General features: G+C 37.0%; 55 protein-coding genes and 1 tRNA gene (2 of these 56 running past the window's edge). 22 read left to right on the top strand and 34 right to left on the bottom strand.

The genetic code is table 11. The annotated features are described in order from the left end of the window. On the bottom strand, positions 1-438 hold the 5' portion of the coding sequence (locus AO058_RS15615) for a hypothetical protein (protein WP_075327385.1). The gene continues 168 nt to the left of window position 1, outside the view; 438 of the gene's 606 nt are visible here — the first part of the coding sequence; the start codon lies at positions 436-438; its stop codon lies off the left edge, out of view. A gap of 215 nt (positions 439-653) precedes the next feature. Continuing rightward, positions 654-1787, bottom strand: coding sequence for a DmpA family aminopeptidase (locus AO058_RS15610; RefSeq protein WP_075327384.1), 1134 nt, complete (start codon positions 1785-1787; stop codon positions 654-656). A gap of 523 nt (positions 1788-2310) precedes the next feature. Here AO058_RS15610 and rimO point away from each other — a divergent pair. After that, positions 2311-3660: a 30S ribosomal protein S12 methylthiotransferase RimO gene (gene rimO, locus AO058_RS15605; RefSeq protein WP_075327383.1), complete on the top strand. Its 1350-nt coding sequence runs from the start codon at positions 2311-2313 to the stop codon at positions 3658-3660. A gap of 75 nt (positions 3661-3735) precedes the next feature. Here rimO and AO058_RS15600 read toward each other — a convergent pair whose 3' ends face one another. The 3 genes from AO058_RS15600 to AO058_RS15590 form a co-directional block, all read right to left on the bottom strand. Beyond that, positions 3736-5037: an erythromycin esterase family protein gene (locus AO058_RS15600; protein ID WP_198036115.1), complete on the bottom strand. Its 1302-nt coding sequence runs from the start codon at positions 5035-5037 to the stop codon at positions 3736-3738. A gap of 120 nt (positions 5038-5157) precedes the next feature. Then, positions 5158-5862 (bottom strand): TVP38/TMEM64 family protein, encoded by a 705-nt coding sequence (locus AO058_RS15595; protein WP_075327382.1) that lies wholly within the window; start codon positions 5860-5862, stop codon positions 5158-5160. Positions 5863-5969: 107 nt separating this feature from the next. Next, positions 5970-6644 carry a TIGR02117 family protein gene (locus tag AO058_RS15590; protein WP_075327381.1) on the bottom strand — a complete coding sequence of 225 codons (675 nt, stop codon included), beginning with the start codon at positions 6642-6644 and terminating at the stop codon, positions 5970-5972. A 285-nt stretch (positions 6645-6929) separates the two neighbouring features. On the opposite strand from AO058_RS15590, the gene AO058_RS15585 reads away from it, so the two are divergent. Together AO058_RS15585 and AO058_RS15580 are read left to right on the top strand one after the other, a co-directional pair. Continuing rightward, positions 6930-7343: a DUF3784 domain-containing protein gene (locus AO058_RS15585; RefSeq protein ID WP_143083677.1), complete on the top strand. Its 414-nt coding sequence runs from the start codon at positions 6930-6932 to the stop codon at positions 7341-7343. Continuing rightward, positions 7343-7756 (top strand): hypothetical protein, encoded by a 414-nt coding sequence (locus tag AO058_RS15580; protein ID WP_075327379.1) that lies wholly within the window; start codon positions 7343-7345, stop codon positions 7754-7756. The genes AO058_RS15585 and AO058_RS15580 overlap by 1 nt, the downstream gene beginning before the upstream one ends. Here the strand turns inward: AO058_RS15580 and AO058_RS15575 are convergent. The 4 genes from AO058_RS15575 to AO058_RS15560 form a co-directional block, all read right to left on the bottom strand. Beyond that, positions 7753-8187, bottom strand: coding sequence for a hypothetical protein (locus tag AO058_RS15575; protein ID WP_075327378.1), 435 nt, complete (start codon positions 8185-8187; stop codon positions 7753-7755). The two genes, AO058_RS15580 and AO058_RS15575, sit on opposite strands and share 4 nt — an antisense overlap. 120 nt (positions 8188-8307) lie before the next feature. Further along, positions 8308-9270, bottom strand: coding sequence for a calcium/sodium antiporter (locus AO058_RS15570; protein ID WP_075327377.1), 963 nt, complete (start codon positions 9268-9270; stop codon positions 8308-8310). Next, positions 9270-12089: a M16 family metallopeptidase gene (locus tag AO058_RS15565; protein ID WP_075327376.1), complete on the bottom strand. Its 2820-nt coding sequence runs from the start codon at positions 12087-12089 to the stop codon at positions 9270-9272. The genes AO058_RS15570 and AO058_RS15565 overlap by 1 nt, the downstream gene beginning before the upstream one ends. Before the next feature lie 306 nt (positions 12090-12395). Next, a complete protein-coding gene (locus tag AO058_RS15560) occupies positions 12396-14876 on the bottom strand; it encodes a M14 family metallopeptidase (protein WP_075327375.1) in 2481 nt (826 codons plus the stop codon). 258 nt (positions 14877-15134) lie between these two features. Here AO058_RS15560 and bshC point away from each other — a divergent pair, with 258 nt between their 5' ends. Both bshC and AO058_RS15550 read left to right on the top strand, forming a co-directional pair. Then, a complete protein-coding gene (gene bshC, locus AO058_RS15555; protein ID WP_075327374.1) occupies positions 15135-16748 on the top strand; it encodes a bacillithiol biosynthesis cysteine-adding enzyme BshC in 1614 nt (537 codons plus the stop codon). A 1-nt stretch (position 16749) separates the two neighbouring features. After that, entirely contained in the window at positions 16750-18114 is a 1365-nt protein-coding gene (locus tag AO058_RS15550; RefSeq protein ID WP_075328001.1) for a pyridoxal phosphate-dependent decarboxylase family protein, read from the top strand. A gap of 140 nt (positions 18115-18254) precedes the next feature. Here AO058_RS15550 and AO058_RS15545 read toward each other — a convergent pair whose 3' ends face one another. Continuing rightward, positions 18255-18980, bottom strand: a complete 726-nt coding sequence (locus AO058_RS15545; protein WP_075327373.1) for an SIMPL domain-containing protein — start codon at positions 18978-18980, stop codon at positions 18255-18257. 86 nt (positions 18981-19066) lie between these two features. On the opposite strand from AO058_RS15545, the gene guaA reads away from it, so the two are divergent. The 4 genes from guaA to AO058_RS15525 are packed head-to-tail and all read left to right on the top strand — an operon-like array spanning position 19067 to position 23555. After that, positions 19067-20599, top strand: coding sequence for a glutamine-hydrolyzing GMP synthase (gene guaA / locus AO058_RS15540; protein WP_075327372.1), 1533 nt, complete (start codon positions 19067-19069; stop codon positions 20597-20599). A 46-nt stretch (positions 20600-20645) separates the two neighbouring features. Beyond that, the gene (locus tag AO058_RS15535; RefSeq protein WP_075327371.1) at positions 20646-22658 is read left to right on the top strand and encodes an amino acid ABC transporter substrate-binding protein; all 2013 of its coding nucleotides are present in this window, start codon (positions 20646-20648) and stop codon (positions 22656-22658) included. Beyond that, positions 22618-23019 carry an OsmC family protein gene (locus AO058_RS15530; RefSeq protein WP_075327370.1) on the top strand — a complete coding sequence of 134 codons (402 nt, stop codon included), beginning with the start codon at positions 22618-22620 and terminating at the stop codon, positions 23017-23019. The genes AO058_RS15535 and AO058_RS15530 overlap by 41 nt, the downstream gene beginning before the upstream one ends. Positions 23020-23042: 23 nt before the next feature. Further along, positions 23043-23555 carry a DUF922 domain-containing protein gene (locus AO058_RS15525; protein WP_232228847.1) on the top strand — a complete coding sequence of 171 codons (513 nt, stop codon included), beginning with the start codon at positions 23043-23045 and terminating at the stop codon, positions 23553-23555. On the opposite strand, the gene AO058_RS15520 is transcribed toward AO058_RS15525, so the two are convergent. The 3 genes from AO058_RS15520 to AO058_RS15510 all read right to left on the bottom strand — a co-directional run bounded on the left by AO058_RS15520 (position 23552) and on the right by AO058_RS15510 (position 26268). Next, positions 23552-24496: an NAD(P)H-dependent flavin oxidoreductase gene (locus AO058_RS15520; protein ID WP_075327368.1), complete on the bottom strand. Its 945-nt coding sequence runs from the start codon at positions 24494-24496 to the stop codon at positions 23552-23554. The genes AO058_RS15525 and AO058_RS15520 overlap by 4 nt on opposite strands. A 20-nt stretch (positions 24497-24516) precedes the next feature. After that, positions 24517-25707 (bottom strand): tRNA 2-thiouridine(34) synthase MnmA, encoded by a 1191-nt coding sequence (gene mnmA / locus AO058_RS15515; RefSeq protein ID WP_075327367.1) that lies wholly within the window; start codon positions 25705-25707, stop codon positions 24517-24519. Positions 25708-25866: 159 nt separating this feature from the next. Beyond that, positions 25867-26268, bottom strand: coding sequence for a lipocalin family protein (locus AO058_RS15510; protein WP_075327366.1), 402 nt, complete (start codon positions 26266-26268; stop codon positions 25867-25869). Positions 26269-26497: 229 nt separating this feature from the next. On the opposite strand from AO058_RS15510, the gene AO058_RS18855 reads away from it, so the two are divergent. After that, the gene (locus AO058_RS18855) at positions 26498-28348 is read left to right on the top strand and encodes a fasciclin domain-containing protein (RefSeq protein ID WP_075327365.1); all 1851 of its coding nucleotides are present in this window, start codon (positions 26498-26500) and stop codon (positions 28346-28348) included. Between the two features lie 189 nt (positions 28349-28537). On the opposite strand, the gene AO058_RS15500 is transcribed toward AO058_RS18855, so the two are convergent. From AO058_RS15500 to AO058_RS15490, 3 genes are all read right to left on the bottom strand, one after another. Next, positions 28538-29542, bottom strand: coding sequence for a M28 family metallopeptidase (locus tag AO058_RS15500; protein WP_075327364.1), 1005 nt, complete (start codon positions 29540-29542; stop codon positions 28538-28540). Between the two features lie 205 nt (positions 29543-29747). Beyond that, the gene (locus tag AO058_RS15495; RefSeq protein WP_075327363.1) at positions 29748-30449 is read right to left on the bottom strand and encodes an SGNH/GDSL hydrolase family protein; all 702 of its coding nucleotides are present in this window, start codon (positions 30447-30449) and stop codon (positions 29748-29750) included. A 58-nt stretch (positions 30450-30507) separates the two neighbouring features. Then, on the bottom strand, positions 30508-31056 hold the full coding sequence (locus AO058_RS15490) for a hypothetical protein (protein ID WP_075327362.1): 549 nt from the start codon (positions 31054-31056) through the stop codon (positions 30508-30510). A 253-nt stretch (positions 31057-31309) separates the two neighbouring features. Here AO058_RS15490 and AO058_RS15485 point away from each other — a divergent pair. Next, positions 31310-31394: transfer RNA gene (locus tag AO058_RS15485), tRNA-Ser, on the top strand. Positions 31395-31651: 257 nt separating this feature from the next. Next, positions 31652-32890, top strand: a complete 1239-nt coding sequence (locus tag AO058_RS15480) for a site-specific integrase (protein ID WP_057481325.1) — start codon at positions 31652-31654, stop codon at positions 32888-32890. Between the two features lie 232 nt (positions 32891-33122). Here AO058_RS15480 and AO058_RS15475 read toward each other — a convergent pair whose 3' ends face one another. The 6 genes from AO058_RS15475 to AO058_RS15450 all read right to left on the bottom strand — a co-directional run bounded on the left by AO058_RS15475 (position 33123) and on the right by AO058_RS15450 (position 37777). Further along, complete coding sequence (locus AO058_RS15475; RefSeq protein WP_057481324.1) at positions 33123-33872, bottom strand: hypothetical protein; 750 nt, start codon at positions 33870-33872, stop codon at positions 33123-33125. A 5-nt stretch (positions 33873-33877) separates the two neighbouring features. Then, positions 33878-34168, bottom strand: coding sequence for a helix-turn-helix domain-containing protein (locus AO058_RS15470; RefSeq protein ID WP_051935865.1), 291 nt, complete (start codon positions 34166-34168; stop codon positions 33878-33880). A 702-nt stretch (positions 34169-34870) separates the two neighbouring features. Then, the gene (locus AO058_RS15465) at positions 34871-35245 is read right to left on the bottom strand and encodes a BfmA/BtgA family mobilization protein (protein WP_075327361.1); all 375 of its coding nucleotides are present in this window, start codon (positions 35243-35245) and stop codon (positions 34871-34873) included. 383 nt (positions 35246-35628) lie between these two features. Next, on the bottom strand, positions 35629-36078 hold the full coding sequence (locus AO058_RS15460) for a JAB domain-containing protein (protein ID WP_057481322.1): 450 nt from the start codon (positions 36076-36078) through the stop codon (positions 35629-35631). A gap of 71 nt (positions 36079-36149) precedes the next feature. Further along, a complete protein-coding gene (locus AO058_RS15455) occupies positions 36150-36497 on the bottom strand; it encodes a single-stranded DNA-binding protein (protein ID WP_057481321.1) in 348 nt (115 codons plus the stop codon). An 893-nt stretch (positions 36498-37390) separates the two neighbouring features. Continuing rightward, the gene (locus AO058_RS15450) at positions 37391-37777 is read right to left on the bottom strand and encodes a hypothetical protein (protein WP_037320331.1); all 387 of its coding nucleotides are present in this window, start codon (positions 37775-37777) and stop codon (positions 37391-37393) included. 96 nt (positions 37778-37873) lie between these two features. On the opposite strand from AO058_RS15450, the gene xerA reads away from it, so the two are divergent. Then, positions 37874-38998, top strand: coding sequence for a site-specific tyrosine recombinase/integron integrase (gene xerA / locus AO058_RS15445; RefSeq protein ID WP_057481320.1), 1125 nt, complete (start codon positions 37874-37876; stop codon positions 38996-38998). Positions 38999-39677: 679 nt separating this feature from the next. Continuing rightward, positions 39678-39827 (top strand): hypothetical protein, encoded by a 150-nt coding sequence (locus tag AO058_RS18430; protein WP_156858150.1) that lies wholly within the window; start codon positions 39678-39680, stop codon positions 39825-39827. 287 nt (positions 39828-40114) lie between these two features. Here the strand turns inward: AO058_RS18430 and AO058_RS15440 are convergent, their stop codons facing one another. Together AO058_RS15440 and AO058_RS15435 are read right to left on the bottom strand one after the other, a co-directional pair. Beyond that, positions 40115-41239 (bottom strand): IS91 family transposase, encoded by a 1125-nt coding sequence (locus AO058_RS15440; protein WP_075327360.1) that lies wholly within the window; start codon positions 41237-41239, stop codon positions 40115-40117. A gap of 2 nt (positions 41240-41241) precedes the next feature. Continuing rightward, complete coding sequence (locus AO058_RS15435; protein WP_335740068.1) at positions 41242-41946, bottom strand: tyrosine-type recombinase/integrase; 705 nt, start codon at positions 41944-41946, stop codon at positions 41242-41244. A gap of 444 nt (positions 41947-42390) precedes the next feature. Here AO058_RS15435 and AO058_RS15430 point away from each other — a divergent pair, with 444 nt between their 5' ends. Beyond that, on the top strand, positions 42391-42981 hold the full coding sequence (locus AO058_RS15430; RefSeq protein ID WP_075327358.1) for a hypothetical protein: 591 nt from the start codon (positions 42391-42393) through the stop codon (positions 42979-42981). Between the two features lie 191 nt (positions 42982-43172). After that, positions 43173-43358, top strand: a complete 186-nt coding sequence (locus AO058_RS15425; protein ID WP_075327357.1) for a hypothetical protein — start codon at positions 43173-43175, stop codon at positions 43356-43358. Between the two features lie 196 nt (positions 43359-43554). Here AO058_RS15425 and AO058_RS18965 read toward each other — a convergent pair whose 3' ends face one another. From AO058_RS18965 to AO058_RS18750, 4 genes are all read right to left on the bottom strand, one after another. Continuing rightward, positions 43555-43743, bottom strand: a complete 189-nt coding sequence (locus AO058_RS18965; protein ID WP_442974491.1) for an IS110 family transposase — start codon at positions 43741-43743, stop codon at positions 43555-43557. A 70-nt stretch (positions 43744-43813) separates the two neighbouring features. Next, positions 43814-44485 (bottom strand): IS110 family transposase, encoded by a 672-nt coding sequence (locus tag AO058_RS15415; protein ID WP_075327356.1) that lies wholly within the window; start codon positions 44483-44485, stop codon positions 43814-43816. 196 nt (positions 44486-44681) lie between these two features. Then, entirely contained in the window at positions 44682-45545 is an 864-nt protein-coding gene (locus AO058_RS15410) for a helix-turn-helix domain-containing protein (protein WP_075327355.1), read from the bottom strand. A 76-nt stretch (positions 45546-45621) separates the two neighbouring features. After that, positions 45622-46341 (bottom strand): putative quinol monooxygenase, encoded by a 720-nt coding sequence (locus AO058_RS18750; RefSeq protein WP_057938597.1) that lies wholly within the window; start codon positions 46339-46341, stop codon positions 45622-45624. 266 nt (positions 46342-46607) lie between these two features. Between AO058_RS18750 and AO058_RS15395 the strand changes: the two genes are divergently transcribed. The 3 genes from AO058_RS15395 to AO058_RS15385 all read left to right on the top strand — a co-directional run bounded on the left by AO058_RS15395 (position 46608) and on the right by AO058_RS15385 (position 48295). Beyond that, a complete protein-coding gene (locus tag AO058_RS15395; RefSeq protein ID WP_075327354.1) occupies positions 46608-47066 on the top strand; it encodes a hypothetical protein in 459 nt (152 codons plus the stop codon). A gap of 153 nt (positions 47067-47219) precedes the next feature. After that, the gene (locus AO058_RS15390; RefSeq protein ID WP_075327353.1) at positions 47220-47693 is read left to right on the top strand and encodes a hypothetical protein; all 474 of its coding nucleotides are present in this window, start codon (positions 47220-47222) and stop codon (positions 47691-47693) included. 161 nt (positions 47694-47854) lie between these two features. Further along, positions 47855-48295 carry a hypothetical protein gene (locus AO058_RS15385; RefSeq protein ID WP_075327352.1) on the top strand — a complete coding sequence of 147 codons (441 nt, stop codon included), beginning with the start codon at positions 47855-47857 and terminating at the stop codon, positions 48293-48295. Positions 48296-48613: 318 nt separating this feature from the next. Here AO058_RS15385 and AO058_RS18960 read toward each other — a convergent pair whose 3' ends face one another. Both AO058_RS18960 and AO058_RS18280 read right to left on the bottom strand, forming a co-directional pair. Continuing rightward, a complete protein-coding gene (locus AO058_RS18960) occupies positions 48614-48928 on the bottom strand; it encodes an IS110 family transposase (protein WP_286760731.1) in 315 nt (104 codons plus the stop codon). 70 nt (positions 48929-48998) lie between these two features. Further along, entirely contained in the window at positions 48999-49670 is a 672-nt protein-coding gene (locus AO058_RS18280) for an IS110 family transposase (protein ID WP_075327356.1), read from the bottom strand. Positions 49671-49892: 222 nt separating this feature from the next. On the opposite strand from AO058_RS18280, the gene AO058_RS18425 reads away from it, so the two are divergent. Then, the gene (locus tag AO058_RS18425) at positions 49893-50138 is read left to right on the top strand and encodes a hypothetical protein (RefSeq protein ID WP_075327351.1); all 246 of its coding nucleotides are present in this window, start codon (positions 49893-49895) and stop codon (positions 50136-50138) included. 1722 nt (positions 50139-51860) lie between these two features. On the opposite strand, the gene AO058_RS15365 is transcribed toward AO058_RS18425, so the two are convergent. The 3 genes from AO058_RS15365 to AO058_RS15355 are packed head-to-tail and all read right to left on the bottom strand — an operon-like array spanning position 51861 to position 53096. Then, positions 51861-52190: a hypothetical protein gene (locus AO058_RS15365; RefSeq protein ID WP_075327350.1), complete on the bottom strand. Its 330-nt coding sequence runs from the start codon at positions 52188-52190 to the stop codon at positions 51861-51863. 31 nt (positions 52191-52221) lie between these two features. Beyond that, a complete protein-coding gene (locus AO058_RS15360) occupies positions 52222-52572 on the bottom strand; it encodes a DUF4870 domain-containing protein (protein ID WP_075327349.1) in 351 nt (116 codons plus the stop codon). A gap of 23 nt (positions 52573-52595) precedes the next feature. Continuing rightward, positions 52596-53096 (bottom strand): outer membrane protein, encoded by a 501-nt coding sequence (locus AO058_RS15355; RefSeq protein ID WP_075327348.1) that lies wholly within the window; start codon positions 53094-53096, stop codon positions 52596-52598. A gap of 312 nt (positions 53097-53408) precedes the next feature. Here AO058_RS15355 and AO058_RS15350 point away from each other — a divergent pair, with 312 nt between their 5' ends. Next, the gene (locus AO058_RS15350) at positions 53409-54173 is read left to right on the top strand and encodes a LytR/AlgR family response regulator transcription factor (protein WP_075327347.1); all 765 of its coding nucleotides are present in this window, start codon (positions 53409-53411) and stop codon (positions 54171-54173) included. Between the two features lie 14 nt (positions 54174-54187). Continuing rightward, a complete protein-coding gene (locus AO058_RS15345; RefSeq protein WP_075327346.1) occupies positions 54188-56287 on the top strand; it encodes a tetratricopeptide repeat protein in 2100 nt (699 codons plus the stop codon). A gap of 170 nt (positions 56288-56457) precedes the next feature. Here the strand turns inward: AO058_RS15345 and AO058_RS15340 are convergent, their stop codons facing one another. Further along, positions 56458-57671 carry the 3' portion of a peroxidase family protein gene (locus AO058_RS15340; protein WP_083634196.1) on the bottom strand. It continues 241 nt past the right edge of the window, so the window shows 1214 of its 1455 coding nt (coding positions 242-1455); its start codon lies off the right edge, out of view; it ends in the stop codon at positions 56458-56460.

The raw sequence follows: 57671 nt of genomic DNA, 5'->3' as shown, positions 1-57671 counted from the left end.
ATTTCTATTTTCTTCTTCTTTGAAAAATGTATTCATAGAATTAATTGCAGTTTCAACTTTTTTTCCTGGCGGAAAAAATTGGATTGGATTTTCAAATAGAGTTTGGTTTAAAGATTTACTCTGAAAAGTAACTATATCTGGTTGTAATTTAACTTTGACATTTTTTGCAGGTGTTTTACCAATATTCTCTACATAAATCTTTAAAACTTGTCTTTCTTTGTAAAAATCTGCAATTATATATGGTCTCTTTTCTAAATAATTCTGAGTTTCTATTCTTTGTAACATTTCCCAAGTAAATACTACATAGAAATAAGTCAGAACTATCATTCCAAAACTCAAATAATCTGTTGCTTTCCAATTAACTTTATCAATAATATTTAGAACTACAAATACTGCAATTAAGATTATTGGAACTATTATTCTAAAAATTGTCTTCATAAATGCGCTACAATTCTTCTTATCCCGTTTAAACCAAAGGTTTAACTAAAAGCCTACCGGGATATGCTTAGCTTTTCAAATATAAATTATTGTCAAGGCTTAAAACTGTAGGAAACCGTAATTTTTGGGCTATTTACCAACAGGTTTTTAACTTTTTTATTAATACAATAGCGAGTTTTGTTGATGAGTCGGTAATAATTAAAACAACCTTAGTGCTAATCTTCCAAAACCCCGGCTTCTTTTAAGTATTGTAAAACTTCCTCTTTAGGTAAAGCTTTTATAGTTCGGCCTTTAAATCCGGTAGTGGTTTCGGCCATAAATAAAGAATTTAAAATGGCTTCTTCGGTGGCTTCAATGGCAGCCATAAAAAGCGGTGACATCAAATCGTTGGGAACCAGTTCTTGCTCCAGGGTTTTAGTTTCTATTTTATACGGAACCCTCACACCTTCCGCAGTAGAAAAAGCGATCACATAATCGCCGCTGCCGTTGGAAGCAATTCCACCGGTTTTTGCGAGTCCGAGGAATGCTCGTTTAGCCAGGCGTTCCAGGTTTCGGTTGTTCAGTGGTGCATCGGTAGCTACCACCATCATAGAGGAACCGTCTACATTATTCTGTAAATTATTGCTAAAACTGTAGTTTCCCAGCTTTTGTCCCACCGGTACGCCGGCAATTTGCAAAACCCCGCCAAAATTACTCTGCACCAAAACACCTAAAGTATAACTGCCCAGGCTTTCAGGCAGTTTTCGGGAAGCTGTGCCAATCCCGCCTTTATAACCAAAAGCGATGGTACCCGTGCCGGCGCCAACATTTCCTTCAGTCACTTTCCCGATTTTTGCATTTTGAATTGCTGAAATTACATCTGCATTGGTCACATGTTGTCCGCGAATATCGTTTAAATAGCCGTCATTAGTTTCGCCTACCACAGCGTTTACCGAGCGCACGTTTTCATTGCCGGGCAGGTTTAGTGTATATTTTATCAACGCATCCATCGCGGTGGGAACGTTTAAGGTGTTGGTAAGGATCACAGGAGTTTCCAGGTTTCCCAGTTCATTAATTTGTGTGCTGCCGGCCAGTTTTCCAAAGCCATTTCCCACAAAAACCGCTGCGGGTACTTTCTGCTGAAAAATATTCCCACCATGCGGAAGAATGGCCGTCACGCCGGTACGCACCGAATCTCCTTTAACCAGCGTAGTATGCCCAACTTTTACCCCTTCAACATCGGTAATCGCGTTTAGCGTTCCTCTTTGCATTACCCCAATTTTCAACGGAATTTCTTCTACACGCTGCTGTGCGTTTAAGGTATTCAGCATTAAAAACAGGAGGGAAGTGAGGAGGATATAATTTTTCATTAACGATTCGATTGTTGAGTTGTTCAAAGAATGGAAAGTTACAAAATAGTTCTTATGGTATATTTTGAAATTACTGAACGGGTTTTTAACCATAACGGCCTAATTTTATTTCCGTAGCAAAACCAGGCTGATTGTAAACGGTGGGCAGTGAAGCATTGCCTGGCGCAGCGGTTGCAATGAGCAAGATAGGCAATCAGCGTAGTGTTTTCAAGGAGAGAAAAGTAAGTCTGGCGTTTTTTGGTTCTTTTTTGAGCAATGCAAAAAAGAACATAGAGAAATATATTCTATGCTATTCCTTTCAATATTAACCTGCTGTAGTTCAAATTATAGATTGTATCTTTGCACCCGCTTTTGGGAGACTGTAAAAAAGTTTTTAAAACGTCATCCTGAACTTGTTTCAGGATCTAGGTTGGTCACAATGCAATCATATTAGAATCCCGAAGCAAATTCGGGATAAAGTCTGAAACAAGTTCAGCTTGACGAAAAAAAGATTTAGAAGCAGCTTTGAAAATACAATATAATTATGAGGACAAAGTCGATAAAGAAGAACCGTATTAATGTAGTAACCCTTGGTTGCAGCAAGAATGTGTATGATAGTGAGGTGTTGATGGGGCAGCTTAAGGGCAACAATAAAGACGTGGTGCACGAGCAGGACGGCAATATTGTGGTGATTAATACCTGCGGATTTATAGACAATGCCAAAGAAGAATCGGTGAATACCATCCTGGAGTTTGTAGAACAAAAACAACAGGGAGAGGTAGATAAAGTTTTTGTAACCGGGTGTTTAAGCGAGCGTTACAAGCCAGATCTTCAAAAAGAAATCCCTGATGTAGACCAGTATTTTGGAACTACAGAACTTCCCGGCTTATTAAAAGCGCTGGAAGCCGATTATAAACACGAATTGCTTGGGGAGCGTCTAACCACAACACCTAAGAATTACGCTTATCTTAAAATTGCCGAAGGTTGTGACAGGCCCTGTTCTTTTTGTGCGATTCCGCTAATGCGCGGTGGCCATAAATCGACTCCAATTGAAGACCTGGTTACAGAAGCGAAGAATCTTGCGGCAAATGGCGTAAAAGAATTAATACTTATCGCACAAGATCTAACCTATTACGGGCTTGATCTTTATAAGAAAAGAAATTTAGCCGAATTGCTTGAAAACCTGGCTAAGGTTGAAGGCATTGAGTGGATTCGTTTGCACTATGCATTCCCAACCGGTTTCCCAATGGATGTGCTGGATGTGATGAAGCGTGAGCCTAAGATATGTAATTATATAGATATTCCGTTGCAGCATATCAATACTGATTTGTTGAAATCTATGCGGCGCGGAACTACGAGCGAAAAAACTACAAAACTGCTAAAAGATTTCAGGAAGTATGTACCTGAAATGGCCATTAGAACCACACTTATTGTAGGTTATCCGGGAGAAACCCAGGAGCAGTTTGAGGAAATGAGAGATTGGGTAGAGGAGATGCGTTTTGAGCGTTTAGGCTGCTTTACTTATTCTCACGAAGAAAACACACACGCCTATAATTTGGAAGACGATGTGCCACAAGAGGTAAAACAAGATCGTGCCAACCAGATTATGGAAATACAGAGCCAGATTTCCTGGGAATTAAATCAGCAAAAAATTGGTCAGATCTTTAAAGTGGTGATCGATAGAAAAGAAGGAAACTACTTTGTAGGTAGAACCGAGTTTGATTCACCGGATGTGGATAACGAAGTTTTAATCGATGCCACTTCCGTTTACTTAAAAACCGGGGAATTCTACGAAGTAAAAGTGACCGATGCCGCTGATTTCGATCTATATGCGGAACCAATTCACGCAGCTCCAAAACCACAAAGAAAGGAATTGAAAGTAAAGAGCGTTTAAAATCTCCTGGCTTTAGTTTCCGTTTGGGTGAAAAGCTTAGTCATTTTAAGGGAGAAATCTACCGCTTTGAATTTATTAAATTCCAAAAGGATAGGTTTCTGGTGTTAATTCATTTTGTGGTTGCAATTTTAAAGGGTGCAGTGCCGTGGTTTTATCAATATGGATAAATGCATCATAACGAGCCGATATTCTTGACGGAACATAATTGCCACGCTCCCTTTCCGGGTGGTAAACTACCCCAATCGCACGGTGTTTTATCTTTTCAGAAAAAGCATCATTTAATTCCTGATCTTCATCAAAAATCATAAGTTTATTTTCCGCCCCGCTTTTATGTAATCTATATTCCAAACTGTTTGGGATTGCTTCTGGAACTTTCATTTTTTGCATGGGTGCACCCCAGTTTCTACCGGCCATAACAGATCCTGAATAAGAACCAAAACCAACCAGTACCACACCTTCTTTGCTGTGCTGTTCCCTTACTAATTGGCCAACATTTACCAAACCGCTTGCGGCCATATCTGTAGCCCTTGCATCTCCAATATGAGTGTTATGCTCCCAGATAATCACTTTAGCCCCATCAGGGTGATGATCCATAAGTCGGTTTAATGTTTCAACCATATGCCGATCGCGAACATTCCAGGAATCGTCACCAAACCCGGCCATAGCTTTATAATATTTTTCAGCGTTTGCCATAACCAAAGCATTTAGCTCGGCATTTAAACCTGCTTCTTCTGCGCCGTCATAACTATGCGCTTTTTCTCTCACTTGTTTTAGCAATTGTACCACCTCATTTTTACAATCTCCTTTTGAAGTAGAGAAAACAGAAGCATAAGAATCTTTTGCTTTAAAAGGTTCAAAACAATTAAGAGCATCTTTTGCTAATTCAGCCGTTTCCGGGTCTTCTTGCTGGAGATAATTAACTATAGAATTCATAGATTCCCAGAGGCTATAGACATCAAGACCATAAAATCCAATTTTTTCTTCCTGCTTTCTCTTCAAATTAAAATCTTTTAACCAGGTTGCAAAAGCGGCAATTTCCCAATTTGCCCACATCCAGGTAGGCCAGCGATTGAATTCTTTTAATACCTCCTGAATATTTTCTCCTGAATTCTTATAAGATTTAATCCATTTATTGATCTTATAACAATCTGGCCAGTCTCCTTCAACCGCTATAAAAGAGAATCCTTTTTCTTTTATAAGACGTTTTGATATTTGTGCTCTCCAGGTATAATATTCGTGGGTTCCATGACTGGCTTCCCCCAGAAGTACATATTTTGCATCTCCTATTTTTTCCAGTAAAGGATCTAAATCGGCAGAATTTTCCAGCCGGTGATAAAATTTTTCAATTTCAGGCTTTTGAATTTTATCTGAAGACAAACTTAGCATATTAGGTTAATAGTCTTAAGATAAGCATTTATGCAGAAAACAGGATTTTGGGAGATTATAAAAAAAGTATAAAATCCTTCAGATTAAGAGGAGAAGTTATTGATAAGAATTTCAGGATTTGGAGTTGCTGTTCCTCTTCCTTTTTTTATAATCCAGTAATATATAAATAAGATAGGCAACCAATCCTATTCCACCTATCCAGTAGAGCCCGTCTTTTAATTTAGAAGGGTCTTCAGCAAAATAAGCGATGGCTATAGTTAAAGGCACCATTCCGCAGAGGGTGGCATAAATAAACTTTTTTAAATCCATTCCCAGCATACCCGCGATAAAACTGATAGAATCGTTAGATAAAAAGGGGGAAATCCTGAATAGAATTACCGATCCAAATCCATAATTTCCAATCCAGAAATCCATTTTCTTCAAATTATCCTCCCCAAATATTTTAGTAAGAAATACACCTTTTAATTTTTCGCCAATAAAATATCCAATATAGGAAGCAAGTACCACACCCGTTAATGAAATAAGGCTTCCCCACCAAACACCGTAAGCCATAACCGCCACGATTATGGGAATCCAGGAAGGAAAAATAATTAAGAACATTTGAAGAATAATAAACAGAATAATAGCTACCGGCCCCCAAACGCCAAAATCCTTGAAATATGCCCGGGTTATTTCTGTATTACCGTTGGTTAAAACCCTTACAGTGGTATCTACAAAGTCTTTGAAACCTGGGAGTGTAAAGTAAGCTGTTAGTAATAAAAGTAATATTACCCCCGAAAGAATAAAAGAAGAATATTTGGAAGCTGAATTCTTCAAACCTTATATAATTTTAAATAGAAATAAAAAGTTACAAAATTATATAAGATTGATTTTAAACTTAATAGCTTTTAAAGTAGAAATTCCCCTCCTTTTGGCTCTCTGTTTTAATTATACTGATAGAAAATTCCCTGCGGAAATGGCGTCCATAAACAGGCTTTAAGTCCGGAGGCTTTTAATGCAGAATTCGTCCAGGTATTACAGGTTTTAAAAAGGTGGAAAGAAGTTTCAGCTAAATAGAACGCATCATCCTGATAATAGTGTAAACCTGAAACAGGTTGAATTTCTCCCTTATTTTCAGCGTTTACAGTTTCTAAAATATAGTCAGTTAGCTTTTTATATTGATCTTTTGAAACTGAAATTTTAACCAGGTTTTCTGAAACTGGTACTTTTTGATAAAATTGCGTGTGTAATGCACTTTGTGATCTTAGAAAAAGCGCTTTAAAAGCAACATTGAGTTTTATATCTTCCCACTGCGGGGTATTTCGGTAAAAATTAAGATCACCCCAACCAAACCCTATAAATTCAGAATTCTGCGGATTTGATAGGGTGTGCTTAGGTCTAAATATGCTATCCCAATTGATGATTTTAGAATGTACCGGAAGCAAAATATCGGTATGCATATCCTGTTTATAGAGGTAGATATCAATATTTGCGTTTTTAGTTTCAAATTTAGAATTTACGGGAATTAACGAACCAATTAATGCCATCACCTGATAAACTATAACGGGAGATAAAAGGATCAAAAGGAATTTGAAGAAGTAGCGTAAAGCTTGTTTCATTCTTTTAAGATATTGAATTTCGTTCAGTTTATCATATTTCTAGTTTGATAAGAATAAAACGTAAATAGGTCATTTTTTATAAAATTAATCATCATTACGAACGGAGTGAAGTAATCTGTCAAATTCTATTAATGGTCTACAGATTGCTTAGTACCTCAGAATGACAAAGATTATATCATGGAAAATTCAGCTTTTGTTTTTGTTATGGATTTGAAAGTCATCATTATTTTATTCAGTTTAAATTTTTAAAATAATTATTATCTTTCCTGTAATATTCTAAAACTTATGCCACAAATTTCTAAAAAAGTCACTTTTTTCCGAAGAAACTATTTCTTCATTATGGGAGGAATTTGGGGATTAATGGGAGTTTTAATGATTATTTTTCAGGTCATGGACGTTATGGCTTATGGTTACACGCTTATCGGACTCATTTATGCCGTTGTAGGATATTTGAAAAGAGATCTGGCATTAGAATTTATAAGCTGGGATGATGAAAAAATAGAGATTAGTGAGTGGCAGCAAAGCACACGATCTTATAAATGGGAGAATATTGACGGAATTAATGTTTCAGCAACTAATCTAACTATTAAATCGGGACCGGTTGATGGTACTATGGTGGAGCTTAAAGCTTATACCGAAACCGATATTGAAAAACTAAAAACCGAATTGATTCCCGCGCAAACTTTAGCGACTGCCTGATGCAAAAAATAGTAAAACATACCAGCTTTTTTAAGAAGAATCTATACTTTATTCTCGCGGTTTTCTGGCTTCTTTTGGGCCTGGCAAACTATATTTTTGTTGAGGGAAGTGTAGCGATTTTAATATCTTCCCTGTATTTAGTTTCCGGTTTACTGTATTCCTGGCTCGCGTATAAACAAAAAGATAGAAATACAGAATATATTGCCTGGGACGATGAAAAATTGATTCTAGCGAGGTTACATCAAAAACCTAAAACTTATAAATTTGGCCCGGAATTAAATATTCACGTAAGCAATTACCACTTGATTATTAAAGCTCCAAAAGCTAAAGGAGATATGGTTGAATTAAAAGGATTTTTAGAAGAGGACTTAGATTTACTGCGGGAAAAATTTGGGAAGCAGATTATGGCCTAATCTCTAATTTTCGAAACCAGTTTAAAATCAATACTATCAGCTTTATTTAATTTATATTGAAAAATAGCTTCTCCGGCTATATGCCCATCTTCGTAAGCGGCCCAAATAAAACGCTGATTCAAAATTTCAGTATCTATAAAACGCATCGTTCCGCCTAAAACAGATTCTTTAGGAATAAGTTGAGCATTTCGTTCTAAAGAGGTTACAATAAAAGTTTCAGGGTTTTGCATCGTATCAAAGTCTTCAGTAAAAACTATAGGATTCCGACTTTTCAATAATCTTAATTCTTTTTCCAGCGAATCATTTTCAATCTTTAAATCGTTAAGATCGGCTTCAAGATTATCTATTCGCAATTTTGTTTTTTCCTTTTCCGCTTCGTTAGTGCAACTAAGTAATAATACTATTGCTGGGAGTAAAAATATCTTTTTCATAAGTCAAAATTAATAGAATTAATCTCTGGCAAATGAAAAGAAATTCATAAAAAATAAAGGATTTTCAGATTGTTATATTAGGATTTAAACCTCAGTTAATAAAATAAGTCCAGTCTTTATTTATAATTCCTGCATTACTAAATAAGTAGTATAAGCAAGGTAGGCCACTAATAGAATTAAAGCTTCCCAGCGATCCAGTCTTCTTCTCTTACCGGTAAACATAGCTAAAAGTAGAAATAATGTTCCGCCGGCCAGGATATAAAGGTCCTGGTTGAAATTTAAATTGAAATTAATTGGATTTATAATTGATGCTGCAGATAGAATAAGGAAAATATTAAAGATGTTAGAACCAATAATATTACCCACAGCAATGTCGGCATTCTTTTTGGCCGCGGCTACCACAGACGTGGCCAGCTCTGGCAGGGAAGTTCCCGCAGCCACGACAGTAAGACCAATAATTTTTTGACTAATTCCCATACTTTCGGCAATTTCTATTGCATTATTAACTACCAGTTGGCCACCTAAAACCAGACCCGCGAGGCCCCCAATAATAAAAATGGTAGTTTTTAAGGGAGACAGAAGTTTGATGTTATCTTCTTCTACCACATCGTCATTTTTGAGTTGTTTATATACATAAAATAGAAATGCCAAGAAACAAAATAGTAAAATAATCCCGTCTAAAGTACTTAGTATACTGGGGTGGTCGGGAGAAATAACCTGATCGTTTACCATCATAAAAAGAATTACTACCGCTATAAGTGAAATAGGAATTTCCTTCCACGCAGTACTGGATTGCACTGCCAGCGGAGTGATAAGTCCTGTAATCCCCAGGATAATAAACAGGTTGAAATTATTACTACCTATCACATTTCCAAAAACGATATCTGAATACCCATCGGCCGCGGCAAAGGTGTTCACCACCAACTCTGGTGCAGAAGTTCCAAAAGCTACAATGGTTAAACCAATAGCAAGGTTAGAAATATTAAATTTTTTGGCCAGGGCAGAAGCACCTTCAACCATATAGTTGGCTCCAAAAATTAGGACTATCAGTCCTAAAACAAGTAAAATTGCAGGTAATATCATTATTCGTTAATTTCGTTTAATAAAACTGGTTTTCCTAAGCCAAGCTCTTCCAGTTTTTCCATCTGTGTTGCGGCATCTCCCACGATTAAAAAGTACATTTTTTCATGATCTATATATTTTTCAGCCAATTCTCTTATATCTAAAACGGTAAGCTCATTTACCATTTTCTCCCGCTGCTTAATGTAATTATACTCACGGCCAAAAGTGCTAATTTCACTAAGCATATCCAGTTTTGAATTTAAAGTCTCAAACTTCCTGGCGTTGCTTTTAATCATAAATCCGCGGGTGACTTCCATATCTTCCCCGTCAAAATTATGCGGGTAATTTTCTATAATTTCTTTGATTAGTTTTACGGCATCAAAAGTAATATTACTACGAACACCGCTGGAAATTAGAAATAGACCTTTATTTTTTCCTGCATTAAATCCAGAGCGAATTCCGTAGGTGTAGCCTTTGCCTTCCCGTAATTCCTGGGTGAGCTGCGAGGCAAATCCGCCGCCGCCTAAACGATAATTCATTACTTCGGCGGCATAAAAATCATCATCGGTAGCGGCCAGGGCAGGAGCACCAAAGCGTAAAACCGATTGCTTGGCACCGGGAACATCGTAAAAATAAATTTGAGATTCCTGTGGGAGTTCAGGCTGAGCAACTTCTGGCATTTTAACCGATTTTGGTGGCCAGGCTACCGAAAGCGCCCGAATACCTTTTACCGCATCTTCTTTTTCTATTGCGCCCACTACGTGAAAAACACTGCGTTTAGGACTAAGGTTTGCTGAATAATAATCTTTAAGATCTTCCAGGGTGATATTATTTACCGAAGATTCTGTACCTAAATTATTATGTCCTAAAATATGATTTTCGCCATAAATTAGCTTCCTAAATTCATTATTAGCAATACTATTTGGATCGGCTTTTTGTTGCTGAATTCTACTAAGTGCCTGCTGTTTTACCAGTTTGAATTCGGTAGAATCCCAGCGAGGTTCCAATAATATTTCCTGAACCAAATCTATGGTTTTAGCATAATTTTTTGCGAGGGTGCTGCCACTTAAAACAATTTTTTCATCTTCCGCAGTTACATTAATATCGGCTCCTAATAATTGAATGGCTTCTTCCAGTTCTTCGGGAGTCTTATTTTTAGTTCCTTTGGTCATTAGATTAGCCAAAAGATTAGAAACGCCTACTTTATTAGGGCTTTCCAATAATAATCCGCCTTGCATCTCCAAACTAAATTTTACCAGTGGAACTTCATTATTAGTGATTCCGTAAACTTTAAGCCCGGAAGGAAGTATATTTTCCCAAATTTCTGGAACTGTCAATTCAGGTGCGCTGCTATATGGAGGTTCTACACTTCGGTCAAAACTGGAAGGAGTTTTTTGGTAAGAGGCGTCTGCAGATGCATTCACTTCTTCTTCAGCATTTTTAACTATTTTTTCTTCTATAACTCCAGCTTCTTCAGAATTTTCTAAAGCAAGTGCCACCTGCCCTTGCGGAACAAAACTTGTAGCGACAAAATGTTTTCCTTTTATATATTTTTCATAAACACGTTTTACATCTTCCGGCGTAACCGCAAGTATTTTTTCTACATCTTTATTAATATAATTCGGATCGTTAGCAAAAATCTGGTATTGTGCCAGCTGAAACCCTTTGCCTAAAACACTGGCCAGGCTATTATAGAAGTCGGTTTCCTGTTGTGCTTTAATTCGTTTTAGATCTCTTTCGGGAATACCTTCGGCTTCAAAATTTTTAAAGGTTTCAAAAACCGCGCTTTCTACGGAATCTAAATCAACTTCATTATAAGCGGTAACCTGCAGCATTAGTTGTCCCGCTAATTCTGAAGTGTAATTATACATTCTAACCCGATCTGTATGTTCTTTTTCTGATACCAGGTTTTGATACAACGGCGCGTTTTTTCCCTCGCTTAAATATTTTGCCAGCACTTCTAAAGCATAGGTGTCTTCGTGGTAGGAATATACGGCCGGCCAGGCGATAGTTAGTTGCGGAAGCCGCGCAAAATTATCTTCGTAATAGAGTTTTTTGGTTTCGGAAAGTGCTACCAATTGCTTTTCTTCTCGTTCAATTTTGGGACCACGCGGTATTCCATCAAAATATTTATGAATCCATTCTTTGGCCTGCTCTTTATCAAAATCGCCAGCAATACTTAATGTTACATTGTTTGGTACATACCAGTTGTTATAAAACTCCTTTACATCCTGAAGCGTAGCATTTTGAAGATCTTCTAGCGAGCCAATTACCTGCCAGTTATATGGATGATCTTCGGGATATAAATTTTTATCTATCACATACATAGTATGGCCATAAGGGCGGTTATCCACACCCTGTCTTTTTTCGTTTTTTACTACCTGTTTTTCTTTGGCAAGCACGGGTTCTGTAACTGTGTTGATAAAATACCCGAGTTTATCGGCTTCAGCCCAGATCATCTTTTCCAAAGCGTCTTTTGGTACGGTTTGAAAATAATTGGTACGATCCCGGCTGGTAGAACCATTGGCACCAGAGCCTCCAATGCGAGCACTCAGTTTATCAAGTCCGCCTTTCCCAAGATTTTCTGATTCTAAAAATAAAAGATGTTCAAAAAGATGGGCAAAACCTGTTCGGCCTTCTTTTTCCCGGGCAGAACCTACGTGTGCAGTTAATGCTACCGCTACAACGGGATCTGATTTATCGATATGAAAAATAACATTTAAGCCATTTTCCAGAGTAAAAGTTTCAAAATCTACATTAAAATCGGTTGGTTCCTGGGATTGGATATTTTGAGAAATTGCAAAGCTGCAAAGCAATAAAAGTATAATTCTGAATTTCATTAAGTTCAATTTTAGCAAACCAAAATTAGTGTTTATTTCGATTGTTTCAGAATTAAATCATTGGAGTCCTAATAAAAAGCCACGAATACACGAATATTAAGTTTTGTTATTGCGAGACCTGTTTAGCGTTTGTTGTTTACTTTAAATTTTAAGCTTAAAAACCCCAAAATGAGTATAGAATAAATTAGTGAATTTGTGGTAAGAGTAAGAGTTTCGTTAAGAAAAATACCTACGAGGTTAAAAGAAACCTCGCAGGATAATTCAATAAAATTATTCGTGCATTCGTGGCAAAAGAATTCTAATCTTTTAAAGTCTGAATTTATTATTATTTACCAAAAAAACTGAATTTGCGAAGAACAATTTCCCGTTCTCCCAGAATGCCCGGAATAAGGGATTATCTACCATATAAATAACACTTCCGCTTCCCATTCTTTCTTCCCCAAAAATCAGCGAATTTTCAAGATCTTTTACCGCTGAACTTCCTGCAAAACCTGCAACTATTTCCGGTTGTTGAATGTAGGAAACATTAAAGCCTTTATCCAGGAGTTTGTAGCTATCGCTACTTAATTTTAAACTCAAATACGTATCGCCGTAGCCAAAAACCATTGGGTGGGTATTGTCCAATTTGGTTTTTACAATGCTTCCCGTGATCATATTTTGTGCGCTTTCCCGCTCTCTTTGTGCATACGGAATTAAATTCCCTGTAGCCGTAGAATCTTTGGTTTCAGATTTGTTCTCTTTAAGATTAAAGCCATCTTTTCCTGCAAAAGTGCCTACAGCACGACCAATGGCAATAAGTTTACCGCCATTGCTAACCCAGTCTTTTACTTGTTTTAAAGTATCCTCATCTAAAATATCAGCGTAATTGCCTTCTGGCATTATCAGAACATCAAATTGAGCCAGGTCAATATTTTTAAAATAATTGGTGTTTATTGAAGTTAGAGGGTAGTTGAGGTCTTGCTCAAAAAAGTGCCATATTTCTCCGTAATTTAAAGAAAAAGTGCCTTCGCCTTTTAAAACCGCAACTTTTGGTGAATTAATTAGTTTTACTTCAGGTGAACCAAAATCGGGTCCGCTACCAGCGAAACTTGTGCTTGCCGCTACAAGTTCTCTTTGATGTTTATTTGCGACTTCAACTACAGTTTCATCAAAATCTTCGTTAGTTCTGTTGTCGCTTTTTGTGATGATCAAGCTACCACGATCAAAATCTTTTCCTTCGCTTTTAAACGGAATTTCACTAAAACGCACCTTAATATTTTCCTTTAGCAATCCAGCTAAAAATTGGGCATCCTGGATGGCATTCCATTTTGAAACATAACCGGCTCCCGAAGGATTTGCCGTATTGGAAATTTCAGCATTTGTAGAATTTGCTTCTGAAGAAACTTCGCGTGGGCTCGCTACTGCTTCCAAACCGTAAGCATAAGGCAAACTCCAGGCAGTAATATCATAGGTTAGAGAATCGCTTAGGGTAGTGGAAGGTTCAAAAAGTACGTTTACCATTTTACCTTTTGGTTGGTTTGTATTGATCACCAAAGTGTTTTCGTCAGCATTCAAATTTCCTCTTTTACCTTCGGAATAATTAAAGCCTTTTATTCTTCCAGTTGCTGCATTTTGATACTTAATTTCGTGCTTATCCAGCAATTCTTTTAGTAAAGCAATTTTATCGGGATTTCCCTTTACCGCGTAAGATTTGTATTCCAGATTTGCATTATCAAAATACTTTTTAAATTCAGAATTTAAAGCATTAATATTTTTAGTAGCAACTTCAATAGTTGAAAGTCCGGTGGTGTGATGATGCGCTACCCGATCTTTTAAAGTGAGTTCGTAACCTTCATCGGTATTAATTCCCAATCCGGCACGACCGTGACCCGCCTGTTCGTAGGTCATTCCAATGGCGCCCATATAAGTTGGGTAAGTGTCTCCATAACTTGGGTATAGCAAATCAAAACGTTCTTTGGTAAAAAACAACCAGCCTTCTTCATCAAAATATTCGGCGTGGTTTTTCCCTATTTCGGTTTGAAACTCCCTTTGGAAAGGGGTGATAATTTCGTGAAAAGGTTCTGCCGCGGGTGCAAAATAATAAGGTTCATTGATGCCCTGCTCGTGAAAATCTACGTGAATATGTGGCATCCACTGGTTATAGATTTTAAGTCGTTGCTGGGTTTCCACCTGCGTGGCCCAGGCCCAGTCGCGGTTAAGATCAAATAAATAATGATTTGGTCTTCCGCCCGGCCAGGGTTCGTGATGTTCCGCTGCTGCTTGCAATGGACTGTAGGGCTCTGCTTTTACCTGGTTGTACCAGTTTACGTACCTATCGCGCCCATCAGGATTTACATTGGGGTCTATAATTACCACGGTATTTTCCAGCCAATCCTGTTTTTCGGTGATCAGGGCATATAAAGTTTTCATCGCAGCTTCGGTACTGGAAGCTTCATTGCCGTGCACATTATAGCTTAACCAAAGAATGGCTTTATCGGCTTCTCCATCAGTTTCAGAAATTCCGGTGTTTCCAAGATGATTGTTTCTAATTTCTTCCAGGTTCTGCAAATTTTTTTCCGAAGAAATCACCGCATAGGTAAGTGGGCGCCTTTCGTTGGTTTTTCCGTAAGTATGATATTCAACCAGCGGAGAATTCTCAGCTACCTGTTCAAAATAATTCACTACATCGGCGTGACGGGAGAATTGCTCCCCAATCTCGTAGCCCAGGAATTCTTCCGGACTTTGTAATTGTGCATTGATTTGTAAACCTAAAAAGAGAAAGACGACAGCGAGTAAAGTTGATTTCATTTATTGATTTTAAATGTTGAATTTAAGCTTAATAAGTTCCTTGTTATTCAAAAAGTCATTTTATCGTCATCCTGAACTCGTTTCAGGATATAAAGTTGATAGTAATTCGATTTACTTTAGAAGCTGAAACAAGTTCAGCTTGAAGTTTGATTATAAACCACCGATAATCGAGTAAAAACAGTATCTAGCGCCAAATTAACTAAAAATTAGCGAATAAAATTCTTAACTTCGGTATCTTTACCATCCAAAAAATTGCTAATGCCAACCGAGTGTATTCCGTACAAAGAAACCAATTATTTTACCGAGCTTATTTTAGATTATCTCGCTGAAAAAGAGAAATTAAAAACTTTTTATAATCGCTTTCCGAACCTGGAAAATTTTAAAGCGCAAATAGAAGAAAAGTCTTCTTTTCCGATAAAAAATCGAGAAATCCTTGTAAAAGCTTTAAAGGAACAATATTCCGGGCTGGAGATTTCAGAGGCTACACAAAGAAATATCGATGCCCTGGAAAACCAAAAAACCTTTACGGTAGTGACCGGGCATCAGCTTAATTTGTTCACAGGACCGCTTTACTTTTTATATAAAATTGTTTCCACAATCAATCTTACCCGAAAATTAAAGGAAGAATATCCTGAAAATAATTTTGTGCCCATTTACTGGATGGCGACCGAAGATCACGATTTTGAGGAGATTAATTTCTTTAATTTAAACGGAAAAAAGTTTCAGTGGGCCAATGCACCTCAAAATGCCGAGAATGATGCCGTAGGAAATTTATCTACTGATGGTCTTAAAGATGTTTTTAAGCTTTTTTCAGCTGAAATTGGTGGAGGTAAAGATGCCGATTATTTAAAGGAATTATTCAAAAAAGCATACCTGCAGCACGATAATCTTGCCGAGGCAACTTTATATCTCGCCAATGAACTTTTTAAAGAAGAAGGTTTGGTGATAATAGATGCGCAGCAAAAATCTTTGAAAGAACTTTTTATTCCTTACGCCAAAAATGAACTTTTAGAACAAATCTCGCATAAAACCACCACGAAAACTGCTGAGAAACTAAATGATCTAGGCTATAATGTTCAGGTGAATCCGCGGGAGATTAATTTGTTCTATCTGCATAATGGTTTGCGGGAACGCATTATAGAACGCCAGGGTGAATATTTCGTACACGAAACAGAAATTAAATTTACCAAAGCTGAAATTTTGGAAGAATTACAGCATTTTCCCGAACGCTTTAGTCCAAATGTGATGCTTCGTCCTTTATATCAGGAAGTAATTTTACCCAATCTTTGTTATATAGGTGGTGGTGGAGAGATCGCGTACTGGTTAGAATTAAAAGAATATTTTGCAGCTGAAAATATTGTTTTTCCTGTTTTATTGCTTCGGAATTCGGCTATGATTCAGTCTGAAAAACTTGATGAGAAAAGACGAAAATTAAATATTTCGAATAAAGAATTGTTTCTGAAACAGCACGAACTCATCAACAGGAAAGTGCGGCAAATTTCAAATATAGATATCGATTTCTCCAAACAGAAAGAACATTTGGTGGAGCAATTTCAGCAAATGTATGAGCTGGCAGAAAAAACCGATAAATCTTTTCTTGGCGCGGTAAAAGCCCAGGAAGTAAAACAATTAAAAGGCCTTGATAATCTCGAAAAACGTCTTTTAAAAGCACAAAAACGAAAACTGGAAGATGAGGTAAGTAGAATTGCAGAGCTTCAAAATGAGCTCTTTCCTAATAATGGTTTACAGGAACGCCAAACCAATTTTTCGGAAATTTATGCAGAATACGGCCCCGAATTGATTTCAGTATTATTAAAAGAATTAGACCCGCTGCAGGCGGAATTTAAAATTTTGACTTTTGGAAAAGAATAAAATGCACACTATAGATATGAACCTGGTAGAAATGACGCTGGACGTTATGAAATATACCATAGACCGTATCTCTAACATTACTCCCGAAATGGGAGCCCCAAAAAAAGAAGAAGAATTATTTAGAATTGTTGGTGAAACCGTAACTCCGGAAGGGATTGGCGGAGAGAATGCTTTCCAGCTTTTTCGTGACGTTTTGGTGAAAGCTACGGTGCCAATAGATCATCCACGGCATTTGGCCTTTGTTCCCGCTGCACCAACCCGGGCGGCAATTATGTTCGATTTAGTGACTTCGGCTTCCAGCATTCACGGTGCTTACTGGATGGAAGGTGCCGGCGGAATTTTTTGTGAAAACCAGGCGATGAAATGGCTGGTTTCACTTACAGGATTACCCGAAGGTGCTTTTGGAGTTTTTACCAGCGGTGGTACGGCGGCAAATCTTTCGGCTATGGTGGCGGCAAGAGAAGCCTGGCGTGACCGCGATAGCCAGAACGTAGGGAAAAAAGCGTTGATGCTTACTTCTCACGGCGCGCATAGTTCTATACAGGCGATGGCAAAGGTGATTGATGCCGATGTGGTTATGATAGATTGTGAAGAAGAAAATCTTACTGGCCGTGAACTACAGAATGCAATTAATGAATTGGAAGAAAAAGACCGAAATCGTCTTTTTGCAGTAGTCGCTACGGGTGGTACCACAAACGCAGGTATTATAGATCAATTAGATACCATTGCCGATGTTTGTGAAAAAGAAAATGTGTGGTTTCACGTAGATTGCGCATACGGTGGCGGCGCTTTAGCCGCTCCTTCGGTTAGGCATCTATTTAATGGAGTGGAGCGAGCCGACAGTATTACGATTGATCCGCATAAATGGTTGTTTTCTCCTTACGATTGTGGAGCGGTTATATATAAAGACCTGGAATTGGCGAAAAATGCTCATTCTCAGAAAGGTGCTTACCTGGAAATTTTTAAAGATGAAGGAGCCCAGGGTTTCAATCCGGCCGATTATCAAATTCAGTTAACAAGAAGGGTTAGAGGAATGCCGCTTTGGTTTTCTTTAGCGATGCATGGTACTAATAAATACCGACAGGCCATCGAAACAGGAATTGAACTTGCTAAAAAAGCAGCTAAAAAAATTGAAGAGCGTGATAACCTGGAGTTGGTAAGACCGCCGAGTTTATCGGTAGTTTTATTCCGAAGAAAAGGATGGAGCCCTGAAGAATATAAAGACTGGACGTATAAAAATCATCGGGAAGGTCTGGCGTTAGTAACTCCAACTACCTGGAAAAAAGAAACCGTAGTTCGTTTTTGTTTTATTAATCCTGATACTACTGAGGGAGATATTGATATGATTTTGGATACTATGGATTAGAAATAGTTCTATAACCGTCAAGCTGAACTTGTTTCAGCTTCTAATATGTGTTATTATTCGATAAAATATTAGATCTCCGAATAAATTTCGGAGCAGGCTCTGAAATGAATTCAGGATGACAATTGTTTTAAAATCTTACTTTAATCAATCTCATAATCTAACCGCATTGTAATAGATGCGGTTTTCTTTTTATCTGCGGTATTGTAGGTGCCGCTCCAGCTGTAATCTTCTCCACTGTTTTGACCGGTGATCTGGAAAACGCCCATATTGGCATTTTTTAGTTCACCTAAACTTCCACCGCTATTTTCTGCAATTTTCTCCGCTCTTAATCGGGCATCTTCAGTCGCCTTTGAAATCATTTCAATTTTTAAATCGGCTATTTTAGTGTAATAATATCTTGGAGGTGTAGAGTTAAATTGAACTCCTTTATTTAATAATTCTGTAATCTCGCGCGCAACTCCTTCCACCAATTCTACATCATTAGATTCAATTTTTACATTTTGGGTAAGTTGATAACCCTGGAAGATGCTACCTACATAATTTCCATTCTGGTATTGATTTTCCCGCTGCTCTGAAGTTTGCACCGAGTTGAACACGATATTTTCTTCGTTTATCCCCTTATCTATAAGATAAGTTCTAACCGTTTCTTTATCCCGGTTTAATTCATTGTAAGCTTGTTCCAGGTTTGCGCTCATTCGGCTAAAACTGCCTTCCCATACAATTAGATCTGAAGTAAAATTTTCACTTCCTGAGCCGGTTACCGAGATTACGCCGTCCGGATTTGCACGACTTACATAGGATTCACCCAGGAACCAAGCGGCAAGCACAATGGCAATGGCAAAAATTATAGCACTTATGTATTTCATTTTTTAAATAAAAATTTGTTCAGAATAAAGATAGAAAATAAACCCAATGGTTATTTTATTTTTGGCTCAAATTCTTACTTTTGCCTATGCAAAAAAACGTACTCATTTTAGACTTCGGCTCGCAGTACACGCAACTGATTGCAAGGCGTGTGAGAGAACTCAATATTTACTGCGAAATTGTTCCATTCAACAAAATTCCAGACGATATTTCAAGCTTTAAAGCGGTAATCCTTTCGGGGAGTCCGTTTTCTGTACGGGGAGAAGATGCTCCGCATCCAGATCTCTCTAAGATTCGTGGAAAATTACCAATCCTGGCAGTATGTTATGGAGCGCAGTATTTTGCTCATTTCCACGGCGGAAAAGTAGAAGCTTCAGAAACCAGGGAATATGGTAGAGCAAATCTTTCGGTAATAAGAGATGGCGAAACCTTGTTTGACGGGATTATGGAAAACTCCCAGGTTTGGATGAGCCATAGTGATACCATAAAAGAATTGCCGGCGAACAGCGTGAGAATTGCCAGTACTACAGATGTTTTGAATGCAGCTTACCGAATTGAAGGCGAACAAACTTTTGGAATACAATTCCATCCCGAAGTTTATCATTCTACCGATGGGAAACAATTGCTGGAAAACTTTTTAGTGAAAATTGCCGATGTAGCGCAAACCTGGACTCCGGGTAAATTCGTTGATCTAACGGTTTCAGAATTAAAAGAAAAAATAGGAGACGATAAAGTAGTCTTAGGTTTAAGCGGTGGCGTAGATTCTAGTGTTGCTGCGGTTTTATTGCATAAAGCCATCGGGAAAAACCTGTATTGCATCTTTGTAAATAACGGTTTGCTTCGTAAAGGAGAATTTGAAAGCGTTTTAGACCAGTATAAAGATATGGGGCTAAATGTGAAGGGAGTTGATGCTTCGGCACGATTTCTGGATGCCCTTGCAGGAGTAAGTGATCCCGAAGAAAAACGAAAAGCTATTGGAAATGCGTTTATTGAAGTTTTTGATGATGAAGCGCACCAAATTAAAGATGTTACTTACTTAGCTCAGGGAACTATTTATCCAGATGTTATTGAATCGGTTTCGGTAAATGGCGGTCCTTCAGCAACCATAAAGTCACATCATAATGTTGGGGGATTACCAGATTTTATGAAGCTAAAGGTGGTAGAGCCTTTAAAAATGCTTTTTAAAGATGAAGTACGGAGAGTAGGTGCCGAAATGGGAATTAATAAGGAATTACTGGGAAGACACCCGTTTCCGGGACCGGGACTTGCTATTAGGATTCTGGGAGATATTACTGCTGAAAAAGTTCGTATTTTGCAGGAAGTTGATCATATTTTTATCCAGGGATTAAGAGATTGGATGTTGTATGATAAAGTATGGCAGGCCGGCGCTATATTGCTACCGGTAAGCTCTGTAGGAGTTATGGGAGATGAGCGTACTTATGAGAAAGTAGTAGCTTTAAGGGCCGTAGAATCTACCGATGGAATGACGGCAGACTGGGTGAATTTACCTTACGAATTTCTGCAAAAAACCTCGAATACTATAATAAATCGGGTTAAAGGCGTTAATAGAGTAGTGTATGATATAAGCTCAAAACCACCGGCTACTATAGAATGGGAATAAAATTTGAGCTTAATTAAACTCTCTTTGAGAGATTAAACCAATAAATATGAAGTACCTTTTAATAGTTTGTTTTTTATTTCAGCTGTCTACTCTTTCGGCATCCGCCCAGGAATTTAAATACCATACGGTAGAAGCCGGGGAAACCGTTTACAGCATCGCTAAAGCCTACAATATTTCAGAAGAAGCGATCTATAAATACAATCCCGATGCTAAAGGCAATCTAGAGGTATCTTCAAAATTAGTGATCCCATTAAGTCAGCAGGAGAAAGAAGTTTCAGCTGAAACTGAAGATATTCAGTTTATTACCCATACGGTAAAGCGAAAAGAAACTTTATATAGACTTTCAAAGGATTATAATGTTGAAATTGATGAGATTAAAAGGTTTAATAAACACCTTTATTCTGAAGAATTGCAGCGTGGTGAAGAGATTTTAATTCCGCAGCGAAAAAAAGGCACTACAAATACTGAAATAGCTTCTTCAAAAGATTTAGATATTCCGGCTGCCAATAAGCCACAAATTTCTGAAACCCGTGAGCACGTTGTTTTACCTAAAGAAACCAAATATGGGATTGCCCGTAAATATGGCCTTACGGTAAAAGAACTTGAGGAATTAAATCCAAAAGTAGATGTATTACAACCCGGTGTAATGATTCGTGTGGGTACCGATGTTTTAAACGAACCGGTAATTCTAACCGATGAGGTTTTTGAATTTTACGAGGTTAAACCTAAAGAAACTTTATTCGGCCTTTCAAGAAAGTTTGATGTTCCGCAGGATTCGCTAATTTCTTTGAACCCGGCTTTAGAAGATGGTTTGAAAATAGGAATGGTTTTAAAAGTTCCTAATACCGGTGCAGGAGAAGGAAATCTTGAGGAAGGCGAAACCGAAGAATTAGCCAGTGATACCGAAGGTACAGATGCAGGTGAAAGGTTAGATTTAACTAATAAGCTAAGCAATTTTGACACAAAACAATTGGTAGTCTTTTTGCCCTATAATTTGAATCAAATAGACCAGGATTCTATTGCTAATTATAAAGACGCGATTTTAGAAGATCGGGTTTTGCGTATTTCCCTGGATTTTTATAGTGGTGTACTTATGGCGGTGGAAGAGGCGAAAAGCCTTGGAATTTCTACCCAACTTAAAACTTTTGATACTCGTAGAAGTGTGCAGGAGGTTACTAATATTATTAATAGCAATAATTTTAGTAATGTAGATGCTGTAATTGGACCATTGTTACAAAATACCATAGAGGCTACGGCTTCTAAATTAACGCAGTATAATGTTCCGGTAATAAGTCCGTTGTCCAACCGCGAGATGAGATCTTACCCAAATCTTTTTCAGTCCCGTCCAACCGACGAAATTCTGAAAAATGCGATGTTCGATTACCTGCAGAAAAATTCGGGTGGCAAAAATATAGTTATTATTGCCGATGGAGCTAAAAACCAGGTAAAGAATGAACTGACTCAAGTTTTACCAAATTCAAGAGTAATTCTTCCTTCAGCGAATTATTTAAGTGCAGAAAAAATTCAGGCTCAACTTTCAGAGACCCAGGAAAACTGGGTAATTCTTGAGTCTTCTAATGTTGGTTTGTTGAGTAGTGCAACTTCAGCATTAAACCGTTTGGCAAGAAATCACCAAATTAAATTATTTACTACAGAGAAGAATAGTGGTTACGAAGATGATAATGTAGATAATGAGCATTTAGGCCGACTTAACTTCCATTATCCTTCGGTAGACAAAGAATTTGACACTACATCTTCGGAAGAATTTATAGAAGCTTATAAAGAGGAATTTGATATGATTCCAAATCAATATGTAATTAGAGGTTACGATCTTACTATGGATGTGTTGTTGAGATTAGCTTCTGCTGAAGATCTTTACGATTCTTTTGAAAAGTATACCGGTTTTACCGAATACCATGAGAATAAATTTCATTATACTTCAAAGCGCAATGGCGGTTTCTTTAATGATGCCGTTTATATTATGAGTTTAGATGAGGAACTTAATTTAAAAGTTGTCAATGACCAGCAAAGTAATTTATACCGGGAGTTTAAGGACTGAAGCCGAACACCTTAAAAGTGGTGCTAAAATTATTACCGATGCCCCAACCGATAATCACGGTAAAGGCGAGGCGTTTTCTCCTACAGACACTGTGGCCACCGCTTTAGCGAGTTGTATGCTTACCGTTATGGGAATTAAAGCCGAAGATCTAAAACTCAATTTAAAAGGCACTATGGCTGAAGTTACTAAAACCATGGAGGCAAATCCCAGGAGAATCTCTAAAGTGGAAATTGTAATAACTTTTCCCGAAAAATATTCGGAAAAATCTAAGAAAATCCTGGAACATACTGCAAAAACCTGCCCGGTTCTACAAAGTCTCCATCCAGATATGGAAAAGCTTATTAGCTTTAATTATTTATGAAAGGCTACTGTTTCCTTCTAATTTTGATTTTTACCCTTTCGGTTTTTGCGCAGGAAAATGATAAAATAAGCTGGAATGCAGAAGAATCTTTAAGCTGGAACGATTTTAAAGCAAGTCCTAAAAAGCATCTTCCATATAAAGCGAATACCAATTCGGGCCTATCCTTCTCCTGGAATGCTACCGAAAATAGCAGCGGAATAGAACTTAATTATGAAGTTGGCAGTAATTTTTATCCGAATAGATCCTGGGTGAAAGAAATTGAAGAGGTAGATTATCTGCTCGCACACGAGCAATTACATTTTGATATTACCGAGTTGCACGCCAGGAAACTTAGAAAAGCGCTGGAAAATTACGAGCCCGGCCCAAAGATGAAAAAAGAATTAAACGATATTTATTTTGAAATAGAACAGCAGCGCCGGCAATTGCAAAATCGGTTTGATAAAGAAACCAACCACAGTATTAATAAGGAAGCCGAGTTTAAATGGCGTGTGTTTATAAAGCAGGAATTAGAAAAATTAAGTGAATTTTCCAGCTAAAATGTTGAAACTTCTTTCTTCGCAGTTTCAAATTCTTCCATCATTTTTTTTACAATTTCTACGGCAGGTTTTATCTCGTGAATTAATCCTGAGATTTGGCCAATTTCCAGCTCTCCTTCTTCTAAATCGCCTTCAAACATTCCTTTTTTTGCCCTGGCGCGACCTAAAAGTTCAATAAGTTGTTCTTTTGAAGGATTTTCAGCATATAATTTCTGAACATCCTCAAAGAATTTATTTTTCAGTAATCTTACGGGGGCAAGTTCTTTAAGGGTCAGTTTAGTATCACCTTCCTGGGCTTTCACCACCATTTCTTTAAAATTCTGGTGTGAAGAAGCTTCAGGAGTGGCAACAAATCGGCTACCTACCTGTACCGCGTCGGCACCTAAAACCATTGCTGCCAACATTCCCCGCCCGGTGGCAATTCCGCCTGCGGCAATTAAGGGAATATCAATTTTTTCTTTCACCATTGGGATTAAAGTAAAAGTGGTAGTTTCATCTCTACCATTATGTCCTCCGGCTTCAAAACCTTCAGCCACTACAGCATCTACGCCGGCTTCCTGAGACTTTAGTGCGAATTTCACTCCGCTAACTACGTGTACCACTTTAATTCCGTGTTCCTGTAAATGTTTGGTCCAGGTTTTAGGATTTCCAGCAGAAGTAAAAACAATTTCCACTTTTTCCTGGATAATAATTTCCATAATCTTATCAATATCCGGATAGAGTAGGGGTACGTTTACCGCAAAAGGCTTATTAGTAGCATTTTTACATTTTTCAATATGTTCTTTAAGGATTTCAGGATACATAGAACCTGCGCCAATAATCCCTAATCCGCCGGCATTACTAACGGCGCTGGCAAGTTTCCAGCCGCTAGCCCAAACCATACCGGCCTGGATAATTGGATATTTTATATTAAAAAGCTGTGTGATTTTATTGTTGGGCATTGCTTAAATTTTCCTCGAATTTAAGAAATAACCCCCGAACCTAATAATTCTTCGCTCTCATACCAGGCTACAAATTGACCTTCGGTAATTGAGGCTTGAGGTTCATCAAAAATCACATACATTCCAGCCTCGGTTTGATGCAATGTTGCATCTTGTAAGGGTTGGCGATAACGAATCCTGGCTTTTACTTTTAAAGTATCATCAGTACTTATAGCAAGGTCTTTTCTAACCCAATGCACTTCGTCTTTATTGATAAAAAGTCCTTTTCTATAAATTCCCGGGTGGTTTTTTCCCTGCCCGGTATAAATTACATTATCTACCACGTCGGTATCGATAACAAACAGCGGCTCTGGCGTGCCACCAACAGCAAGACCTTTTCGCTGTCCTTTGGTGAAATAATGAGCACCCTGGTGTTTTCCTACAACCTTTCCGTCTTCAGCAGCGTATTCATACTTTTTAGTAAGAAAATCGAGTTCTTCCTTTTTGTTGCTGAATTCTGGTGTTTCATAAGAATATAAGTCTTTTTCGGCTTCAATTTCTATGATCTTTCCCTCTTTAGGTTGTAATTTTTGCTGAAGAAAATCTGGTAATCTTACTTTTCCTATAAAACATAATCCTTGCGAATCCTTTTTATCGGCAGTAACCAGGTTTTGTTCTGAAGCAATTTTTCTTACTTCAGATTTTTGTAATTCGCCTATGGGAAATAAGGTTTTTGAAAGCTGCTCTTGCGTTAGCTGACAAAGAAAATAAGACTGGTCTTTATTATTGTCTTTTCCGGAAAGTAATTGATAAATGGTTTCCCCGTTTTTCTGAATTTCTCCTTTTCGGCAATAGTGACCGGTAGCTACATATTCGGCCCCTAATGAAAGCGCGATTTTCATAAAAACATCAAACTTGATCTCACGGTTACAAAGAACATCGGGATTTGGCGTACGGCCACGTTCGTATTCGTTAAACATATAATCAACGATACGCTCTTTATACTGCTCGCTAAGATCTACAGTTTGGAAAGGTATACCAAGTTTATCGGCTACCATCATGGCGTCATTACTGTCATCCAGCCAGGGGCATTCGTCAGAAATAGTTACCGAATCGTCGTGCCAGTTTTTCATAAAAAGCCCAATTACCTCGTAACCCTGCTGTTGCAAAAGATACGCTGAAACACTGGAATCCACTCCGCCCGATAAACCTACGACTACTTTCTTTTTCATAAACCTATAATTGAAATCCTTTCCGCATAAAGTCGGAAAAGGGAGTGCAAAATTACGAAATTTTAGGAGAAAGGTGGAGGAGAAGGGAATAGGGATAAAATAAAAAAGCTATCCAAAATTTTAATTCTGGATAGCTTTTTTAGAAAATATAGTTTTTAGTTATCTTTCAAAAACAATACTGGTGTCTGGAGAACCTATAGGGGTAAAAATAAATGTGTCACCCTCAAAAGTCGCAGTACCGTTTACCTGACCAAGACCTTCAAAAGGAATAGTAAAGGTATATATTTCATTGCTTTTACTCCAGGTACTTTCTGTTGTGTCTTCTATTTCACATTCCCCTTCTACAACGGTGTGGAATTCTGAATAGGTTGAAAAATCTGAGTTAAATGTGATATTTGAGTTCTGGTTGCATTCGCTTAAATCAAGGCCTTCAATTGGCGAATTATTAATTTCGACTGCATACCACAAACCCAGAATTTGATCTTCTCCATTAGCATCATCATCTTCACTGCAGGATGTTAATAGGGCAATACTAAAAAGCATTAAAAAAAGTTTCTTCATAACGTAGGTTTTTATTTTTTGTAAATATACAATTTTAAGTAAGTAATAGGATTAAGCTTAACCAGGGATTAATTATTGTATAAAATTGCTAAAAAGTAATTACTATTTTGTTTAAATAAAATATCTATTGATTAAACATTTAACTATTGTCTCAAAATAATTAACAAACATTAAACAATTAATAATGGGTTTCTCGTTTACTTTTACGCTATAACAAAAAATTAGAACTATGAAAACTATTAAATTTACAAAACTTGCCCTACTGGCATTCCTGGCTTTTGGCCTCTTTTCCTGTAGTGACGATGACGACGGAGGAGATGTTATTATGCCAACAAACACAATTACTGATTTTGTGGCCGAAAATGATGATTATTCTTCTTTACAGGCTGCTTTAGAAGTAACCGGATTGGATGCTACTTTAGATGGCTCTGCTAATTACACTGTTTTTGCCCCAAACAACGCTGCATTTAATTCATTTCTGTCGGCTAACGGATTCAGTAGTCTTGATGAAGTGCCCACAGATGTTTTAACGGAAATTCTTTTAAACCACGTTCAGGAAGGTGAAATAACCTCTGGTGCGCTTTCAACCGGCTATATTGAAAGTATGGCTACCGGTATGGCTTCAGATTCACCTTTGAGCCTTTATATTAATACCGAGGACGGGGTAATGATTAACGGAGTTTCAACCGTAACTACTGCCGACGTGGAAGTAGACAATGGAGTGATTCACGCTGTTAATGCTGTTATTGGACTTCCTGATGTAACCACTTTTGCCACTGCCGATCCTAATTTTGATATTCTTGTACAGGCACTTACTGCAGATGAGTCTTTTACGTTTGTAGAAACTCTAATGATGACAGACGCTCCGGCACCATTTACTGTTTTTGCCCCTACTAATGCTGCTTTCGCTAATGTACTTGCCGAGTTAGAGTTAGCAGGTTTGGGTGATATTCCAGCCGATCTTTTATCCAGTATTTTAACCTACCACGTAGTTGCCGGTTCAAATGTTCGTGCAGGTGATCTTAGTGATGGTATGATGGTAGAAACTCTTGAAACAGGAAGTTTCACTATCAACCTGGGAGATAATGTGACTATTACTGATGAAAACGGAAGAACAGCAACAATTATTGCTACCAATATCCAGGCGAATAATGGTGTAATTCACGCTTTAGATACTGTACTTCTTCCTGAAAATGATGCGATTGAAATAGAAACTAATACTATCGCAGATTTCGTAGCCGGAAACGAGAATTATTCTTCTTTGCTTGCTGCTTTAGAAAAGACAGGTTTAACTTCAACCTTTACCGGTACAGATGAGTATACTGTTTTTGCTCCTGATAACGCTGCTTTTACAGCCTTTTTAAATGATAACGGATTCAATAGTCTTGATGAAGTACCTGAAGCCTTATTAACCCAGGTACTATTAAACCACGTTCAACCGGGTACAATTATGGCTGCTGATTTAAGTACAGGTTATATTCCAGGTTTGGCCGTATGGGGAGCTTCAGAAGAACCTTTAAGTATGTATATTAATACTGATGACGGCGTAACGATTAATGGAGTTTCTTCTGTAACTACTGCAGATGTTGAAGCTGATAATGGTGTAATTCACGCAGTAGATGCTGTAATTGGCTTACCAGATGTTACCACTTTTGCTACTGCCGATCCTAATTTTGATGTTCTTGTACAGGCCCTAACAAGAGAAGAGTCTTTTACATTTGTTGAAACACTTATGATGAGTGAAGCTCCTGCTCCTTTTACTGTTTTTGCTCCTACAAATGATGCTTTTGTCGGATTATTAGATGAACTTGGAGTTGATTCTCTTGCAGATATTGATGCTGCAACTTTAGAAGCTGTTTTAAGCTACCACGTAGTTGCCGGAGCCAATGTAAGATCTGGAGACCTATCTGATGATATGGTGGTTGAAACTTTACAGGGTGGCGAATTTACCGTAAACCTTGGAGATAATGTTGTAATTACCGATGAAAGAGGAAGAACTTCTACAGTTATCGCAGCCGATGTTCAGGCTACCAATGGTGTAATTCACGCGCTAGATACTGTTCTGCTTCCTGCTGAATAATTTTTGATTGATTTAATAAAAGGTAAAAGCCCCGGGAAATTAATTTCTGGGGCTTTTTTAGTTGGTACTTAAAAGTTTTAAATGTCATCCTGAATTTATTTCAGAGCCTGCTCCGAAATTTTCGGAGATCTAAATTGTCAATAAAAACAAGTTAGAAGCTGAAACAAGCTCAGCTTGACGAAAGAAAATTTATTCTTCAGCTTTATCTACAACCAGTCTTTCATCGCGGTTAGCGATTTCCCAGGCAGTAAGAAAAACTAATTGTGCTCTTTTCTTTAAAGCTTCATATTCAATTTTTTCAGCGGTATCTGTTGGTTTGTGATAATCTGGGTGAACCCCGTTAAAGTAAAAAATTACCGGAATATTATTTTTCGCGAAGTTGTAATGGTCACTTCGGTAATAAAAACGGTTAGGATCATTTTCATCATTATAAGTATAATCCAGTTCCATATTCATATATTCTGAATTCACATTTTCACTAAGTTCGTGAAGATCTGTACTTAATTTATCACTTCCTATAAGGTAAATATAATTATCGTTCCCTTCGTGATCCTTGTCTATACGGCCAATCATATCCATATTAAGATTGGCAACGGTATTAGCTAAAGGAAATACAGGATTTTCTACATAATATTTTGAGCCTAAAAGGCCTTTTTCTTCACCGGTTAAATGGATAAAAAGGATAGATCTTTTAGGAGTATATCCATCTTTTTGAGCTTCTTTAAACGCCTCAGCAACTTCCAGGATAGCCATTGGGCCAGAACCACCGTCGTCTGCTCCATTAAAGATATTCCCTTCATCATCTACACCTACGTGATCGTAATGTGAGGTGATCACTAAGATTTCTTCAGGTTTTTCACTTCCCTTAATATATCCCAATACATTTTCTGAAGCTTTAAGATTTCCGTTAAAGAATTCAGTTGGAATTTCCTGGTAGTAGTTTGAATATCCTTCTGGCGCTTCAATCCCCATTTTTTGATATTCATTTACAATAAATTCGGCTGCTTTTTTCTGTCCCGGTTCTCCGGTATTTCTACCTTCGTACTCGTCACTTGCAAAAGTGGTAAGATTATTTTGTAATTCAGATGTTGTAATGGTTTCAGCATACTCCATCGGGTTTGCATTTTCAACATTTTTTTGTGTGCCACAGGCTACCACTCCGGCAGTTACGGCCACTAAAAGCATTTTTTTCATAGTTTATGTAATTTTTTTATTAGATACTTCGTTAAATAATCCCGAAGTTTTTATTAAAGTCGCAGCAAGATAGCAGTTTCGGATTAATTTTCAGAGAGGTCTTCAAAAAATTCTTTTCCCAACGACAATGGAGATCTATATAAATTAAGATTTACTTGGGAATATATTTCCCATAATTCTTAATTAGCTTTTCCAGTGATTGTTGCTAGTTTAGTACTTTTTCTATTGTTTCTTTTGTAAGTGGAGCCATAACTTTATAACCTGCTAGATTTGGGTGAACCCCATCTTCTGAATATTGCTTGGGTAAACCTTCTTTTTTATCTTTTAGCGGCGTAAAAAGATCTAGATAAGTATGGTTATTTTCCCCGGCAAATTTTGCTAACCAGGTATTGATTTCGGCTATTTTTTGAACTGGTTCCAATCCGGGGCGCCAGGGATAATCGTAAACGGGTAGGATAGAAGCAAGAATAACTTTAATATTATTGGCCTGGGCAAGTTGTGCCATTGCCTTAATGTTATTGGTAATCATTTCTACGGAAGAAAATCCAGTGTTTCCCGCTATGTCGTTGGTGCCAGCAAGAATTACTACCGCTTTGGGGTTAAGTGCTACCACATCTGGTATAAACCGAATAAGCATTTGGGGGGTTGTTTGTCCACTTATTCCGCGGCCGGCGAAATTATTTTTTTCGAAGAATTGGGGCTGTGCATTTACCCAGCCTTCGGTTATGGAATTACCCATAAAGACCACATCGGGATAATTTTTAGTTTCAATTATTTTTTCATTTTCAGTTTTATACTTTTTAAGATTGGCCCAATCCTGTTCCATAAGTTCGCCGTATTCTGTTTTTTGCGCAAATGAGAAATTGCTTAAAAGTATTACAACAGAAATTAAAATTACTTTTTTCATAAGTTTAAAAGTATAAAAATGAATTTATTCTGTCTCAAAAATTTGATCAAAAAAAGTATTAAAACCCCACCGATACTTTTGTACGCAATAAAGTATTTATATCGGGTTGATTGCCAAAAATGGTACTTGCCCCAACATCTATATTCACATTATTAAAATTTCCTCTTAGCCCGGCACCAACTTCTGTTTGAGGATACAGAAGATCCATATGTGGAGTGCTGATTCGTTCTTCATTATTCAAGGACGGAGTTAAATATCGCCCAAAAAGATAAAAGCTAAACCGCTGGTTAAATTTGTATTCAAAATTGGCACTAAAGCTGCCGTGAAATCCGGGAGCCTTGTTATTAAAAATAGTGTTTTGCTCCAGGATGCCCGCGCTTAAAGTGATTAGGAGTTTATCGGTTTCATAATTAAATGTTTGATTGTTTAATTTATAATAGCCTAAGCCATCAAAAGTGTTTTGTATTTTGTATCGTGAGGTGTAAAAATTACTGGATGTTGATTCCGGATTATTTAAATTTTCTGAGCGTTCCTGGGCGTCTATATTTAAAAAGGACAAAAGAAATATTAAGGAAAGGAGATGAATAGGTGATGACAATTTTCTCATAAAAACATTGGATTAAAATGCATCAGGCTTTTAAAAATGTACTGGTTTTTATTTTTTAAAAGAGGTGAAAGCTTAATAAACAGTAATGTAGAAATTATTAGGGACTTTAGGGCTAAAGAAATATTAAATATGCTAAAGGCTGATAATTAGGCGGTTTGAGAAAAGCCTGAAAAAACTTATAGAAAAGCTTGTGTGTATTTGTAAAAGCTTGTTATATTTGCATCCGCTAAGCAGAAAAGCTTAGCATTTTATTGGAGGAATGGCAGAGTGGTCGATTGCGGCAGTCTTGAAAACTGTTGACTGTAACAGGTCCGGGGGTTCGAATCCCTCTTCCTCCGCTACTTAACTTACAAAATATTGCAAAAAGCCTCAAACCCTATGGTTTTGGGGCTTTTTTATTTTACAATATTTCAAAATATCCCAAAGAATATCAAGCTAGGAGGTGTCAAATTCGGTGTCACTTGAATAACTGAAATTAGTGACACCTTTATGATGAATATTCCTACAAAAATATTTTAACAATTTGATATTTAGTGTTTTATGATTGATATAATTTCGTACTTTAGAAATGTATTAATCTAAAAAATCTAAAGTCATGGATACAAATTTCTTCCATATTTTTTATCTAAGAGGTGGCGCAAAAAATTCTTTATCACCAATCTACCTTCGAGTCACACTAAGAGGTAAGCGAGCAGCCACTAGTCTTCGTAGAAAAATTTCCAAAGAAGATTGGAATTCTTCAGCAGGAAGGGCCAAGGGGAATACTGAGAAAGCGAAAATTCTTAATAGATATTTATCCAAAGTTGAAAACGACCTCTATATATCTCATCAAAAACTTTTAGAAAAGGGAACGAAGTTTACTGCTCAGGACTTGGTGGACACATTTTTAGGAAAAGACAAGAAAAAAGAAGACCAGGAAAGGATGCTTCTGGATATTTTCCAGGAACACAATGATCGGGTTAATAGACTTGTAGGTAAAGATTTTGCCGCCGGTACAGCTGAAAGATATAGAACGGCTAAAAATCACGTAGGGGAATATATAGAAAAGGAGTACAAAGTTTCGGATATTCCCGTAAAAGAGGTAAACCTCAAATTTATTACCGGCTTTGAATATTATTTAAAGACAGAAAGGAACTGTGCGCATAATTCCGCCATTAAATATGTAACAAACTTTAAAAAAATCATTCGCATAGCATTATCAAACGAATGGATAGCAAAAGACCCTTTTCAGAACTGGAAAGGTAAATTAAAAGTGGTAGATCGGGAGTTTCTAACTGAAGTTGAACTTCAGGCGCTGATCTCCAAAGAAATTAAAAATGAGCGACTGGATTTAATTAAAGATATTTTTACGTTTAGTTGCTTTACTGGGCTTAGTTATGCTGAGGTAAAAAAACTCTCAGAAAAGGAAGTGGTAATTGGTATTGATGGTAATAAATGGATTAAAACTAAGAGAACAAAAACTAAGACCAGATGCAGCGTTCCAATTCTTCCTGTGGCAGAGGCTATATTGGAAAAATATTCTTCGCATCCCGATGTGAGCGAGAAGCGGTTACTTCCAATTCTAAGTAATCAAAAAACGAATGCTTATATTAAGGAAATAGCAGATCTTTGCGGCATCAACAAAAATCTTACATTCCATTTGGCCAGGCACACGTTTGCAACTACTGTTACGCTTGCAAATGGAGTTCCTATAGAGAGTGTGAGTAAAATGCTAGGACACAAAAATCTTCGTACAACTCAGCATTATGCAAAAATTCTAGATCGAAAAGTGGGTGACGATATGGCTGTATTGAAAGAACGATTAGAATCCAAAAATTTTTGGAGAAAGGCTTAATTGCTATTCTATACCGGCTTTAGCTTGAATGGCTATCAATGTATAAGCTATTCGCTTTAACTAGTCCAAAAAATGGACAAGTAAGAAACAAGTAGTGCAGAAGCTATAGCCTAGCTTTAAACCGGCTTTGCTCCGGTTCTGTTCCAAAGAGAAACAAACGCGCAATCGCGCCTAACTTGATCAAACTTTGGCCAAAAAGTTTTTTATTTTTTTCATACTATAAACCTTTCCTTTATGTTTTCAGTTTTTTCCGCTTTTTAAAAAGAAAAAGAGGTAAAATAGTATCAATTAACTGGAATCGGTAATTTCCCTGGTAAAAGACAATATTGTTCCGCTTATCATTGTAGTCTAAACACAGCTCCATAGCTTTTTTACTGGGTACTGAAGCCCCGTAATTCTTTTTGACCTGCAGCAATTTTTGCTTTTCAGCAGCTTCTTTAAGTCTGGAAGCAGTTGACGGTGAAATTTGAAATATCCTACAGATTCCAAGTACAGATAATGGAGCAGGTGCTTCTATATAATTAAAGTTAGGGGATAGAAAATGATAGGTACTGCCTTTTATCTGTACGCTTTTCTTTCTCCTTACTTTTCTCCAGAAGTCTTTATGTAGATATCCATAAATAATTGCCCCTGTAATTGCTTTAATGTTTCGGTAAGAATAAAAATCTACCGGATAGGAAAGCCTGAGCTTCCAGTTATTCTCGCTTCGTATCCTTTCAAAAGATTTTATGATGTAATAACCCGTCCTGTTATTGTATTGCAACCAACCTTTCTCTACCAGAAAGTCAATATACTTTAATGTAGTTTTTCGAGAGCTGATCTCTTCGGTTAATTCTAAAAATAACAGTTCCCCATCATCCAGTTTTGCCTTTCCGCACTTGTAGATTAGCTTCAAGGATAGAAAGAATTGCAGCTTTTTAGCATAGCCTTTTTGCTGTGCATCAATAAATAGCTGAATGGGAACTGAAATCTCCGGAGTCATCTTACTTAAGAGTTAGCATCCTTCCTATTTTTTCGGTGACGATTTATAAATGCCTGGATATCCTTGAGACTGTAGTAGATCTTTCCTTTCACCTGTGCGTATTCAATCAGCCCTTCTTCCCGCCAGGTTTGAGCTGTTTTCGCACTTATTTTAAATAGCTGGATAAAATCAGCATTATCCAGAAGGATGAGACAGGGATCTTTAATCTGCCTGATCCTGAATTCCCTGGTGAGCTGTTCTATTTTAGCTTCCAGGGAATGCATACTGACCATAAATGGATGGATGCTTTCTTTCATAATTTCATTAGTTTATGATCTGTTATTATTTTAAAAATTACCATTACTTAATTTTTTTACCTTCTGGCAGCTTTCTTTTTTCAGAAAATTGTTCTAGGAAGCAAAAATTTTATACAAGCTTAGCTTAACCAACAAGTGGTTAACCCAGTAAAAAAACCAAAAACGTTTTTATTATTTATATGCTTATGTCTTCGAAGTCAAACAAAAAATGGACAACTAAGCACTTTAAAAAACTACTGTAATTCATCTCTTTAAAAATATGCAATAAATTGATTATAAAACACTTAAGAGTAATTTTTTTGGTAACATTAAATTTGTTACCATTTGGGATATTTTGAAAATCTAAAACTTAGAAAGCTGCCTTCAAGATCACAAAATCAACCAAATGACACTAAATAAAATGATAGCTTTTTTAACATTTACTTTTTTCATCTGGAGCATTTTCCTTTTTGACGTCGGAAAGGAGCAAAAAGTAGATTGAAATGACAGTTTTTGAGTCCGTCTTTTCATTACTTCTTTCAGCGCTTTCGGATTACCTTTTGATGCGCTTTCATATTCAAGCTTTGAAATTATAGAGGAGCTATAAATAGCCTGCCGGTTTATGCAGTCCGGTTAATTTCAAAGCTTGGTACTTTCGTAGCAAAAGGTAAGGTGTTGGAAAAGAAATAACCGAAATAAAACCTGAAATTTTAACCAGGGGTATTATTTATAAAAATCGGGATGAGTATCGTCTTCCTCATAATCCCTTATTCGATTTTCGTAGTTATCTTTGGGATCTGCAGCTTCCATTAGAGATTCCAAAATGCCTAAAGTGGGGTTTACTTTATTCTTCTCTATATCTTTCAAAATTGCGATTACTGCATTTATTCTTTTTTTGACAAGGTTTTCCAGAGTCTCCATTTTTGGACCCATCATTTCATTGGGAGAAATACTATTCATTTCAAAAAATTCGACCCTCGATAATAATGTCATTGATTGAGATTTAGATAAAGCCCGGCTGAACCTTCTAAATTTTTTGGCTACGGAAGTCTTGATCTTAAGAGTCTCGAACTTCTCTTTTTTATATTCTTCATCCATTTTTTAGTAAAATTTCTACCATTTTTCAATGGGTTTCAAGGGTTTTTAGTAATAAAACAGCTTCTTTTTAATTTTGCGCCTTGAATAAAATTATTTAAACAACTGTAAAACAGATTGTTGTGTTTTAAAAGGTAATTCTTAACGTGGCTCTGCCCGTTACCCTCTTGCTCTACCTTTTCGTCCCGCAGGGACAAAAATTTTGACTATTAAAATGAATTTAATAGCGCTTTAATTAGTAAGAAACTGAATCCCATTTTTTATGATTGGAAAAGAAAAATCTTTAAAATTAACTGTAGAGAATTGGAAGAATAATTGAGAATTCTGTAAAATGAAAAACGGGATTATGAAAATCATATCCCGTTTTAGAAACTAATTATTTCCTGTTATAAAATGCCTTCATCGGCAAAGCTGAAGTAATCCCCATCGGGAGTTAGTATTAAATGATCCAATACCTTAATATCAAAAAGTTCCCCTGCTTTTTTGATCTTTTCCGTTAAGAGTTTATCGGGTTGGCTGGGTTGCAGCGTTCCCGAGGGATGGTTATGGGCTAAAATTATAGAAGTAGTTACAGACTTTAGAACTACTGCGAATACGATTCTTATATCTACTAAAGTTCCGGTGATGCCTCCTGTAGAGAGGGTGTAAATACCTTTTACCTTATTGGAATTATTAAGAAGCAGCATTTTAAAACTTTCAAAAAGTTCAATATTTTGTTTATCCCAATGCTCAAATAGAAGGTTAATAGCATCACGGGAAGAAGATATATTGGGAAGGAATTTTGTTTTAATACTTCCGCTGTAACTTATTGCGATTTCATTAACTTTGGTTTCCATTATTGATTTGTTTAAAGTTAAATAATGAAAGAGGGCGCAATTTTCGACGATGACGCCCTCTTTGCTTTTAATTAATTATTATCCCGTTTTGAGCTGCTCAATAAAAGGATCTCATTTACCAGAATTTCGGTGATGTACTGTTTTTCCCCAGCTTCGTTGTTATACGAGCGATAAGTTAATTTGCCTTTAATAGCAATTTCCTTTCCCTTAGCGATATACTTACTGGCAAGTTCTGCCTGCTTACTCCAGGCTACAAGCTGGTGCCATTGTGTTTCCTGAATTTTCTCTCCGTCTTTAAAAAATTGTTCATTGGTGGCCAAAGAGAATCGGCAAACCAACATACCATTTTCAAACCTGTGAGATTTTGGATCTTCCCCTACGTTTCCAATTAACTGTACTGTGTTTCTAAGCGTTTTCATAATTAAAAGATTTAAAGGTTTATAATTGATTTTTAACTGATTTACTTATTGTATCCTGAGCGTTTTCCTTTTTTGATTTTTTTTAATTCCGCTTCCTTTTTTGTAGATTTTGTATGATTTCATTTTTCCGTTTTTAGATTTACTTCCCGTAGCGCCTTCACTGTTACCTTTTTCTGATGCTGATCCATTTTCAAGATTTAGAATTAGGGAGGACTTATAAAAAGGGAGCGCAGGGACTGGCTTTATGCAGTGCGGACTAACTTCTAAATCTTGGTATTTTGCATTACAGAAAAAGGTAGTGGCAGTGAAGGCCGAGAATACTTCAAATAGGTAAATGGAAGAGTAGGGAAGGAGCAGGAAGCGGAATTAAATTAATAATGGAATCCAATTTGAGGACTTAAGTGGAAAACCAGAACCGAGAATGAAGCATTCCGCCGTTTTTGCGGAATAAGCGAAATGGAAGGTGAAGATTTTTCGCTTGTGTCCGGTGCCAGTGAATGAGGCTCTTTAGCCTGGAGGTACGTAAGACTAAAGTGCTGAATGGAATGAAAACCCCTCATTTAACTCCAAAAATTATTCAATTCTCTATTTTATTCTTAATATCTTGTTAATAACTATAGATAGTAATATAAACCTAGAATTAGATATTTTTTAAATTTGGAATCCCTACTCATTTAATTAACCACCAATTTTACTTTATACATTGATTATTTTTAAAGCTATCTCGAATTAAATTTAAGGCAATTTGAGGTTGATAGCTGTAAGTAATTCGTAATTGCTTAAAAGAAAGACCAATGGGAGTGACGGTGGCGAAGCCATGTAATTTTTTGATTAAGATTTATGCTTTAAGAAAGAGAATAACCAGGATGAATTTTGATATATAGGCATAAAGGTTAAGTAGTTTTCTCCATATAGTTTTGCCAGGTTACAAGAACATATTTCTTTTTTCCGTTTTCATACCGGGTTAGAAAACCAAATTCATATACAAAGAGATAAACTTCCTTCTTGCTGTTTTTCCAATAGTGCGTAAAGTAATTAGGATCGAAGCCGTGTTGTTTTAAAATGTCAGCTCTAACCGTGGCTTTCCCTGCTTTGTTGAAGCTTTTTAAAATCCTTCGATTAGTTTTTAATTGACGGTCTACTTTTGCATAGAATCCGGCAGCTCCTTCTTTGGTTTTTTGATAATGCCAGGCACTTTTACAATAGGGATCGCAAAACTTTTTATCCGGACGGCCTTCCAGTTTTTTATTACAGGCCAGACAATGTTTTTCAGTTTCCATAATTATAAAGCCGTTTTAGTCGTATAATATACGGATAATAAACGTTTTAGGGTTTAAGTCTGTTTACATTTATATACCAATAAATGCGCAGGCCATATGGATAGGAAGTATATTACTCTAAAGAATTTAATCATTGATAAAGAAAAATGTATAGGGTTAAAATTCTTTACCGATAAAGTAGTGCAGGTTATGGTGGACAACTTACCCGATGTACAGTGGAGTGAGAAGTTTCGCATGAATTATATCTTAAACACACCGGCTAACCTGGAGCTTGTTTTTAAGACCTTTCGTGGTGTTGCCTGGATCAATTGCAATCATTTTTATTCCAAGGCTAGTTTTGGAAGAGAGGAAGAGCCTGTGAACATTCAACAGCTGCAAAATAGGGAAGAGGTAAGCGGAAAGCGATATTGCCCTGGAAGCTACCTTAGAAAATTAGAATTAAAACGGTATGCCAATAGCACGATCAAAACCTATGTTTCTTGTTTCGAAACATTCATAAATCATTACAGTGACAGGGAGATAAAGGATTTGAACGAAGAGGATATAAGATTATATCTTCAGAAATTGATACGAGAGGATTTTTCTCATTCCTATATTAACCAGGCCATTAATGCTATTAAATTCTATTATGAAGTGGTACTGGAAATGCCCAATAGGTTTTATGCCATAGAACGTCCCAGACCTATAGAACAACTGCCGAAGGTCCTGGCAAAAGAGGAAATAATGGCTATTATTGAGCATACTAATAACATTAAACACCGATGTATAGTAAGTTTGCTTTATTCGGCCGGTTTAAGAAGAATTGAGCTCTTAAATTTAAAACTGGAAGATATAGATAGTAAGAGAATGGTGATTAAGGTAAGATCGGGCAAAGGAAATAAAGATAGGTTTACAATCTTAAGCGAAAAACTACTTGGTGATTTACGAAAATACTATAAAGAATGGCGACCGACTAATTTTTTGTTTGAAGGCCCGGGCAGGAAAGCCTATAGTCCCGAAAGTGTTTCGAGTATAGTAAAGAATGCTGCGAAAAAAGCGAAGATCAAGAAGCGGGTGACACCCCATATGTTACGACATTCCTTTGCAACCCATCTTTTAGAGAGTGGAACCGATTTACGATATATCCAGGTACTCCTTGGGCATAGAAGCACCAAAACAACAGAAATTTACACGCACGTGGCTACAAATATTTTTTTTAAGATTAAAAATCCATTAGATTAGTCATGTAAAGACATAATAGATATAAATGTAATACTGCATTTATACGTACGTTGTATACTATTGCTGGCAGCGAATGGTCTTCTTTTGAGGATCCTGGGCTGATTTTAGGAGGTATAGCTAAAGGAAAGAGAAGGACATACTTTTTGGTAGTGTCCCCAAGTATTTAGCGATGAGATCGTGGAGAGTTTTTTAACTATCCAAACGTTATCACGTTACTAATACTTGAGGTTAAGGTAGTTGAAGTTTTGGAAATAGTCTATGGGGCAACTCCCTTAATTTTTTACTTTAGCTATACGGACAATTTGAAAAGCCCTCCCCTTATTTCACGGATGTTTAGATCTACTTCTAAACACAATGTAAACGGGGCACGGACCTTAAAAGAAGTATTTTTATTTTTGCGCTTCAATCAACAGTCTCTGTTAACCTGATCCTGGCAGATAAGATAAACAGCATACAACACCATCTAACTGCAATAGCCGCAAAAATGCGACTACGGCAGTTAGATCAACGTTGCCTACAATTGCGGAAACTCACTCGGTCGGAACAAAAATGGATTGAAAAAGCGGAATTTTAAAAGGACAAAATACCCGGACTTTTCCACTCAAACACTAAATAAAAAGCAGTACGGAAAAATGTGCGGAATTTTGAGCAAGTTTGCAGAATCAAAACCCAATCGGGATTGAAAAATATTGCGGCTGAACTGAACGTGGACCTCACTCTTGTGGAATTGAAAAGCACGACGGATTTGAGCAAGTTTGCGGAAAAAATTGCCCGCTCGGACGCTGACAAAAACGGAACCGGAAAACGGGCGGAACAAAAACAACTGTAGGCAATAACTAAGCGTTCGTGTGGCCGGTACGGCCCAACATGAACGCACTGTTGATTAAACCGGTTCTTTGCCGGTTAGCCATATATGGGGATTAATATGTTTTTCGGAGGTCAAATTTGTTAGGTAAGGCAGCTAAGCTCTATGCGCAATTTCAGGTTTTTGCTATTAATCGATGATGCCACTGCTTTTTACTATATTTTTTTACTGGGACTTACGGGATTTACTATCATTTTGATCGCTTTGGGCCATAGGTTTCCTGTTACGCCCGGAAGGATCGTTTTTCATACTCATTTATTTGATTGTTTTCTTAGTTTTTCCATCCAGTATCTTGGTGGGCCTCGTGCCATAAAAGTAGTAAGTGTCACCAATTTTCCTTTCTTGCACACCGGGCAAAGCTGGTTTTGTAGTGGTTGGCGCTCTTTGAGTTGCACCCGTCCCAGGCTTTGCTGTAGCTGGGTAATCGTAATTTTTTTGTGGTAGGAGCTCAAGATTCCATAATGACGGATGCGAACAAAGCCTTTGGGAAGTATGTGAAGAGCGAACCGCCTGATGAACTCTGCATCAGATAAACGTAACAAGGATTTTCTTCCCCCGTGGCGGTAGTCCTTTACAGAAAATGTAACGCTTTTATTATCCAGGTTTTTAATTCTGTGGTTACTGATGGCGATCTTATGGGTATAGCGACCGAGGTATTCCACCACCTGAGCGGGACCTAAAAATGGACGTTTACAATAAACTACCCAATCATATTTAAAAAGGCTTTCGTAGAAGTCTTTAGATTGTGGTTCCAGTTCCTTGCGAAGGGAAGCCACAAAACGGGCCCTAAAAACCTTGCTCATAGCCTTGACCGGGAACAGGTATTTTCCATTGCTTTTTGCAGATTTCCATTGACCGCTTTGGGCAATACCACCCCCGGGAACAATACAGTGCAGGTGTGGGTGCAAAGAAAGGTTTTGCCCCCAGGTGTGCAGGATGGCGATCATCCCAGGTTTGGCACCCAGGAATTTATGGTTGGATGCAAAATCCTGGATCACCTGCCAGGTTATTTTAAACAGTAGAGGATACATTTTTTTAGGCTCATACAGGCATAGGCGGTTGAGGGCTGATGGCAATGTGAAGACCACGTGGAAGTAAGGCACGTTTAAGAGTTCTTCTTCCCGTGCCCGGATCCATTCCTCCTTTTTATGCCCCTGGCACTTGGGACAATGGCGGTTCCGGCAACTATTATAACTAAGGTGGAGCCGATGGCAGGAAGGATTGTTACAACGGTCGATATGGCCACCCAGGGCAGCAGTGCGGCATTTGCGCAAGGCGTGCAGGGTTCTTGTCTGCCAGGTGTTGTAACAATATTTGGATAAAGATTCCGTATTCCTTTCCAGAACCTGGGCCACCTCATAGGCAGCAGGTCTCACGGCTACTTCTTGTATAGTCGGTCCAACGGACTGAAGGGCTTCTGCCTACCGAGTTGTGCCACGTGCAAGTAGGTGAGGGTGGTTTGGATATCTGCGTGTCCCAGTAAATCTTTGACACTGATAATATCCAATCCCATCTCCAAAAGGTGGGTGGCATAGCTGTGCCGAAGGCTGTGGGTAGTGATATCTTTCTGGATCCCACTGTGTTTACGGGCTTCCCGGACGATCCATTGCACCCCCATTGCCGATAACTGGGATGGGTTTCCTTTCCTGTTGTAGCCATTAAAACACCAGGTGGTAGGATTATCTGCAGCGATATATTTTTTTAGACCACGGATCTGCATTTGGGACAAAGGAACATAACGGTCTTTTCTTCCTTTGCCCTGGCGGATGTGGAGCATCTTCCGATCAAAATCCAGGTCTTTGAGCTGAAGGCTGCGAAGTTCAAAGCAGCGAAGGCCACAGCCATAGAGCATTGCTAGTACCAGCCGGTGTTTGAGCAGTTTGGGAGTTTTAAGCAATTGCTTTACCTCACTACGGCTTAATACCACTGGAAGTTTGTGGGGACGTTCAATAGAGGGAAGCATTACCCGCATTTCCTTCATCCCGGAGATTCGATAGGCATAGCGAAGACCATAGACCGTATGCTTGAAGAAACTGTCGGATGGTGTGTTGTGCTGGGACTTTAGAAGGTGCAGGTAATCCAAAACCTGTTCTTCATCGAGATCAAGGGGACTACATTTAAAATGGATGGACATGTGCGCGAGGCAGCGGGAGTAGTTGGTAAGGGTACTTTGACTTTTACCGGCGAGTTCTACGGAACGTTTTAACTTGCGGTAGAGTTCGCCAAACTCGGGTACAGAATTACAAGCCCTGTCAATGAGGGTACTACTTTTTTTTCATAACTTTCAATATTATAATTAGAGATACTTAAAGGTAGTGAATAGTGATTTAGCGATCTCTTGAAGCTACCTTTAGGTTTAGTTCAACAACATATAAAAACAATGCTTAATTCTGTCTTGAATCGAAACATCGTGCTCGCTTGCTTAGCGGATTGTCCTGCGGACAATCACGCTCGCCAGCTCGCACTGTTTTTATACGAGACGTTGTAAACAATGGCTCCAAAAAAATACTAATCAAAAAGATCAAATTTGAAATTTGCCAAAAATTTATATTCTATAAAAAGTGTAGTTAGGGTAATTTCCGTAATTATCCTGTTGATTAGCGGAAATAATGTCATAGCACAAAATGATGAACAAAAAATTCCTATTGTATACTTAGAATCTTTTCTAGGTGGATACACTGGAGAGAATGGCGGTTTATTATGGGGTGGAGAATTGAATTATCAGTTTAGTAAAAATCTTCTTAGTTTAAGATATTCAAAAATAAATGACATAAGTGTTAGTTCAGTAGTGCTTATTCCTGTTTCTAATACAAATGCATTTGCTGATGAAATAGCAGTACTCTATGGGAGAAGAAAGATTAATGACGGTCATTCTTTGAGTATATCGCTCGGACCTTCATTCACTATTTACGCATCTAATAGTTTAAATGATCTAGAAAGAGAAAGAATCCGGGCTTTCGGAGCAGCATTTGAAACAAATATTAAATGGTTTAAAAAACAAAAAAGGAATCCTTTTGGTTTCAGTTATGGTATAAAATTATCAGGAAATGTTTCAAAAAATTACTATTTCGGTTTATCTTTTATGTTGGGGATAGGTTGGCATAAATTATACAATTAAACACACATACTCGAACGTGTCGTCACTGTTTACAACATTATATAAAAACAATGCTTAGATCAGTCTTAAATCGCAACTCTGTGCTCGCTTGTTTAGCGGATTGTCTTGCGGAAAATCACTCCCGCCAGCTCGCACTGTTTTTATACGGGCCGTTACCCACAATTGCTCCGAATAATATTTAAAAATAAATAATGAAGAAAATATCTACCAAGGTTAAAATTATCGGGATTGTCTCTATTTTTATATGGATTATAGGAAGTTACCTCATATATAATGGAACCAATGGAAAAGGTGTAAGTATCGCTACTGGAGTAATAATAATTGCAGGATTATATTCTCAAATTAGTAAGGATCAAAAAGAAAATTCCGAGCTTTAGAAATAGATCTTAAAAGTAGCAAATCGGACTTATTAGCAGACCGAATAAAAAAAATCGGATCTGATTGCTGGGGATGGAATAGAACTTAACAATTGGGCGGACTTTCACTCAGCCACTTATAAAGTTACGGATCAGGTAACGTGCTTACTCAAACGTGTCGCAAAAGTGGGTAACAATATATAAAAACAATGCTATTTTAATGCCAAATCGGATCTGTTCTAATTGCCTGCCATGCAGCTTCCACAAAATATGATCGGATTAGTCTGTGACACCTGGGGTTCATCCCCATTGATTTTGAATTAACTCCACTTTGATATATGCTGGGAGCCAAACCAACATAACCTGCCAAATGTTTTAAGCTGCTAAATCGCCTTAGATCACCCAGTTCAGCGATGATTCCAACTGCTACAATTCCTCCAATACCAGGAATGCTCCTTAGTAGATAGAAATCCTGCTTAAAAATGTTTACGGCAATAAGCTCTTAACTGGCTCGATACATCTCGAAGTTCCTTATCAATAAAACGAAAATTACGCATCTTACTGGCCATACATTCCCTTGCAGTACCAAAAACAAACTTTTGGCTATCTACCCAATGACGAAAATCGTGGCTCCAGTGATCATTATCAAACTCAGGAGGAACTTTGACTCCATAATAGAGCAACTGCATTTTAATTACAGATTTGACACGTCTGAAGTCTTTAACCAGTTCATTACGGCGCCGGAAAAGGCTACGGAGTTCTTCCCGTTCTATATCGGGAACTATGATACTCTCAAGACGACCGTCTTTGAGTTCTCTGCTAATGAGCTGGGCATCGATTCTATCGGTTTTGGTGTATCGTTCTTTTCCCTTTCGTTGAATATCGGCCGGATTTACCACCAGGGATCTCCAGCCAAAATTTACAAAACTACGATGAGCAGCATAACCACAACAACCCGCTTCATAGGCAGTGGAGACTTCGTGGTCCGGAAAATGTTTTTGAACATATTCCCGTAACTTCTCAGGCTCCGGTGGCATAGTAAAAGATTTACCGGCAAAAAGATCGGTGCTGCAGTGTATTTTCCAGCTCCTCTTGTGGATGTCAATTCCTATGAATAACTTTGGTAAGGCAGTAACTCGGGATTCCATATCTTTAGTTTTTATGGTGAATATTAAAGATACTCGATTACTGCTTTTTCATTGATGCTAAAAACAATGCTCAAACCTGTTCCAAATCGAAAGTCCCTGCTCGCATGCTTAGCGGATTGTCCTGCGGACAATCACGCTCGTCCGCTCGCACAGTTTTTATACGGGACGTTATGTGCAACTTAAGACATACTGACAATCATAATTTTTCTAGTTTAGCAAAACCTACTGTCTTTCTATAATTATCGGGAGAAACACCTACTTTCTTCTTGAAAAACCTACTAAAATAAAATTCATCGTCATACCCAAGATTAGCTGCGATTTGTTTCAAAGGTTTTGAGGTTAAATATAGTTCGCGTTTAGCCTCTATAATAATTCTATTAGAAATTAACGAACTAGGTGTTTGCTGTAAATATTTTTTCACAATTCCAGCCAATGTTTTAGTGCTAACACATAAAACATCTGCATAATCTTTCGGAGAGTGTAACTCAGAATAATTCTTCTCAATAGAATCTACTAAATTTTGCAATATTTCAGATTGATCATCAGAAAATTTTGGCACTATATCTTTATTGGATTGTTTTTTTTGTCTCACAGCTTCTATTAAAATCACCTTTAAAAAAGCCACAAGAACCTCATGCTGAGCAATAGAATCTCTATCCATTTCTTTTGAAATTTGATCTATAAGATTAAAAAACAACGCTTTTTCAGAAATTTTAAAATGTGGTAATCCATGAAAGTTGTTAAAAAGAATGCCCTCTGTTTCAATTTCATTTTGATGTCGATATGTGCAAAAAAAGTCAGGGTGAAAATTTAATAACCAGCCTGAACAAGACTCTTCAGAAGAAATCATAAATGGTTGATAAGGTGACAAGCAAATCATTTGGTTGCCTTGTAATTCATAATTAGAAACATCTACATTTAACTTGTAGTTGTTTCCTTTTAGTAAAATAATAGAATAATAATTTTTTCGCTGTAAATGGTCAAATTGATTAAGATTTTCAAACCTTTCTAGTCTAAATGCCAGTTCACCATTTTGCTTATCAATAATAATTTGAGCCATAAGAGTCTATTTCTTCTTTAATGTTACGTATTAAAAAGAAAGGAGTGGTTGTTACACTCCTTTCTAAAGATAACAATTATTTCGAAGCTATGATGTCTATTTTTTGAATTGCTGATGCTTCAAAACCATCTAAAAGAACAGGCGCATTTTCCATAAGTGCTGCTGCAACTTTCCCTGTTAAATGTGTATCTCTACCAGAATCATCTGCAAAAGTATCAAAGATTGCATATGTAGTAGCATCTATTTTTATAGCATACCAAGATAAAGTTTTTGGCTCGTCACCAACTAATTGTTTGCCGACATTAAGGAAGTTTTCAACATCTGTTGTCTTTGCTTCTTTAGATTTCATAATAACAAGCAAACCCTTGTTTTGCAATCCGGATTTATGATTAGATGCTAATACATCTACTGCTTGAATATCTGTGCTAGGATCAAAGTTCTCTAATAAATCACCTGCATTTGCTAATAATGCCTTCGCAACTTCGCCTGTTAAATGTGCTTGTCTTCCTTCTTCTACTTCAAAAGTATCATAAATACCAAAAGTATTATTATCTATTTGAAAGGCAAACCAAGATACTGTTTGAGGTTCTTGATTTACTAATGCTAATCCACCAAGTAAGAAGTTTTTGACGTCTTGTTCTTTTCCTGTTTTTGCTTTCATAATTACTAATAATCCGATAGTTTCTTTTTTTGTACTGTTCATAATGTTTGTGTTTTTAGATTTTGAAAATGTTTGAATTGTAAATCCTAGTAGAAAAACTAGGAATGCTAATTTTAATGGAACTTTAGTTTTCATCGTTTCTTGTTTATTTGTTACAGTGTAAATTTGAGACGAAACAAAAGACTATGGAATGGATGTTTATTACTAACGCATGGACAATTTTCAAAAAAAGCAATACTATTGAATCCAGTATGCACATAACAACGTATATAAAAAATACGCCAGCTTTCGTTATATTTGAGTTCTCGCCACTTTATAACAAAACGTTGCAACTGAAAACTACGTCTGCTAAAAAAGGCGTACTTTTCATATACAAAACCGTTGTGTGCAATTGAAAACAAATGAAACTAAAAATCATCCTCATTCTGGTATTCATCATTTTAATTATTGCGATACCTTTCTTTAATTGGAAAGCCCATGAGATCAAAGGTTATACAGATGATTTCGAAAGTATAAATCATTTGATCCTAAATAATTTTGAAAATGAACACGACCTTACTGAGATTCTTTTGACATCAGGTATGAATAACTATCCCGAACTTCTAAAAGCAAAAGAAGAATCAGAATTATGCTCCATAAAACTCTATCCGGATAAAGGTATAGTTTATAAATTCCAGTGTAAAAATAATAGCTCTGACAATTTTTTTGATAGTGATGATAAATTCTATTTGATCAAAATATTAAATGATCAACAACGGACAAAATTCCTTAATTACCCGCAGTTTGTTGACTATACTAAAAAACCCGTTTATCTGAATGACAACTGGTTTCTGATAGAACAAAATATCTCTTATGATTAAAACTGCACACAACACTGTATAAAAACAAAGATGCTTAAATCTGTCTCGAATCAGAAGTCCGTGCTCGCTTCCTTAGCGGATTGTCCTGCGGACAATCACGCGCGCCCGCTCGCACAGTTTTTATACGGGACGTTGTAACCAATTTGAAAACTTATGAGTGATCTTAACTTTCTTGAAATAATTTTGATAATGATTATTCCATTCTTTTTCATTTTCAGATGGATTTTAATCAGACTTCTACCACACAAAAAACGAGCTGCTAACGTATTAGCTGTGTTTTCAACATTGATACTAACTCCCTTAATTTATTTAGGTTTTTCATTCATAACCTTTTTATACGGATCTCCATTCGAAACTCAAAAAAGTTTTGATCAACAAGCCTGGCACTCAAAAGCTGACACCCGATTTCGGATGCAGGATGATATTGTAAATAATGAGATTTTAAAGAATAAGAATAAAAAGCAAATAATTGATTTATTAGGTGAACCAGATCAAAAAGACGCTTCTGACTTATGGATTTACAATATGGGAATGTCCACAAGCGGATTTCCTACATTCTATAGTTTAAAATTGGAATTTGAAAATGAACAAGTTACCAAAGTAGATAAAATCAAGCACGTGGATTAAAACTGGTTACAACAACATATAAAAATAATGCTTAATTAGTTTTAAATCGAAGCTCCGTGCTCGCTTGCAACGCCTGATTGTCCGCAGGACAATCACGCTCGCCAGCTCGCACTGTTTTTATACGGGACGTTGTGCGCAATTAAGTATATCAGAAACTAAATATGCAGTCAAAGGAATTTAAGAAGTTGGTTGAGAGCAATTCTCAGAAGCTTAATCTCGAAAAGTATAAAACTGCCTTTTATGCTGAGAGTGAAGACTCAATTGTTTTCTTAATTTTAAGAAGGTCTGGTTATTCAAGCAAATATTACTTAAGGTTAAAAACAGAAATAAAGCCTTTTAAAAATGACCTGGACAAAGAGGAATTTGTAAAGCACGATATTGCGGACATTTTGCTAAGTCTCGATTCTGAATCACCAGAAATTTTTGACTTGGAAAATAGTTTAACGGACTCAGAAAGATCTGAAAAAATGGAGAATTTTTTCACAACTACCGTAAAAGAGTGGATAAATAATATGCTTAGTAAAAAATCGATTTCGGACAAACACAATTACGAAAATCTTTTTCTTCTGCCGTACACGAAATCAAAACTCGGATTCAAATAAAACTGCGCACAACATTATATCCTATGAAAAGCAATAACCTGCTCTCTCAAATTTAATATTTTAATTTTTCTTATTTCATTCCTATATATATATATTAACGCGTTTAATTCTGATTGAAGCTTTGCTTCAGTTAGAATTCAATGCAAAATAACCCGCTCCGCATCCTATATGTGGTCACTTCTAATGAGTGCCGCCAGCATCATTATGATTGGTTAATTAAGTCTATCCACTAGCTAAAAAATGTGATCCTGAAATGGCCACCTATATTGTTTTGTGGTATAGACTTTTAATATTTTGAGCTTGGTCATGAGTTATAGATTATGATATCACTCCAATTTCATAAGGAGTTTTAGTTTTAATCACTGCTAAAGTTCGGCTCAGTAATTTGTGAGCCACTTTTACTATTATTTTTTTGACGTCTTTGCCCAGGTGCTGGCGATAATAAGCCTGCATTACAGGATCTGTTCTAATTGCCTGCCATGCAGCTTCCACAAAATATGATCGGATTAGTCTGTGACACCTGGGGTTCATCCCCATTGATTTTGAATTAACTCCACTTTGATATATGCTGGGAGCCAAACCAACATAACCTGCCAAATGTTTTAAGCTGCTAAATCGCCTTAGATCACCCAGTTCAGCGATGATTCCAACTGCTACAATTCCTCCAATACCAGGAATGCTCCTTAGTAGATAGAAATCCTGCTTAAAAATGTTTACGGCAATAAGCTCTTAACTGGCTCGATACATCTCGAAGTTCCTTATCAATAAAACGAAAATTACGCATCTTACTGGCCATACATTCCCTTGCAGTACCAAAAACAAACTTTTGGCTATCTACCCAATGACGAAAATCGTGGCTCCAGTGATCATTATCAAACTCAGGAGGAACTTTGACTCCATAATAGAGCAACTGCATTTTAATTACAGATTTGACACGTCTGAAGTCTTTAACCAGTTCATTACGGCGCCGGAAAAGGCTACGGAGTTCTTCCCGTTCTATATCGGGAACTATGATACTCTCAAGACGACCGTCTTTGAGTTCTCTGCTAATGAGCTGGGCATCGATTCTATCGGTTTTGGTGTATCGTTCTTTTCCCTTTCGTTGAATATCGGCCGGATTTACCACCAGGGATCTCCAGCCAAAATTTACAAAACTACGATGAGCAGCATAACCACAACAACCCGCTTCATAGGCAGTGGAGACTTCGTGGTCCGGAAAATGTTTTTGAACATATTCCCGTAACTTCTCAGGCTCCGGTGGCATAGTAAAAGATTTACCGGCAAAAAGATCGGTGCTGCAGTGTATTTTCCAGCTCCTCTTGTGGATGTCAATTCCTATGAATAACTTTGGTAAGGCAGTAACTCGGGATTCCATATCTTTAGTTTTTATGGGGAATATTAAAGATACTCGATTACTGCTTTTTCATTGATGCTAAAAACAATGCTCAAACCTGTTCCAAATCGAAAGTCCCTGCTCGCATGCTTAGCGGATTGTCCTGCGGACAATCACGCTCGTCCGCTCGCACAGTTTTTATACGGGACGTTGGCATTAATTTTTAAAAGAGATTAGGTAAAAAAACATAAAAAATTATATTCTATGAATCAAAAAGAATTACCAAATTTAAGTTTTGAAGAACTTAAACAGAAGAGAACCTCAATAAAAACTCTTACTTGGATGCTTACAATAGTTTTAATTGGATCTTTAGGCTTCTTTATTTTTATTTCAATTAAGGACGGATTAACACCATTACTTGCAGTCCCTTTTGCACTTTCTGCTATTCTACCATTAAATTTTAAAAACATTCGAATACTTACAAAAGAGATAGAATCAAGAAAAGAATAAAATCTAATAAAAATTCAAAATATAATTTATGAATGTCAAAAGGGCTTTTCAAATAATCAGCTAGGGTCAATATCCTCTAATGATAATAGCCGTGTATTTTGTAATAAAGCCTTATATAAACGGATTAGAATTCCTCAAGCAAAATCCCGATATATTGTTTTCTAATTAGGAGAAGCTTACACACCACTGCATTAGCTGCAGACAATTATACAGTTCTAATTAGGTAAACTTATACCATCTAAAACGAATTTTATTAATCCCAAAGAAGGTTAGTTGGATAAGTAAAATAAATAATTGGTAATAGATGAAATTTCAAGGTTAAAAAAATAGTCCTTTCAATATTTTTAATTAATGGCTGCGACAGAAGTAATGAAGAAAGGATCTAGCGTTTTGCTATTGAGAATGATTCAGGTTATGATATCCCTCTGGAAATTTTTTGAAAGTGATATTAATGATTTCGTCAAAATCATTAATATCCTAAATTCAGACTTTGTTAGTAAAGATTTTCCTCCGATATGGATAAGCTTTATGGAATTCAGGATTTTCTTTAAGGAGATTCCGTGATTGTAGTTTATGGGAATAACTTAATAATGGAATCTTACAAATATGAATTTCTTGAGACAGAAAATAATGGTTGTAGTGAGGATGGAATATTATAAACGATGGCGATCCGCGTTGGGACACGATAGGGTAGGAGGCCTTTATAAAAGAATGTACACATTTATACCTGAAACTTTTTAAAGGCTAACCTCAATGAGAGTGGATAGATATAAATCAAATTGACAGTAGATTTAAAAGCATCTTAGAGTTAAAGTTTGGTTAAAGGTGTCAAATTCGGTTACACTTAAAATGGACCCCTTCTGAATCGCCAGTATTGACGAGATATTCGCATTTTCGGATAGTTCCTCTTCCTCCGCTACTTAACTTACAAAATATTGCAAAAAGCCTCAAACCCTATGGTTTTGGGGCTTTTTTGTTTTTGAGTATTTCAAAAGTACTATAGAACATCAAACTATTCGGTTACACCTTCATTTCTGATGTTCATATTCTGTTACACTTTAAAAGTAGAAGGGATTGGTGTCCGCTGGTTGTTTAATGAAACTCTTTTTCCTGGAAGCACGAAATGGGAATGTGCTGAGTGGAATATTTGATCGATCTTTTACCTCCAGAAAATACGTAATTCATGATTTTATTCTTAATATTTTGTTAATAACTATAAGAAAAACGCTTTATACTTGTGTGGATAATTTATAGATTTGGATTCCCTACACTAATTATAATTCAAAGTTTACTCGCATAGATAAAATGAAGTCGGTTATCATAAATAGATGCGACTTCTATATACTTTTCGAGTTTTTAAACTTAAAGTAAGCCCTGATTATATTTAATTAGGAAATTAAAAATAGCAGATTCATCGCTAAAAGCAAGTGTATCAATGTAATTGACGGCGGCGAAGCCATGTAATTTTTTGATTAAGATGTATGGCATTAAAAAAGGGAATAACCAGAATGCATTTTAATATATAAGGATAAAGGTTGAGTATTTTTCTCCATATAGGTTTGCCAGGTTACAAGAATATATTTCTTTTATTCTTCAGGATATTTAAAAACAAAAAAGCCGAAATAAATTCGGCTTTTTCAGTCACTTTAGGACAACCATCTTTCAAAATTTAAAGGATGGCCCCTCTTGCCCATAAAGTGTCCCCAACACGTTTGTTTTTAATTAATTAGCTCCTTCTGTATCAGAACAACTCCAGTTCTCCATATCGTCCCAATCATCTTCTTCATATTCCTCTGTCCATAAACTACAATCCTTGTAACTTTCATAAAAGTTGATAACGGCCTGTCTATAATCTTCACAATTTTCTTCTGTTGGATTATTAATGTAAGTATTGGCTACGGTCATCACATCTTCATAAGAGTTTTCAAAATCGGTACAGCCTGCACTTATATCGTCCGTCTCCTCAATACTGTCATCATCTTCGGAACATGCAGTGAGAAATACAAGTGAAAAGAATGTTAACAGTGATAAAAATTTTATTCTTTGATTCATAATATTGATTTATTGGTTAATAAATTACTTATTACATATTCTTAAACCAGGTTTCAAATTTACTCCCCAGTACCGGCACAGGTTCCTGTTTTCCGTTTACAGCATTTAGGAGGCCCATAATCCATAAAACAAGCAGGCAAAGCGAACCTGCAAAGCTTGCAACCCATCCTAAGACTGGAATAAGTCCTACTATAAAAATGGCAAAGCCAACAAGGCACAATCCCAGAGATTGTTTTATATGATAAGTAGCAAACTCGTTGTTTTTATCTTTATTCATTATAAAAGCTGCTACCAGGCCTATTAGGGTTAGATAAGCTATAATTCCTATAGATTTGTCTTCGGTTTTCTCAATATTTCCGGCTAAACTTTCTTGGTTTTCCATAGTTGAATTTATAAGACGTGTTTTTATAGACTAAATTTTACACCTGCACCTAATACTAATTGGCCGCCGTCTATAATCACATATTTCACTTCAGTAAAAGGAGTGATATTACTATCTATATTAAAATTGGCACCTGCTCCCAGGTTTAGTCCAAACCGGCCATCGCTGGATTCAACACCTCCAAAACTTTCATCTCCCCAGTCAAAACTTACATGGGTATAATTAAGTCCGCCAAGTCCATAAAAACCCAGGTTTTCATTATTCACAAAATAATAGTTTGCATTTCCATTAATCTCCCACCAGTTTAGACTTCCACCATATTGATCACCCGGGAAATAATAAATAAAGGCCGGTGAAATGCTCAGGTTTTCAAGAATGGGAAATTCAGCATTAGCTCCAGCACCAATAGCTTCTACTTCGGTTCCATAATTTAGCATTACGCCAATTCGAGTGTCTTGTTGAGCTGAACTCACATAAATTCCTGTAAAAAAGAAAAAAATAGCTGCTAGTAATTTAGTTTTCATAATGAAGGTTTAATTAGTCGGTTTTCGTTTTGATTTCTGAGTGTGAAGATGCAAGCATTATCTTCGGTTTTCAAGACTTAATGAGTATAAGCACCTTATGAATTAGTTAAATGAAGAATTGTAATAATTGGGTTGTTTCAGCTAAAAAATCAGTTTCTCTAAGTCAAAACCCTGTTTCCCTAATATAAAAGCGTATTTTATCCTTAATTTTTTATTAATTGACTAATAACAATTAAATTAGGTAAGCAATAAATTTAAAAGCCGCTCCTTAACATTTAATTCCACCCTTTAGAAGAATAAATTTTCGAAAAGATGAAAGTAGCTATAATAGACGATGAAGTACACTGCGTAGAAGGCCTGGTGCTCCATCTGCGTAAAAATTTTCCTGATGCTGAAATCATCTATAAGGGTACCCGGCCGGAATCTGCTCTAGAAGTCTTGCCAAACACAAAAGTAGATTTAATCTTTCTTGATGTGGAAATGCCGGGAATGAATGGCTTTGAACTGTTAGATCAATTACCGGAAACTAATTTTGATGTTATTTTTACTACAGCCTACAGTCAATATGCCGCCCAGGCTTTTAAAGCTAAGGCTGTAAACTATTTGCTGAAACCCATAGATGAAACCGAATTTAGGGAGGCAATTTTAGACTGGCAGGAGGAGCGCAAGAAGAAAAACAATCTTTCTTCTGAAAAAATAAGCGACTTGCTTACTTATATGCGGCGGGAAGGTATTTTAAAAAATAAAATTGCGCTCCCGGTGGCCGATGGGTATGAGTTTATTGAAACTAATGAAATTCTCTATGCACAAAGTCAGAATAACTACACGCAGCTTTTTCTCTCTGATAAGCGAAAACTGGTGCTTAGTAAAACTCTGAAAGAATTTGAAAAGCTACTGGACAAGTATTTCTTTATTCGCATTCACAAGTCTTACCTCATCAATCCAAACTATATGAAAAAATATTACAAAAATGATGGTGGCTATTTGGTCATGCAGGATGGGAAAACCATTCCTGTGAGCAAAACCAAAAAAGATTTAATCACCAGTCTTTTTGATGCCATCACTAAAACTTCCTAAACCTGATAAAATCTATGGCACTGCTTCAGTTTAGAAATTTCAGAATATTAATTTTGGTGATTTTTCCTGCAATTTTTTTCCTCTCTGCCGGTTTATCAGCCCAGTCTAAAATAGACAGTCTAAGCACTCAATTTCAGCAGGCCGAAAGTGATTCGCTTAAAGTAGTCACACAAATTCAATTAAGCAGGCAAATTCATCGTGAGGCACATAATGAGGAGAAAGAATTACAGTATGCACAAGGAGCGGTGCAAAAAGCGCTGCAGTTAAACGATACCTTGCTGTACGCCCTTGCTTTAGATAATTTAGGACTATTATTTCGTTACCACCAAAATTACGACGAATCTTTACCGCTGCATACAAAAGCCTACAACCTGGTAAAAGACAAAGACATCAATCCGCTTAACAAGATGATATTTGCCAACAATGCTGGAGTAGCGGGGCGTTATAATCATAATTATGATACGGCGGTTTCCTATTATATGGAAGCGCTTAAAATTGCTGAAAGGGAAAATGATCTTAAAAATATTGCTATTGCCAGCAATGGTATTGGCAACGCTTTAACTTCCATTCCAGGCCGTGCCGACCAGGCTTTAGACTATTTTGAACGATCCCTGGAAGCCGAAAAAGAACGTAATAACAGTCTTGGTGTGGCAATGAATTACCTTTCTATTGGAGATTATTATATCGATAAAAGTAATTTTACCAAAGCCAGGGAGTATTTAAACGAGCTTCTGGAAATTAACCGCGAGAGAGATGACCAATATGGTTTGGCGATTACCAACGAATTTTTAGGAAAATCTTATTTGGTAGAAGGCCGAAATTTGAACCGGGCTAAAGAATTCTTTACTATTTCTCTTGAAGGTTTTCAACAAATTGGAGATAGGCAAAAACAAGCTGAAATTTTATCCAGTCTGGGCGATATTGAGCAAAAACAAGGCCGGCCTATAAGTGCAGAAGAATATTACCAGAATTCACTTGACCTAGCTTCAGGCTTAAACTTACACGGTTTGCTGATGCAAAACTACCTGCGAATGGCGCATCTAAAGGAAGAGACCGGTGAACCCGTTGAAGCTTTATCTTATTTCAAGCAGGGAAAAGCTTATGAAGACAGCATAAAACTAAGTGAACAGAATGTAGAAATAGCAGCCCTGGTACGAAAATACGACCTGGAAAAGAAGGAAAGTCGAATTGAATTGCTTCAAAAAGACCGGGCACTACAGGAAGCCCGGCTGGATACCCAGGAACAATTGCTGGAAGAACGCCGAATTTTAATGCTATTGATGGGAATTGGATTATTGCTCATTTTAATAATTTTCTTTTTGCAATACCGCAATGCCCAAACAAAAAAGAAAACCAACGCACGTATTTTAAAGGAAGAGAAGGAAAAAATGAAAGCGATTTACGAGCGTAACCTTGCCCGTGCTGAAATTTTGGTAACCCGCCTGCAAATAAATCCGCATTTTTTATTTAATAGTCTTAATGCAATTACATACCTCATCCAAACCAAGGAAAACGAAAAGGCTATGAAATACCTGGTAGTTTTTAGTCGTTATACCCGAATGGTTTTGGAAACCTCTCAAAAACATATTATTCCGCTTAGTGAAGAAATAAAACTCACCCGTTACTACCTAACCCTGGAAGAAAATCGTTTTGAAAAAGATTTCACTTACAAGATTAAGGTAGAAGAATCGGCAGTAAAAGGCATTAGTATTCCCCCGCTTTTACTGCAGCCGTTTATTGAAAATGCGATTTGGCACGGCTTGTTGCCAAGCAAACGCGATAAAAAACAACTCTTTATAAATATTATTCCCAATGAAAAGGAAATCACTATAATTATAGACGATAATGGGGTAGGCCGAAAAAATGCCGGGAGAAAAACAACCTCTGGTAAAAAACATAAAAGTATGGGAATGCAAATTATTCAGGAGCGTATAAGCCTGTATAACAAAAGCTACTCAGGAAAGATTACCTATGAAATTATCGATAAAAAAGATGAAAATTGTAAACCTGAAGGTACAAGGGTGGTGTTAACACTCCAAAGAATAGAAGGGAAAAAACCAGGTGATAACTTCAATAAATTTGAAGCCCTCCCTTCCGAAGCGGAGATTTCTTAAATGAGTACGATTATAGGTTTTTCTCTTTTTAATCATACTGGAATTTAGAGGGATTAGACATTAACCTTAATTGATAGGGTGAGTTCTCCTTTAAAATTTGAAAAAGCCCCAAACAGTATATTTGGGGCTTTTTCTTTTTGTAATCTCCAATTACTTCAAGCATAGTTTTATTAAAGATTGTAAGCTTTCTCGGCTTCTTCCATGAGATCTTTCATTGTAAAAACTCCATCTTCACCATGCGTTGGTACCCAATCTCGATTGTTGCCTAAAAACGACTCTCTATCAAGTTCTAAAAGACCTATAAGCACTTCTGCAACTATTCTGCCGCCCACCGGACCCAAGCCTTCTCCTGATGAGAACTGTGTGTCATCATCCTGTCTACCTATTACTTCTGCTTCTGCCAAAATATAATACCAAAGCGGTATGCCTGCAGACAAATCAACATCCTCCATTTTCACCTTGTTGTTCACAAAGTCTACCACTTGCTCAATTTCGCTTTCTTCCCGTTGCATATGTCTCGCAACATTTTCTCCAGAAGGTAGAAGAAAGCTTTGGCCTCTTCTAAAATTCCTTGTTGCTAAAGATTTATCATTGGGATCATCAGAGGGCACAAAAGGTAATTCCAGTAAAATAGGGGCCAGGGTGGTATCCAGTTTTTCGGCCTTTTGGAAATCTGTACCAAAATCGAAAAAAGCGTCCCACTCAATAGCCTGGTCGCTACTGGTAATTCTTGAAAAACCTTTTCCAAATTCACTAGAAAAGATACTTTTCATATCGCCGTCTTGTTGTAGTTTTAAATTCTGCGCAATCATAGTATGACCGAATCTAAATGCTGCTACAGAAAATTCTACCGGAATAAAAGCACTATAGATAGGTTTATAAAATTTACGGCCATTACCTAAAATATCAGCCACTAAATATTTCCCGCACATTATTGGTAGAAATTCATTAACAACAACCCATTGATAATGCCATGTGGTTATTTTTCTTGCTTCTTCGTATAAATGCTCAGGACTATAATCTGAATTAGCGTCTTTAAGCATTTTATAATTGGCATTATAAAATCTAATTAAAGCTAGCTGCATTTGAGAAATCACCCTGTTTTCATCATTTCTGGGATCTCCAATTACAGCAGTTCCTTTTCCATTCCGTTGCAGATCATGCTTTTCCGTAGCTTTATTTTGATCCATATTATTGTTACTCAATGCGGTTAACAGATAAAAACCTTCCTCTCTTGGTCGGTATAAAAAAGGATCATCCTCGGGGCCACCTCCAAAAACACTATCCAGATCTAAATTAGCAGAACGTGAGTTTTCAATTTCATTTGGATTATTAATACTACTAAAACTTGTAGAGGTATCAAAAGTAATATCATGGTCTATAA

Origin of the sequence: Salegentibacter sp. T436 (assembly GCF_001932675.1) — a bacterium.
Lineage (GTDB): Bacteria > Bacteroidota > Bacteroidia > Flavobacteriales > Flavobacteriaceae > Salegentibacter > Salegentibacter agarivorans.
Note: the sequence above shows the minus strand (reverse complement) of the source record. Positions and strands in the feature narration are given on the sequence as shown.

Coding starts and splice junctions, on each gene's coding strand:
- AO058_RS15415 (WP_075327356.1), bottom strand. CDS start 44,485: ATGGAATCCCGAGTTACTGCCTTACCAAAGTTATTCATAGGAATTGAC.
- AO058_RS15385 (WP_075327352.1), top strand. CDS start 47,855: ATGCAGTCAAAGGAATTTAAGAAGTTGGTTGAGAGCAATTCTCAGAAG.
- bshC (WP_075327374.1), top strand. CDS start 15,135: ATGCCAACCGAGTGTATTCCGTACAAAGAAACCAATTATTTTACCGAG.
- rimO (WP_075327383.1), top strand. CDS start 2,311: ATGAGGACAAAGTCGATAAAGAAGAACCGTATTAATGTAGTAACCCTT.
- AO058_RS15360 (WP_075327349.1), bottom strand. CDS start 52,572: ATGGAAAACCAAGAAAGTTTAGCCGGAAATATTGAGAAAACCGAAGAC.
- AO058_RS15565 (WP_075327376.1), bottom strand. CDS start 12,089: ATGAAATTCAGAATTATACTTTTATTGCTTTGCAGCTTTGCAATTTCT.
- guaA (WP_075327372.1), top strand. CDS start 19,067: ATGCAAAAAAACGTACTCATTTTAGACTTCGGCTCGCAGTACACGCAA.
- AO058_RS15585 (WP_143083677.1), top strand. CDS start 6,930: ATGCCACAAATTTCTAAAAAAGTCACTTTTTTCCGAAGAAACTATTTC.
- AO058_RS18855 (WP_075327365.1), top strand. CDS start 26,498: ATGAAAACTATTAAATTTACAAAACTTGCCCTACTGGCATTCCTGGCT.
- AO058_RS15610 (WP_075327384.1), bottom strand. CDS start 1,787: ATGAAAAATTATATCCTCCTCACTTCCCTCCTGTTTTTAATGCTGAAT.
- AO058_RS15455 (WP_057481321.1), bottom strand. CDS start 36,497: ATGAAAACGCTTAGAAACACAGTACAGTTAATTGGAAACGTAGGGGAA.
- AO058_RS18750 (WP_057938597.1), bottom strand. CDS start 46,341: ATGAAAACTAAAGTTCCATTAAAATTAGCATTCCTAGTTTTTCTACTA.
- AO058_RS15530 (WP_075327370.1), top strand. CDS start 22,618: ATGACCAGCAAAGTAATTTATACCGGGAGTTTAAGGACTGAAGCCGAA.
- AO058_RS15535 (WP_075327371.1), top strand. CDS start 20,646: ATGAAGTACCTTTTAATAGTTTGTTTTTTATTTCAGCTGTCTACTCTT.
- AO058_RS15500 (WP_075327364.1), bottom strand. CDS start 29,542: ATGAAAAAAATGCTTTTAGTGGCCGTAACTGCCGGAGTGGTAGCCTGT.
- AO058_RS15410 (WP_075327355.1), bottom strand. CDS start 45,545: ATGGCTCAAATTATTATTGATAAGCAAAATGGTGAACTGGCATTTAGA.
- AO058_RS15575 (WP_075327378.1), bottom strand. CDS start 8,187: ATGAAAAAGATATTTTTACTCCCAGCAATAGTATTATTACTTAGTTGC.
- AO058_RS15520 (WP_075327368.1), bottom strand. CDS start 24,496: ATGCCCAACAATAAAATCACACAGCTTTTTAATATAAAATATCCAATT.
- AO058_RS15490 (WP_075327362.1), bottom strand. CDS start 31,056: ATGAGAAAATTGTCATCACCTATTCATCTCCTTTCCTTAATATTTCTT.
- AO058_RS15590 (WP_075327381.1), bottom strand. CDS start 6,644: ATGAAACAAGCTTTACGCTACTTCTTCAAATTCCTTTTGATCCTTTTA.
- AO058_RS15510 (WP_075327366.1), bottom strand. CDS start 26,268: ATGAAGAAACTTTTTTTAATGCTTTTTAGTATTGCCCTATTAACATCC.
- AO058_RS15580 (WP_075327379.1), top strand. CDS start 7,343: ATGCAAAAAATAGTAAAACATACCAGCTTTTTTAAGAAGAATCTATAC.
- AO058_RS15460 (WP_057481322.1), bottom strand. CDS start 36,078: ATGGAAACCAAAGTTAATGAAATCGCAATAAGTTACAGCGGAAGTATT.
- AO058_RS15560 (WP_075327375.1), bottom strand. CDS start 14,876: ATGAAATCAACTTTACTCGCTGTCGTCTTTCTCTTTTTAGGTTTACAA.
- AO058_RS15345 (WP_075327346.1), top strand. CDS start 54,188: ATGGCACTGCTTCAGTTTAGAAATTTCAGAATATTAATTTTGGTGATT.
- AO058_RS15495 (WP_075327363.1), bottom strand. CDS start 30,449: ATGAAAAAAGTAATTTTAATTTCTGTTGTAATACTTTTAAGCAATTTC.
- AO058_RS15545 (WP_075327373.1), bottom strand. CDS start 18,980: ATGAAATACATAAGTGCTATAATTTTTGCCATTGCCATTGTGCTTGCC.
- AO058_RS15355 (WP_075327348.1), bottom strand. CDS start 53,096: ATGAAAACTAAATTACTAGCAGCTATTTTTTTCTTTTTTACAGGAATT.
- AO058_RS15425 (WP_075327357.1), top strand. CDS start 43,173: ATGAAGAAAATATCTACCAAGGTTAAAATTATCGGGATTGTCTCTATT.
- AO058_RS15390 (WP_075327353.1), top strand. CDS start 47,220: ATGAGTGATCTTAACTTTCTTGAAATAATTTTGATAATGATTATTCCA.
- AO058_RS15550 (WP_075328001.1), top strand. CDS start 16,750: ATGCACACTATAGATATGAACCTGGTAGAAATGACGCTGGACGTTATG.
- AO058_RS15395 (WP_075327354.1), top strand. CDS start 46,608: ATGAAACTAAAAATCATCCTCATTCTGGTATTCATCATTTTAATTATT.
- AO058_RS15350 (WP_075327347.1), top strand. CDS start 53,409: ATGAAAGTAGCTATAATAGACGATGAAGTACACTGCGTAGAAGGCCTG.
- AO058_RS18280 (WP_075327356.1), bottom strand. CDS start 49,670: ATGGAATCCCGAGTTACTGCCTTACCAAAGTTATTCATAGGAATTGAC.
- AO058_RS15480 (WP_057481325.1), top strand. CDS start 31,652: ATGGATACAAATTTCTTCCATATTTTTTATCTAAGAGGTGGCGCAAAA.
- mnmA (WP_075327367.1), bottom strand. CDS start 25,707: ATGAAAAAGAAAGTAGTCGTAGGTTTATCGGGCGGAGTGGATTCCAGT.
- AO058_RS15570 (WP_075327377.1), bottom strand. CDS start 9,270: ATGATATTACCTGCAATTTTACTTGTTTTAGGACTGATAGTCCTAATT.
- AO058_RS15365 (WP_075327350.1), bottom strand. CDS start 52,190: ATGAATCAAAGAATAAAATTTTTATCACTGTTAACATTCTTTTCACTT.
- AO058_RS15475 (WP_057481324.1), bottom strand. CDS start 33,872: ATGACTCCGGAGATTTCAGTTCCCATTCAGCTATTTATTGATGCACAG.
- AO058_RS15450 (WP_037320331.1), bottom strand. CDS start 37,777: ATGGAAACTGAAAAACATTGTCTGGCCTGTAATAAAAAACTGGAAGGC.
- AO058_RS15465 (WP_075327361.1), bottom strand. CDS start 35,245: ATGGATGAAGAATATAAAAAAGAGAAGTTCGAGACTCTTAAGATCAAG.
- AO058_RS15470 (WP_051935865.1), bottom strand. CDS start 34,168: ATGAAAGAAAGCATCCATCCATTTATGGTCAGTATGCATTCCCTGGAA.
- AO058_RS18425 (WP_075327351.1), top strand. CDS start 49,893: ATGAATCAAAAAGAATTACCAAATTTAAGTTTTGAAGAACTTAAACAG.
- xerA (WP_057481320.1), top strand. CDS start 37,874: ATGGATAGGAAGTATATTACTCTAAAGAATTTAATCATTGATAAAGAA.